The sequence below is a fragment of the Campylobacter sp. CFSAN093233 genome, assembly GCF_011068165.1.
GTDB classification, from domain to species: domain Bacteria; phylum Campylobacterota; class Campylobacteria; order Campylobacterales; family Campylobacteraceae; genus Campylobacter_D; species Campylobacter_D jejuni.
Genome location: NZ_JAAMWY010000002.1, coordinates 1 through 42,851, shown reverse-complemented (window position 1 = coordinate 42,851; position 42,851 = coordinate 1). Strand labels below are relative to the sequence as shown.

The following is a 42,851-nucleotide window of genomic DNA, read 5'->3' as shown; positions in this document are numbered from 1 at the left end:
ATCTGTTTCGTTTTGGGGTGAAAAGAAAATATTTATCACACCAAAGGTAAGGTAAAATAAAAATTCTTAGGATCGCTTTGAAAACTTAACTCTCCCTTATGGGCGTTTATGATTTCTTTAGAAAGAGACAAGCCAAGCCCATTGCCTTTAAGTTTTGTTGTTTTAAAAGCTTCAAAAACCAATTTCTCATCTTTTATTTCACAACCATTATCATACACTCTGATGCATATTTTTTCATTATCACAACTTGCTAAAATTTTAATCATAGGCTTTTCACATTCGCTTTCTTCTATCGCATCAATAGCATTATAAATCAAATTTTGCAAAACCAAACCAAGAAGAGCTTTATCAGCACAAATCTGCTTATCCAAAAAAGATATTTCAAAGTCTATTTGAGAAGTGAAATTATAAGAGTTAATGGCACTTTCACACTCTTCTTTTAACTCTAAAAGATTAAAATTTAAAGCATTGATGTGCACACCCTTAGTAAAAAGTAAAGTTGAATTTACGATACGCTCTACTCTAGCAATAGCCTTTTGGATTTCAAGAACTATATGCTTATTTTTAAGCTCACTACGAGCAAAAAGAGTTGAAGCAAGCAAAGATATAGATCCAATAGGATTTCTTATCTCATGTGCCAAATGAGCCGCTACACTACCCATGCTTGCAAGCCTTTCATTGCGTTTTTCATCGCTAATATCTGTAGCTGAAACTATAGTTTTTTCATTATGTGCTATGATTTTTACCGCATAAAACCTACCTTCAAATTCAAGCTCATCACGAATTTTATCAAGACTAATGATACTAAGTAATTTTGGATTTTTCAAGGCTTCTTGATTTTGTAAAATAATATTTTTTTCTTTATCTAAAATCCAAAGCGCACTAGGCAACACCTCTATAATCTCATCAACCATTGCGCGTAAGGAGTTATAGTTTTCATTTAAAGTTTTGTATTCATTTTCTATTACATAAGTTTGTTCTATAAGACTTTCTAAGCCTTTTTGTAGGGTTTCTTTTTCATTTGAGTCTAAACTTTTTAAAATACTTTCATTCATTTATCATTCCTCTAATAAAATCTTAAAATCATTCAAATCAAGTAAAAGCAAATTCTGTTCGCATATTTTATCAAATTCCTTGCTAAAACCATTTTTTGAGATTATAATGTAATAATTTGGAGCCAAATTTAAAGACTTTGCTTTTGATTTTAAAAGATTTAAAATATTTTTACAAATTTTTTTATTTTTAAATTTAACTTCTCCGACAAAACACAAATTTTCATCTCGATAATAAAGATCAAGTTCTAAATTCTTATCCCAGTAACTTTGCACTCCATTGATATTGAATTTTTTCTCAAGCAATTCTCTAGAAAGCTGTTCAAAACAAAAACTTTGATAAAGTTCAAATTTTTCTTTAATGCATTCTAAAACTTCTTTATAACGATTTTGCAAAATAAGCTTTTCATTGGGCTTTAAAAAATAAAAAAAGAAACGAGTAAATTGGTTGCTAAATATAATCTTATCTTGGACAACATAAGATCTTAGTTCTTTTTTGATTTTTTGTCTTTTATCTTTTATTTTTTTAGCTTCCTTACTATACTCAAGTTTTATTATACCTGTTTCTAAAAGATATTTAAGTGTAGATAAAGCTTTAAAATGCTGAATTTTTCTATTGATAGAAAAACGCTTGCGATTGTTTTTAGCTAGTAAAGTAAGAGCGTAAGAACTTGTTTCATCCAAGGCGAAATAACTTTTAATTTTTAGATAATCATCAAGCAAAATTCGCTCTATATTTGTAAACACATCGTCTTCAAAATTTAAAATGTTTAATTTTTCAAAACCTTCAAACACACTATAAAAATCAAAAAGCTTACTTAAAGACAAATTCTTATGCAAATCTACAAAGTTCTTAAATTTTATATTTTTCCTTTTATAAAGCATTTTTATAGTATAATTTTAGCAAATTTTTATAAGGATTGTATTTGCAAATTTCAGATTTAAAAAAAGAATTGATCTTAAAAAAAGGTATTTTGCATTTTGACTTCACAGCAAGTGCTTTAGCTCTAAAATGTGTAGAAAAAGAAATTTCAAAAATTCTCCCAACCTATGCAAACACACATTCTGATAGCTCTTTAAATTCTTTTAAAACTCAACAAATTTACGAACAAGCAAGAAAAGATATAAAAAAAAGTTTATCATTAGATGAAAATTTTGCCCTTATAGCCTGCGGAACAGGATCAAGCAGTGCTATTAAAAAATTTCAAGAATTGATCGGCATTTACATTCCCCCTCTTGTAAAAGAAAGATATTTTACGCAAATTGATAAAAATACCTTACCTTTAGTTATCGTAGGGCCTTATGAGCATCATTCTAATGAACTTTCATTTCGAGAAGGCTTGTGCGAATGTATTAGAATTCCCTTGGATAAAAATGGGGAAATTGATTTTGATTTTCTAGAAAAAACTTTACAAAAAAACAAAAAAAGAAAAATAATCGCTAGCTTTTCTTTAGCTTCAAATGTTACTGGGATATTAAGTGATTACAAACGCATTTCTGAAATGGTTCGTAAATTTAAAGGGATAGTTGCTTTTGATGCATCTAGTTTCATTCCCTATAAAAACATATCTTGTCAATACTATGATGCGTTGTTTATAAGTTCTCATAAATTAATCGGTGGTATTGGCGGTTCTGGACTTTTAGCTATCAAAAAAGATCTTTGTGGAAACAAGCCTAGCTTTGCAGCAGGTGGAACTGTGGGCTATGTTTCTCGCACTTCACAATACTACCTTTGTAATGAAGAATCTTTAGAGGAAGGAGGAACACCTGGAATTTTACAACTCATTCGCGCTAGCTTAGCTTTTAAAATCAAAGATTCTATAGGGGTTAAAAATATAGAAAAAAAAGAAGAAATTTTAAAAGATTATTTTTTTGAAAAACTAAAAACTATACCTAATTTAATTTTATACGCAAAGAATTTAAAAACCCGATTGCCTATTTTTGCTTTCAATATCAAAGGAATTTCTCCTTTTGATATCGCTTACGAACTTAGTAAAAAATACCACATAGAAACACGCGCTGGATGTGCTTGTGCTGGGCCTTATGGTCATGATTTGCTAGACTTAAAAGATAATCAAAAACTTAAAACAAAACCAGGCTGGTTAAGAATAAGCTTGCATTATACGCATGAAAAAGAAGATATTGATTATTTTTTTAATGCTTTAAATAAAACTATAGTAAAATTATCGCATTAAAATATTATAGTTTTATTATTATGTATAAAAATTCTATCTTCAAAAACCAAATCAAGTGCTTTTGAAAGAACATCTTTTTCTATATTTCTACCTGCTTGTTGCATATCTTGCCAAGTAAATTCATGGTTTACAGGCGAAACAGCTTGAGTGATAATAGGACCTTCATCAAGATTATTATTTACAAAATGTGCCGTAGCTCCAATTATTTTAACCCCTCTTTCAAAGGCTTGTTTATAAGGATTTGCTCCTATAAATGCAGGTAAAAAAGAATGGTGAATATTTATAATCTTGCCTTCAAAATGCCTAACAAAATCAGGAGATAAAATTCGCATATATTTTGCTAAAACCAAATAATCAAATTTATATTGTTCAAGACATTTTAAAATCTGATTTTCTTGCTCTTTACGATCTAAATTTTCAGCGCTGATAAAATGATAAGGAATTTCAAATTTCTCAACTAAATCCTTTAAAGAGTTGTGATTTGAAATCACAGCTTTGATATTTGCTTCAAGTTCGTTACTATAATGCTTTATTAGCAAATCTCCCAAACAATGACTTTCTTTAGTAGCAAAAACAACGATATCTTTTTTTCTCTTCTCGCAAAGCTCTATCAAGGCTTCTTGTCCAAGCATAGCCTCAAGCGTTCCTATAAAAGCTTCTTTATCAAACTCACCTTCTAAAAGAGCACGAAAAAAAAACATTCCTTCGCCTACAAATTCATCGTTTTTTACTATATTGATATGATATTTAAAAATAACATCAGAAATTCTATAGATTAAACCTTTTTGATCTTTGGTGCAAATTTTTAATACAGAAATCATTTAGCTAAACCTTTTATATATTCTTTTAATTCATTCTCTCTTGCTTCTTGAAGCTTTAAGCCAAGAATTTTACCACAAAATCCAGCATTTATGAAATCTTTTGCTAAAATTTTACTTTCAAACTTATTCTCATAAAGCCCTAATCTTTTAGCTTGCTCAATACGCTTTTTACTCCAAAGTCCAAGCCATTTCTTCAAAGGCATTTCAAAAGCAATTTTTGCTAGCTCAAAATCACTTATATCATCAAGATAAAAAGCTTGATTTGCGTATTTTAGGTATTCTTTTTGAAGTTTGGTTCTTTTAAAAAATATATCTTTTTCTAAATTAAAAAAATTCAAATACAAATACAAGAATAAAGCATCGCTTTTTACAAATTCTCTACTTTGTCTGAGCAAATTTTGAAATTCCAAACTCTTAAAAATACTCTCAAAGCCGAAAATCTGTTTTTCTAAGTCAAGTTCTTGCAAATATCTATAGCCAACATCAAGTCTAGGGCTTTTAAAGAATTTATAAAGCTCCGCATTGATCCTATCTTTGCTAAGATCAGTTATATCCATACTTTGCATCAATTTCAAGCTTTCGCTAGTTATCTTAAAGTTAAACCTTGAAGCAAATACTACCGCTCTTAATACTCTTAAACTATCCTCTTGAAAGCTTTGTTTATCAATATGCCTTAAAAAGCCTGCTCCTAGATCTTTTAATCCTCCATAAAAATCTAAAAACTCATCGTTAAAAAGATTAATCATCATAGAATTTATGGTAAAATCGCGTCTTTTGGCGCCAAGTTTTTCATCATTACAAATTTGAACTTCAAAACCTTTATGTCCATAGCTTATTTTATTTTCGGTTCTAGCAAGAGCTAAATCATAATTTTTAAACTTATACACAAAAAAACTTTTTCCAAAGCCTTGTGCGCCCAATTTTTGCATAATCTTTTCAAAATCTTTAGGTTTTATATCATAAAGCTCTATATCATAGTCACAAATTTTTAAGCCTAAAAACAAATCCCTAACGCTACCTCCAACCAAATACGCTCGTTTGGTATAAGGCTTTAAAAACTCAGCAATAAACTGTAAATCGGGATTATTTTTTAAGCTTATCTTCGATATTTGCAAGTAAAAACTCTAAAAAATTTATGGTCAAGTTTAACCTATTTTCAAGATCATCTTTTTTTATGCTATTTAAACCTTCAAAAAGAACTAAAATTCTCTCTCTAAGATGTTTTAAAAAAATATCCTCATTAAGCGTTTGAACCTCTGTCATAACACTAGGATTTAAAATTTCACTTTGTAAAAAAGGCTCTTCTTTTTTAAACTCTTTATTTTCCTGAGTAGAAATTTCAATATTATTTTGTATTTTTTGCTCTTCTTCAAATTTTGCCATAGAAATTTTATCTTCTAAGTCTTGCGGAGTATCAAGCTCTTCGCATACAAACTCCATAGGTGGTAATTCATCTTTTATTTCAGTTTTTCTATTTAATTCTTGTTCTTTTAAAATTTCATTTTGTCTTCTTTGCTCTTCCATGATAGAGCTAACTTCGCTAATGGTTTTTTTAGCTAAATCTTCCAAATTCATATTTTTATCAACCACCTTTTAAATTCATTAATTTCTTCATCGCTTTTCATATTAATAAAAAAATCCAACATTTGAGTGTTTAAGTCTTTATGCTTGGATCTAAAACCACTAAGACGACGAACCGCATCGATAGCGTTTTGATTATCCGGATCTTCTTTTAAGATATTTTTATAAATTTCTAAAGCTTCGTCTTTTAACCCTTGAGCCTCATAGATAGAAGCTTCAGTGACTGTATTTTTCATCACTGTTTCCTAAAATTTTTCTTTAATTCTAGCAAAAAGCTTTTTAATTTATCTTTAAGAAAATAAGATGTTTTTTAATGTCTATTTTGTTTTAAACAGTTTTTCTATATATTCTTTTTTTTCTTTCTCTAAACTAGAATTTAATTCTTTTTGTTCTTTTTTAACTTGCGCTTTTAAATCTTGATTTTTAAAATACACATAATCAATTCCAAAAATAACACCAATTATAATAAGCAATGGGATTAAAAATACCATCTTTACACTTTAAGAAAATTGATTAAATACACTACCATAGTAGCGAACATTCTCAGCATTTTCATTTTTTTCTATCGTTTCTATTGCACCACTATTGATTGCTTTTTGGATATCATCATTTAAATCTTGATAAGAAAAAACCATATTAATACTGATAATATTTGGCAATTTCTCAAGCATTTTATAAGAGTTTAACTCATCTTCTAAATTTTCACTTTCAATCACAACTATAATCTTTTCATTTTCACAAAGTTCTACAGAACAAAAAGGAATTTCAGATATAGCCTTTTTTAAATCATTTATATATTCTTCTTTTGCTAAAATCAAAACACTAGAAAGATTATTCATCAATACTCCTAAACATTATACTATCACCAAAGCCTGAAACGATAAAATCTTTATTGTTTAAAAAAATAATAAACTCACTCATCAAATTTTCATTATTAAAAGTTTTAACAGGCTTAAAATCACTTGTGCTAAAAACTTCACTAACTCCAGCTTCATTATCGCTATAAACAGCGAATTCTCCACTAGGACTTAAAGCACAAGTATATATCAAAAAATCTTTTTGCAAAAAATTTTGCTCTTCATTTTTTACAACTCCTATACGCCTATCCGTTCCACAACTTAAAATAACATTATTTTTAAAATCTACTTGATAGATATTATCTTTATGCATTTTATCATAGTTTTTTAACATCTTCCAATTTTTCAAATCAAAAAGTTCTACTTCGCCACTCTCAAAACCTGCAACTAGTCTACTCTTATCTTCATTTAAAACTGCATCATTAAGACTAGAATGGGAAAAATTAAATTTTTTTATATTTTTTAAACTTTTATCAATCAATTCTATTTCAGAACCAATAGAAATCAAAAGATAAGTGTTTTCATTGATAAAAAATGCTTTTATTATGCTATTTTCTTCGAGCTTTTTGATTTGTAAATTTTCCTTATAAAAACTTAAATTTTTAGCACCAAAATCACCCTCGCTAAGTATTAAAAGTGTATGTTTAAAAACATCAATGTTATAAATCTTAGCAAAATCATCACCATAATAATTTTTAATCTTTGGTAAAGATAAAAGTTCTTTTAAACTTTTATCTTTAATGTTATATTGTAAAATTTCACCTTTATCAGTGCCTATATATAAGTTTTGCTTATCAAGCTTTAAAGCTGTTATATTAGCATTTAATTTCAGCTCATAAGCATAAGACAAAACACAAAAAAGACTCAAAATAAAAAGAAATTTTTTCATTTATTTACTTTACACCCTCATTAATCACATCAATTAAATTTGAACGACTTTTTAATTGTTCATTTTTAAATTCAGGTTTAAAGCTATTTTCCACTAAAGGTTTTGCATCACTTTGTGGAACATGACACTGAGTGCAATTAAAACGACTATCGCTAATCATATCTCCTGTGGTTTTATTGTGTCTAAAATCATAATAATGACTAGCAGGAAGTGGAGTTGCACCAGCATCTGCTGCTATAGCCTTATCATGGCAGCTTAAGCACATATTGTTATCTTTAGTTATAGGTAACAAATCTTCAATAGCATGCGGAATTAACGGTGGTGCATTTTCATAAGAACGCTCAAAACGAGTAGATTCCCCAGGCTGTAAAGTTGTGAAATTTGCCTCCACTAAATTTACTTTATTTTCATTTTCTAAACTTGCTTTTCTAAGTCCAATTTGTTCTGAACTTACCCCACTATTCATTGCACAAGCGGCAAAAAATACCACTGCAGCACTTCCTAATAAAACCAATTTCTTCTTCATTATTTATTCCTTAAATCAAAAATATTAAAATTCAAAGCATCATCATTACAAACTTCTATACATCTTGCACACCTTATACACTCTCCCGATTTCACGCTAGTACTTTCTTTTCCAACCATCCACAAAACCTGTTTTTCAGGACAAATACGGATACATTCATAACATTTAGTGCATTTATCACTATCATGCTTTATTTTAAGCAAAGCAAAACGAGAAATAAAAGCATAAAAAGCTCCTAGTGGACAAAAATGTGAACAAATTGCCCTAGGACTTAAAAAAGTATCGATACAAAAAAGTATAAAGGCTACAAAAATCCAAGAACTTGTAGCAAAAATAATCCCTCTATGTATCATTCCTATATAAGAAAAACTTTCAAACACAGGCAATGAAAATACAAAAGAAAGGACTAAAACCAAGACCAATACAAAATAGCGTAAATTTTTAGGCAAAATTAAAAATTTATTATTAAGGGTTAATTTATTTCGCACAAAAGCAGCAAAATCTGTGATTAAATTAACAGGACAAACCCAAGAGCAAAAAACCCTTCCTAAAAGCAAACCATAGATAAAAAATATAATCAAAGCTCCTATTAAAGCCATTAAATCTATACTCCAGCTTGCTAGAATGATTTGCAAAACTGCAAAAGGATCGCTTAAAGGTATGGTATTAAAAAGTCTAGAAGAACTTAAATTTCCCTGCAAGATAAAATCTGTAGCTTTAAAACTAAAAAGCGCTAAAATTCCAAGCTGAACGATGCGTCTAGCAATTAAATACTTCATCACAGTTCTCCATCATTTAAATAATTGGTTGCTTTTTTAACATTAAAATGTTTTGAAGTATCTGCATTTTTTATACGACCTTCATCTTTTTCATCCCAGCCTTTTACATAATGAGATCCTGCTTTTCCCAATACATACTCCCTTGGCAAAACACGAATGGCCGGTTTTTCAGTAATACAAGCCAGTTCACAAAGCCCACAACCTACACACACTTCATGATCCACACTAGGTAGTAAAAAAGCATGTTTGGCGGTGCGTTCATTGCGTTTAAGCTCAAGTTTTAAAGCCCTATCTATCAAAGGACAGGCTCTATAACAAGCATCACATTGAATTCCCCAGTGTGCCACACAAGAAGCACTATCAACAATAGCAATACCCATTTTCAAAGATTCTATACCCTGCTCTAAATGCTTTTTATCTAAAGCATCAGTTGGACATTCTCTAATGCAAGGAATATCCTTACAAAGATAGCAAGGAATTTCTCTTGCCTTAAAAAAAGGCGTGCCATTTTTTGGACTATCTAACAAGCTAGCAAGCTTTAAAGTATCATAAGGACAGGCTTTTACACAAAGCCCACAACGAATACATTTGCTTAAAAATCTAGCTTCATCTTCAGCCCCAGGAGGACGCAAGGTATAATTATCATCGGCTTTTAAAGTCAAATTAGCCAAAAATCCACCTCCTGTACATAAACATGCAGCCTTAAAAGCACTAACAAAAAATTCTCTTCTACCTTTCATTTAATCAAAACCCTAAATTAAGCCTTATAAATTTTTACAGCGCATTTTTTAAAGTCAGTTTGTTTTGAAAGTGGACAAGTCGCATCCAAAGTAACTTTATTGATATATACATTCTCATCAAACCACGGCACATACACAAGTCCTACAGGCGGTTTGTTTCTTCCACGCATATCTACTCTTGCTTTTACTTTACCACGACGAGATTCCACCCAAACCAAATCACCTTGATTTAAGCCTAATTTCTCTCCATCTTTCTCACTCATATAGCAAAGTGCTTCAGGCACAGCACGGTAAAGCTCAGGCACACGCATAGTCATAGTTCCACTATGCCAATGCTCTAAAACCCTTCCTGTTGCAAGCCAGAACGGATACTCTTTACTTGGTCTTTCAGGTGCTTTCATAAATGGCCTAAAGAAAATTTTAGCCTTATTTTTAATACTGTGCTCTTTTTCATCTTTAGGAGCTATTAAATCCCCATTTGTAAGCATTTTGTTAAAATCACCATAAAAAGCAAAATCTGAATTTGGAGCCGCTTTTTTAGCATAATAATCAAATTTAGTATTAAATCTCCACTGTGTTTCCTTGCCATTAACCACAGGCCATCTTAAACCCCTTACTTTATGATAGGTATCAAAATCCGCTAAATCATGTCCGTGTCCTAAGCCAAATTTACGATATTCTTCCCAAAGATATTTTTGAACGAAAAAGCCATAGCCTGTAAATTCTTTTCCATCACTGCCTTGAATTTTTCTCTCATCACCTTTAACATCGGTATTATCAAAGCCTTTTGCGATGGCATCGTTTGGATTAAAGCTTTTTGCTTCTTTATTGGCAAATAGTACATCAAAAAGTGTATCATCTTCGCTATAACCCATAGCTTTTGCCTCTTCTAAAACACTTGGCAAGGTAAGCTTATTATCCACTTTTTGCTCTTTCCAAACTTCTTTAAGCTTAAAGCGTTTTGCAAATTCTAAAATTTGCCAAGTATCACTCATGGCAGCACCCACAGGTAAGACTTGTTGTTTCCAATGTTGAGTTCTTCTTTCAGCATTACCATAAGCACCCCATTTTTCATAAATCATAGCACTTGGTAAAATAAGATCAGCTACTTTTGCTGAAATTCCAGGATAACAATCACTTACAACAATAAAATTATCCATTTCTCTTGCTGCTGCAATCCAGTGATTTGCATTTGCAGTGTTTTGCCATGGATTATTCACTTGCACCCATGCAAATTTAATTTTTCCATCTTCTAAATCTCTCATGATATTAAGATAAGGAGAACCTGGTTTTGGGTTGATAGTCTTTGCAGGAACTTTCCAAATTTTTTCAGAAATTTCTCTGTGTTTTGGATTGGCTACAACCATATCTGCAGGCAAACGATGTGAGAAAGTTCCTACTTCCCTAGCTGTTCCACAGGCACTTGGCTGTCCTGTTAAAGAAAAGGCTCCACTACCTGGTTTAGCTTGCTTTCCTAGCAAAAAATGTACCATATAAGCTTGTTCATTTACCCAAGAACCTCTTGTGTGTTGATTAAAGCCCATAGTCCAAAAACTTACGACTTTGCGATTTTTCTCTATGTAAAGATTAGCTAATTCTTGAAGTTTTTTCTTAAAATCTTCCAAAGACTCATTATCATCACCTTTGGCTACTCTTGCAGTGTATTCTAAAGTATAAGGGGCTAAACCTTTTTTAAATTCGTCAAAAGAAATTTCCCAGTTTTTATCAGCCACACCTTGATGTTTCATTTCAAATTTATCACCCGCTTTAACGCCAAGATAAGATAAAGAAGTAGCCTCTTCATCGTCTAAAGTGATTACATTTTCTTTTTCAACCGTATCTTTTTCACTTTCTTTAAATTTTGGATGATTTGGATTATTTCTCATACCATAACCAATATCAGCATAACCAGTTGCAAATACGCAGTGATCTTTGATAAATTTCATATCCATAGCCTCTGGATGATTATAAACAATCTCTCTTGCTATGTAGTTCCAAATAGCCAAATCTGTATTTGGTTTAAAAATAATTTCAATATCAGCAATATTTGAAGTACGGTTAGAAAAAGTGCTTAGATTAACAACTTTAACCTTATCAAGATTGCTTAGTTTTCTATCACTTACTCTTGACCAAAGGATTGGGTGCATTTCAGCCATATTAGCTCCCCAAGTGATAATAGTATCTGTAAGCTCTATATCATCATAACAGCCTGATGGCTCATCTACACCAAAAGTTTGCATAAAACCAACCACTGCAGAGGCCATACAATGTCTTGCATTTGGATCGATATTATTTGTTCTAAAACCCGCTTTTGCAAGCTTTAAAGCAGCATAACCTTCTTGGATAGTGTATTGCCCACTACCAAAAATCCCTATACCTGTAACGCCGAGTTCATTGTAGGCTTTTTTAAATTGTTTTTCCATTTCATCAAAGGCTCTTTGCCAAGAAACTTGTTGAAATTTGCCTTTTTTATCAAATTCGCCTTTTTCATTCATGCGAAGCAAAGGCATAACAAGACGATCTTCACCATACATGATCTTAGCATTAAAATAACCTTTGATACAATTAAGTCCGCGATTTACGGGTGCTGCAGGATCACCTTTTGTTGCTACGATTTTGCCATCTTTTCTAGCTATCATAATTCCACAGCCAGTTCCACAAAATCTACAAACAGCTTTATCCCATTTCCAATCTTCTTCTTGCGCGCCAAGCATAGAGCTTGGAACACTAAGCCCTGCAACACTAGCAGCACTTGCAATAGCGGTATTTTTAATAAAATCCCTTCTATTCATCCTTATTCCTCCAAAATAAAAAAATCATCTTATTATAAAAAATGAAGTATAAAAATCTCTTGAAATTTTAATAAAAATAATAATTTTAAAGCTCTATTTTATAGGAGTTTTATTGTCCTTTTTATATTATTCTTACACAAAATAAATATTAAAAATAATCAACTTAACAATTAAAATATAATCAACTTAAAATAATAAAAAAATGAAGATATAAAAATTAAGCCCTAAGAATGGGCTTAATCAAAATTAATGGCAACCACAACCACCGCAGCAGCTAGAACCACCAAAAAATGCATCAAGTTTTGCAATATCTGGCATTTCTGTGATTTCATTTACAAGTTCTTTATATGCCACTTTACCCTCTTTAATCACAAATACGGCACGAGCTAAAAGCCCTTCTAAAGCACCTTCATTTATCAAAACACCATATTTTTCACCAAATTCTTTTGCCACAAAATCACTTGCAACACTTAAATTTTCAATACCTTCTGTACTGCAAAATCTTCCCATAGCAAAAGGTAAGTCCATACTTACTACAATCACTTCAGCACCATTGTAACTGGCTACTTTTTTATTAAATTCTCTAGCCTCTGTAGCACAAACTGGTGTATCTAAGCTTGGAACACTTAAAATGATTTGAGTTTTACCCGCTGCACCGATTTCAATCACGCTTAAATCTTTAGCTTTAAGATTTACCTTAGGAGCATCTGCTCCAACTTCTACTGAATTTCCTTTAAGTTTTACAGGATTTCCTTTAAAATTTACTGTACTCATTTAATTTCCTTTTTTGATATTTTAAACATTATTGCAATTAATGTTTTAGGAGTGATTATATCCTATAAATATTAATTATTTTTTAATTTCACTCAAAATTATTTTACTTCTTTCCAAGTATATTTTTTCCACACTTTTTGAGCTTCCTTACTCTTAATAAAATCTACAAATTCTAAAGCTTTTTTATTTTCTAAAGCTTTTTTTGTAGGAGCAATTTCAGCTGCACGATAAATCACTGCATTTTTATCTTTGATAAATAAAGCTTTATCATCGCCTAAAGCCTTTGCCCAATGAGACCAAATGATTAAAGCATCAATATTTGGATTGTTATTCCACTCATCTACAGCAGCTTTGGAATTTTTAGCATAAATTTTTATATTTTTACGTAATTTTACCAAATTTTCTCTTTTTGCACTTTTTAAAGCCATATCTTCATAAAGTCCAACTTGTCCTGCACCATCAACCACCATAACATTTATACCATCTTTTAAAATGTCTTCAAAATTTTTAATATTTTTTGGATTATTTGGACGCACGATAATACCTGATGGACGCACATTTAAAACGCTTAAATTTTCCAAACTTAAACTTGGAATTTTTTTAGCAAAATCATCCATCATTGAAGTATTGCCTGAAAAAATCAAATCTGCATTTTCTTTTGCTTTATCTATCCAAGCTGAAGTTGGGCCTGCGGTTACAATCACCTTTTCTTTTGTTTTTTCTTCAAATTTTAAAGCAAGCTCTTTTAGCACAGGAGCAGGACCACCTGGACCATAAACTAAAATTTCAGCATTTAAAAAACTTGCTGCTGCTAAACTTAAAATTAATATTTTTTTCATAAAATAAACCTTTCTTTATAATAATATAAAGGAAATTTTATCAATCTATAGTTAACTCTCCCTTGCAAAGCCCTGCTTCTATAAGAAAACGAGAAGGAGCAAAAGAAGTTTTTTTGTTTTTATCATATTTAGCATAGCTTAAATAAAGTATATTTTTTGCCCTAGTTACTGCAACATAAAAAAGCCTTCTTTCTTCTTCTAAGCTTCCACCCATTCCCATAAGCTTTTGATTAGGAAAGCGACCTTGCGCAAGATCAATCACAAAAACAAGATCAAATTCCAAGCCCTTACTTGCATGTACGCTAAGCAAATTAACTCCTTTGCCACTACTCATTTCACTTGCACCTAAAGTTAGAAAATTATAATATTTATAAATATCGCTATAATTTTTTGTAAGCTCTTTTAAGACATTAAATTTTGTTTCTATTTTTTCTAAATTTTCACTCTTTCTTAATAAATCCACCTGCCCTGCTTTATTTGTCGCTCTTTTGGTTGCAAGTTCTTCGCAAATTTCTCTATAAAAAGAATTTTCGCAAATTAAATTGACTAAAGTCAAAGAATGTTTTATTTCCATAGCTTTTTTTAAAAAAAGATAGATTTTTTCCAAATTTCTAGCGCACAAATCATTGATTTTTGAAAGTCTTAAAATAGGATGTGCATCAAATTCACTCTCAAATTTAAAACGAGTTTCTCTAGCTAATTCTTCTAAATCTGCAAAAAGCCCAAGTTGATAATTTCTTTTTTGATGATTTTGCAAATTTACATTTTTATCAGGATCTAAAAAACCTTTTATTAAATTTCCATGCCCTAATTTTAAAAGTGCGTCAAAAATTTCTTTTGCTAAAACTCCACCCACACCTTTGGTATATTGAACCAAATGAATAAAAGCCATGATATCTTTAGGATTTACCACAAGCGCAAGCATGGAGCTAAAAGCTTTAACTTCCAAACTTTCAAAAAAACTTCCACTTCCCTTTCTCACACTTGCAATGCCCTGCTCCCTTAAAGCTACTTCAACCCCATCAGCACTTGAGTTGTTGCGAAAAATCACGGCAATTTCTTCCAAACTTACTCCGCTTGTAAGTATCATTTTGGCTATATTTTGATACTGATCAAATAATTCTTCAAAAGTAAGCAAAGATGGGGCTTTAAACTCATCATTTCTTGTAACAATAAGTTCTTTTGGATATAATCTTTCGTTATTTAAAATCACTTTATTAGCCAAAGCTAAAATACTTCTTGATGAACGGTAGTTTTTATTTAAAGAAAAAATTTTTGCATCTTTAAAACGATCTTTAAACCCACCTATGATATTAATATCCGCTCCATTAAAAGCATAAATACTTTGATCATAATCCCCTACGCAAAACAAACTTTTACTATGAAAAGCCTCTATTAAAGAACTTTGCAAAGTATTTGTGTCTTGATATTCATCTACTAAAATTTCATCAAATTCATATTTTTCTTCTTTTAAAAGATCTTTTAGATTGATAAGCAAGTCATTAAAATCCACATAATTAAAACGCTTTTTTTCATTATCATATTCTTTTAAAATATCTTCATAAATTTCAGCATAAATACTTTGATCTTCATAGTTTTGACAAAACCAAGTATAAAAATCTTGATTGTGTGCTTTGTTTTGAAACAAAGAATAAAGATCGTATAAATAACTTGATTGATAAGGTTTTATATCACTTAAATGCCTAAAAGTTCTTTTTTCATAGACACTTTTAAGTAGAGTTTTTAACTCGCTTGCTTGCTTTAAGGCTATATTTTTATCCGCATTTCTAAGTAAGGTATAAGCCGTACTATGAAAAGTTCCTGCAAGTATTTTACTGGTAATATTTTTATCAAAAAATTTCCCTAAACGCCCTATCATTTCTTTGCTGGCTTTATTTGTGAAAGTCAAAAGCATGATTTTTTGAGGTGCCACTCCCTTGCTTAAAAGATAAGAAATTCTTGCAACAATAGTAGAAGTTTTTCCCGTGCCTGCACTTGCAATAACAAGATTGTGTCCAAAATCAGCAGTAGCGGCAAGATATTGTTCATTATTTAATTTTGAAAGTGGCATTATTTTCCTTATAAAAGTTAAAATTATAAAAAAAAATTACTTAAAAATATAAAAATTTAAAATTACTTTATATTAGATTATAGTACAATGCTAAAATTATTTAACTTTCTGTTTTTAAGGGATAGCAAATGAATTTGAAAATTTTTTCTATTATTGTTGGCATATTAATTGCTGTTATTGTGATATTAGGTGGAACATATTATTATCTTTTTGAATATTCAAAACCAAAGAATTACACCTTAAATACCAACACTTACACCGAACAAAAATCGTATACCAATAACTACGATAATTCCTATTCACCCTCGATCCAAACCAACAATAGTTCATCAGATATAAATATTAATAACAATACCATCCAAAAGCAAGAAACAAACCTATTAGATGAAAATCAAAGCTTAAATAACAATACATTTAATACATCAATAAGCGAAAACAATCAAAGCTTAAATAATAACACCAATACAAGTAATAATATTAATACAAATGAAAATAAGCAAATTTTAGATACGGATAAAGAAAAATTAAAACAAGAAAATAAACAAGCCAAAATAGAAGCTCTTAAAAAAGAAATCAGCAAACAACAAAAGATCTTAGAAAGAGAAAGAGCTGTAAAAAAAGAACTTCAATCAAACAAATCAAACAAAAATAAATATCTAAATACCGCTAGAGAGTATCTAAGCATAGGAAAAAACAGTCGTTTAGAACCTGAGCTTAGCACAGAAAATATGAAAGTTTACATTTTAGATGGAAAATTTTTAAGCCAATACAGAATCAATCTGTTAAAAGATATGCTAAGCGTTATACAAGATAATGCAAAAGATTATTATCTAAGTATTTTTGTTAAAATGCTACCAAAAGGGGAAATGAAATTAACTATCTATAACAAAGAAATTATCTTTTCAGATATGAAAAAAGCTTATAAATATATTAGTTTAGATAGATTAAGCCCATATTTAAACAATCCAAAAGAATTAAATGAACATGTAGCACGTGAAGAAATTTTAGAAAGACTTAAACTTCAAATTAAAAAAGACGGCAAAGGAAGTGATTTTTCTAAACATATCAAAAGTTTGAAAACTGGACTTAATACAGCACAATATTTCTTCCCGTTTTGTGAAATTATAGAAATTAGCTCTATTAAATAAGCTAAAACAATAAAGGCAAATAATGTATGATAAAAATTTAGAAAAAGAGTATTATCAAATTTGCGAAGAACGCGGATATTTTGAAATCGATGGCAATAAAACCATACAAGAAAAAGATAAAAATTTCTGCATTATGATGCCTCCTCCTAATGTCACTGGAGTTTTACACATAGGACATGCTTTAACTTTTACTCTGCAAGATATTATGACGCGTTACAAAAGAATGGATGGCTATAAGGTTCTTTATCAACCAGGGCTTGATCACGCAGGTATTGCCACTCAAAATGTTGTAGAAAAACAACTCCTTGCTCAAGGCATTAAAAAAGAAGAACTAGGTAGAGAGAAATTTATAGAAAAAGTCTGGGAGTGGAAAGAGCAAAGCGGTGGAAAAATTTTAGACCAAATGAGAACACTAGGCATCACTCCTGCATGGAGTCGCTTGCGTTTTACTATGGATGAAGGTTTGGTTAATGCCGTAAAAAAAGCCTTTGTAGAACTTTATAATAAAAGACTTATTGTACGTGGAAACTACATGATAAATTGGTGTACCCATGATGGCGCTTTAAGTGATATAGAAGTTGAATACAAAGAAAACAAAGGAAAACTTTATCATATTAAATACTTTTTAAAAGATAGCGATGAATTTTTAGTAGTAGCCACAACGCGTCCTGAAACTTTTTTTGGCGATACTGCAGTTATGGTGCATCCTGATGATGAACGCTATACTAAATTTGTGGACAAAGAAGTGATTTTGCCTATAAGCAAAAAAGCCATTAAAATCATAGCCGATAAACATGTAGAAAAAGATTTTGGAACAGGAGTTGTAAAAGTTACTCCCGCTCATGACATGAACGATTATGAAGTAGGACTTAGACATAATTTAGATTTTATAAGTGTTTTTGATGAAAAAGGAATTTTAAACGAGCATTGTTTAGAGTTTCAAGGTTTAGAACGCTTAGAAGCAAGAGAAAGAATCGTAGCCAAACTTAAAAGTCTTGGTTTTATAGAAAAAATAGAAGAGCATAACAATCAAATAGGATATTGTTATCGTTGCAACAATATAGTTGAACCTTATATCTCCAAACAATGGTTTGTAAAAAAAGAAATCGCCCAAGAAAGTATAGAAAAAGTTGCGCTTGGAGAAAGCAAATTTTACCCAAATCACTGGATAAATAGCTTTAATGCTTGGATGAAAGATTTAAGAGATTGGTGTATTTCAAGACAACTTTGGTGGGGGCATCAAATTCCTGTGTATTATTGCGAATGCTCTCATGAATGGGCAAGCCAACATACGCCTAAAACTTGTCCAAAATGTCAAAGTCAAAATTTCAAACAAGATGAAGATGTACTTGATACTTGGTTTTCTTCAGGACTTTGGGCTATGAGTACTCTAGGCTGGGGAAATGAAAATTGGGGTAAAGATAAAATTTGGTCTGAAAAGGATTTAAAAGATTTTTACCCTAATTCTTTACTCATTACAGGTTTTGATATTTTATTTTTCTGGGTGGCTAGAATGATGTTTCAAAGCACTAATGCCTTACATCAACTTCCTTTTAAAGATATTTATTTACATGCTCTTGTGAAAGATGAGCAAGGTAGAAAAATGAGTAAAAGCCTTGGAAATGTCATCGATCCAAATGAAAGCATTAAAGAATATAGTGCTGATATTTTACGCTTTACTTTAGCACTTCTTGCTATACAAGGACGCGATATTAAACTTAGCAATGATAAACTTTTACAAGTTAGAAATTTTACAAATAAAATTTATAATGCTACAAATTATCTGCTTTTAAATGAAAGTAAATTTGAAGATTTGGAAAATATCACACTTCATTCAGAATTAGCAAAATATATTTATGCCAAATTTCAAACTTGTGTTAAGGATGTAAGAGAAAATTTAGACAATTATCGCTTTAATGATGCAGCCAATACTCTATATAAATTCTTTTGGGATGATTTTTGCGATTGGGGTATAGAGCTTAGCAAAGCCGAAAAATCGAGCGTTAAAGAACTTGGTAGTATTTTCAAAGAAGCTTTAAAACTTTTAAATCCTTTCATGCCTTTTATCAGCGAGTATTTATACCACAAACTAAGCGATACAGAACTTAAAACAAGCCCTTCTATTATGATAAGCAAATATCCAAAATTTAAAGAACAAGATAAAAATATAGAAAAAATCTTTTCTTTGCTCATAGAAAGCATAGTTAGTATCCGCCGTGCTAAAAGTTTAATCGATCTTGGAAATTCTAAAATAGAAAAAGCTTATATCAAATTTAACGATAAAAAAATCAAAGATGAAATCAAAGCTTATATGAATTTTATCATAATGCTCGCAAAGTGCGAGCAAATAGAATTTAGTGAAGAAAAATTACCAAAGGCAATATGTGATGTTAGCGAGAATTTAGAAATTTTTATTACGCTTGAAAATGTTGATTTAAGTGGTATTTTAACAAGACTTGAAAATCAAAAAAATAAGCTTGAAAAAGAAAGTTTCAAGCTTAACTCCATGCTTTCAAATGAAAAATTCATCGCTAACGCACCTAAAGAGGTGGTGGAGCAAAATAAAGAAGCTCTAGAAAATTTAAAAATTCAACTTGAAAAAATATCAGTTGAACTTCAAAATCTAAGAGGTTAAAAATTTGATAAAAATAAAAAATTTAAAAAAATATTATGGCAAGGAACTCGTGATAAACGATGTTTCTTTGGAGATTAAAAAGGGTGAAATTTACGCCATAGTAGGTCATAGTGGAGCTGGAAAATCCACTCTTTTAAGATGTATTAATGGACTTGAGAATTATCAAGAAGGAAGTTTAAAAGTCTTTGATCAAGAAATTAAAGATTTAAGTCAAAAAAAATCAAAAGAGTTAAGAATGCTTAGAAAAGATATAGGGATGATTTTTCAAAATTTTGCCCTAATGGAGCGCAAAAATGTATTTGAAAATGTTGCTATGCCTTTAAGAACACACTATACTCAGTGTAAATTTCATGCCAAGCTTTTTAATAAAGAATACATGAGCGAAAAAGAAATTGCCCAAAAAGTCAATTCCTTACTTGAAATCGTAGGGCTTGATCATAAAAACAAATCCTACCCAAGAGAACTGAGCGGAGGGCAAAAACAACGCGTTGCTATTGCTAGAGCCTTAGCTTTAAACCCAAAAATTTTACTTAGTGACGAAGCTACTTCGGCTCTTGATCCAAACACTACAAAAAATATTTTAGAGCTTATATCTAAAATCAATGCTGAATTTGGGATTACTGTTGTTTTAGTAACTCACGAAATGGATGTGGTAAAAGACATAGCTCAAAAAGCTTTATTACTTGAACATGGACAAATCATAGGAAGTGGAGCAATTGATGAGCTTTTTTTAAGGCCTAATGTCAAAATGAAAGAATTTTTAGGAGAAAGCGACTTCTTGCCTGAGCACGGACTTAATATCAAACTTTACTTTCCAAAAGAAGTTGCCCAAAATAGCGTCATCACTCATATGGCAAGAACTCTAAATATAGACTTTAACATAGTTTGGGGTAAAATAGAAAAACTGAATGGAAAAGCCTTGGGAAATTTAGTTATAAATATAAATGAAAAGGATAAAGACAAGGTTCTTGATTACATAGAAAAAAGTGGAGTATTATGGGAGGTGGCATCATGAATGAAGAAAACATCTCTATTGTCAGTGCTTTTTTTAGTAGAATTTCTCAATTTTTTAATGAATTTTCTTGGCAGGATATTAAAGAAGTGAGTTTAAGTTCTATCACGAGTTTCAATGAAAATTATGAAAACATTTTAAAACCTGCACTTAATGAAACAATTTATATGAGTTTAATGGCTGTACTATTTGGATTTTTATTGGCTATCATTCCTGGAATTTTACTTGCTATTTGGGATAAAAATGGAATTAAAGAAAATAAAATCGCTTATAGTATTTTAGATTTTATTACCAATATATTACGCGCCTTTCCATTTTTAATTCTTATAGTTGTTCTTTTACCACTTTCTAAAATCATAGTAGGCACAAGCATAGGTACAAATGCTGCCATAGTTCCTTTAGCTATCGGAATAGCTCCTTATTTGGCAAAGATGCTTGAAAGCGCTTTTAAAGAAATAGACAAAGGAATCATAGAAGCAGCAAAAAGTTATGGTGCTAGCAATATTCAAATTATCTTCAAGGTTATCTTTAGTGAGGCCCTTCCTGCTATAATTAGCGGAATTACCCTAACTTTGATCTTTACCATTGGTTTTTCTGCTCTTGCTGGAACTGTCGGTGGTGGAGGTTTGGGAGATGTCGCTATTCGCTATGGTTATGAAAGATTTAACAAAGAAGTTATGATTCAAACTGTAGTTATTTTACTTATATTAGTTCAGTTAGTTCAAATTCTAGGTAATTTATTTTATACTTGGGCTAAAAATAGTAAAACTACATATATCATTGCCACTCTATTGATTTTACTTGGAGTTAGTATAGTTATCAATATAAACAATGATGAAAATTTCTTTTGGCAAGTAATTGTTTTTATCTTATTTTTAGGAAGTTTGCTTTATAAAGGTTTCAAAAAATAAGGAGATTATATCTCCTTTTAAGATAAATATAAGTTTTTTTAAGTAAAATTTAAACAAAAAACTATAAGGAATTAAAATGATGTATCAGATGCGTTAATCTGACTATCAACAAGTTTTTATATACTTCTTCCTGATAGTCAGAGTGAATTTATTAAGATTAAAGCAAGCACAAAATGACTAAAAAGGAAAAAAATGAAAATCAAATCTTTATTTATAGCAAGTATTTTAACATTAAGTCTTAATGCAAATGCATTAGAAACCATCACAGTTGCAGCAACTCCCGTCCCTCATGCTGAAATCCTAGAACAAGTAAAACCTGATTTAGAAAAACAAGGCTATAAACTTGAAATCAAAGAATTTACGGATTATGTTTTACCTAATCTAGCTGTTGATAACGGAGAAGCCGATGCAAATTTTTTCCAACATACTCCTTATTTGGAAGAATTTAATAAAAACAAAGGCACCAAACTTATCAAAGTAGCTGCCATACACATAGAACCTATGGCTGTTTACTCCAAAAAATACAAAAGTCTAGATGATATTAAAGAAGGGATTAAAATCGCCATTCCAAATGATCCAACCAATGAAAGTAGAGCTTTAGATATTATTGCAAAAAAAGGTTTGGTAAAATTTAAAGATAAGGCTTTAAAAACACCTCTTGATATTATAGACAATCCTAAAAAAATTAAATTTGTAGAATTAAAGCCCGCACAACTTCCAAGAGCTTTGGATGATGTTGATTTTGCTGTAATTAATTCCAACTACGCTCTCTCTGCAAATCTAAATCCTGCAAAAGATAGCGTATTTATCGAAGATAAAGAAAGCCCGTATGCAAACATTCTTGTTGTAAGAGTGGGACATGAAAACGATCCAAAAATCAAAGCCTTAATCCAAGCTCTACAAAGTGATAAAATCAAACAATTTATCATAGAAAAATACAACGGATCTGTTTTACCTGCTTTTTAATTTTGTCCCTTACCTAGGGACTTTTTTCTTAAATACAAAGGAGTTTTTATGAATTTATTTAAAATTATTATACTCGCTTATATTCTAAATTTATCTAGCCTATTTGCACAAAACATTACTATAGGAGCCACTCCAAATCCTTTTGGTAGCTTACTAGAACTAATGAAAGATGATTTTAAAAACAAAGGGTATGAGCTTAAAATAGTAGAATTTTCAGACTATATTTTGCCCAATCGTGCATTAGAGGAAAAAGAACTTGATGCAAATTTATATCAACACAAACCTTTTTTAGAAGAATACAACCTAAAAAAAGGTTCAAATTTAATTGCAACAACGCCTGTACTTATAGCTCCAGTAGGAGTTTATAGTAAAAAAATCAAAAATTTAGAAAATCTTAAAGAAGGTGCTAGAGTTGCTATACCTAATGATGCGACCAATGAAAGCAGAGCTTTAGAGCTTTTAGAGAAAGCAAAATTAATAGAGCTTAACAAAAATACTCTAAAAACCCCATTGGACATAAACAAAAATCCAAAAAAACTTAAATTTATAGAACTTAAAGCCGCACAACTTCCAAGAGCTTTAGATGATGTTGATATTGCTATAATTAATTCTAATTTCGCACTTGGAGCCGGTCTGAATCCAAGTAAAGATACTATTTTTAGGGAAGATAAAAATAGCCCTTATGTAAATTATGTTGTGGTACACTCAGAAGATAAAAATAGCGAAAAAACCAAAGTAATTGATGAAATTTTAAGAAGCGATAAATTTAAAGCCATCATTAATGAACATTATAAAGATATATTAATCCCAGCTTTTTAGGAGTATAATATGAATATTAAAAAAATATTTTTAAGTGTTTTATTTACAATTAGCCTTAGTTTTGGGGCGGATAAAACCATAATCATAGGTGCAACACCAACGCCTTATGCTGAAATTTTAAATTTCTCTAAACCCTTATTTCAAGAAAAAGGTTGGAAGTTAATAGTTAAGGAATTTAATGACTATAATATACCTAACATCGCTTTAAATGAAAAAGATTTAGATGCAAATTTATATCAGCATAAACCTTTTTTAGATGATTTTAATACCCACAAAGGAACAAAATTAAGTTCTTTAGGTGCTATTGTTTTAGTTCCTATGGCTATATATTCTAACTCCATAAAAGATATAAAAGACATTCCTAATGGTGCTAAAATCGCTATACCTAATGATGCTACCAATGAAAGCAGAGCTCTTGATTTACTAGCTAAAGCAAATTTAATAGAGTTTAAAAGTCAAAGCACCCTTAAAACCCCTATTGACATAAGTAAAAATCCAAAAAAACTTAAATTTATAGAGCTTAAAGCCGCACAACTTCCAAGAGCCCTAAATGATACTGATTTGGCTATTATTACCACAAACTATGCTCTTGGAGCAGGCTTAAACCCTTTAAAAGATGGTATTTTTATGGAAGATAAAGATAGTTTATATGCTATTGTTTTAGCTACAAGAAAAGGTGAAGAAACAAGTCAAAAAAGTCTTGTTATTAAAGAAATTTTAACAAGCGATAAAATTAAAAATTTTATCATAGAAAAATACAAAGGCTCTGTTATCCCTACTTTTTAACTCTATACAAAGCCTTCTAAAGGCTTTGTTAAACTTATAAAAGCTAAAATACTATTTATTGCATTATAATTCTTAGGATAAAAATGAAAATTATTTTTTTAACTTTTTTTATTGTGATAAATTATATCCAAGCAGCTAGTTTAGAAGAAATCAAAACAGCACTAGCTAAAGAATTTAGAAATAATTTTCCTAAAATTATAATTTCTCAAATTGATTTAAAAATAACATCATTGCCTAAAGATTTTGATCAATATGAATTTCTAAGAATCGCTAATGGGCGTTTTAATCAAGCACAAGGCTTTTTAAGGGCTGAATTTAAAACTCCGCAAAATATACAAAAAAATGTATTTTTTAGATATTTCATTCAAGCAAATTTAGAAGTTTTAAAAAGCGAACGCGCTATAAAAAGAGGAGATAAACTTGGAGCTTTTGACTATAAAAGCGTATTGATTGATTTTGATAAAGTTCCTTTAAATGCCTTAACCTTAGATGATGTAGATAATCTTGTAGCTAAAAGCAATATTAACAAAAACGCCATTTTAAGAGCAAATATGTTTAAAACCACAGCTTTAATACGCCGAAATGATCCTATAATCGGGATTTTAAGCGAAGCAAATGTTGATGTTTTAATCGAACTTGTGGCTTTGCAAAGTGCAAATATGGGCGAAAGGATTCGTGCAAAAAACAAAGAAGGTAAAGTTATGCAAGGCATCGTAGTGGGTAAAAATAGGATGATTATACAATGAAGGTTTTATTAGGAATTTCTGGTTCAAGCAGTGTCAATTTAGGCTTAAAATTATTAAAAAATCTAGAAAACCAATGCGAACTTTATTGCATTTTAACCCAAGGTGCAAAACTTAGCTTCAAAACTGAAAATCAAGCAAATTTAGAAGAAATTTGTCAAGAAAATTTTAAATACACTTATTTTTTAGATGATAAAAATTTAAGTCTAAGTGTAGCAAGTGGATCTTTTGGAATAGAAAAAACCATCATTGCTCCTTGTTCAATTTCAAGTTTAGCAAAAATTCACGCTGGTTTTGCAGACACTCTTTTAATGCGTGCTGCAGCAGTGGCCTTAAAAGAAAGAAAAAAACTTATCTTAGGCGTACGCGAAATGCCTTTTTCTACTTTAAATTTAGAACATATGTTAAAACTTAGCCAAATGGGAGTTATTATCGCCCCTCCTATTATCGCAAGCTATTCTAAAGCAAACAATCTAGAGCAAATGGAAAATTTTATCGCAGGTAAATGGTTAGATCTTTTAGAAATAAAACACAATTTATATGAAAAATGGCAAAATTTTTAGTTTAAATTTGTTATATTTTTAAAAAAAATTGGAGCAAAAATGACTTGTTTATATCCTGGGACTTTTGATCCTATTACCAACGGGCATTTAGATGTTATAAAACGGGCTTTAAAAATTTTTGATGAAGTCATCGTTGCCATAGCAAAAAGTGAACATAAAAAACCTTGCTATGATTTAGAAAAACGCAAAGAACTAGCCCTGCTCGCAACACAAAATTTAAAAAATGTTAAAATCATTGCTTTTGATAATTTACTTGTAGATTTAGCCAAAGAATTAAAAGTTAATACTATAATCCGTGGACTTAGAGCAGTGAGTGATTTTGAATACGAATTGCAAATTGGCTATGCAAATCACGCACTTTGGGAAGATATGGAAACCATTTATCTTATGCCAAGTCTAAAACATGCTTTTATTTCAAGTTCTATTGTGCGTTCTATAGTAGCACATGGGGGTGATGTAAGTTCTCTTGTTCCAAAAGAAATTCTACCTTTTTTAAAGGATCAATCTTGTATGTAGTTTTTGAAGGTATTGACTGCGTAGGAAAAAGTACGCAAATTTCACTTTTAAAAGAAATTTACAAAGATGCCATTTTCACACTCGAACCTGGCGGAACAGAACTTGGAAAACATTTAAGAGAAATTTTACTTAATAAAACTCATCCTATTAACAAAAGAGCTGAACTCTTGCTTTTTTTAGCTGATCGTGCTCAACATTTTGAAGAAATCTTAAAAACCAATCAAAACAAACTCATTATTAGCGATAGAAGTTTTATTTCAGGCATGGCTTATGCCAAAGATTTTGAAAACGATTTTCTTTTTGCTTTAAATAGTTTTGCTTTAGAAAATTTTTTTCCACAAAAAATTATCTTTTTAAAAGGAGATGCAAACCTTATCCAAGAACGCCTCAGTCAAAAAGAACTAGATAGTATAGAAAAACGTGGCATTGAGTATTTTTTAAGTGTACAGGACAAACTCGAAAAAGTGCTTCATTTTTTAAAAGAAAAAATTTCTGTAGAAATTTTAACACTTGACGCAAAAGAAAGTAAAGAAAAATTACACCAACAAATAAAGGAATTTTTACAATGATTAACGCTTTAAAAGGAATGAAAGATTTATTAGATAAAGATGCATATTATTATGAAAAAGTGATTAAAACCTGCGAAAAAGTAGCTAAAAACTATGGCTTTACTTTTATCAATACACCGCATTTAGAACTTTGCACCCTTTTTAAAAGAAGCGTAGGAGAAAGTTCTGATATAGTAGGTAAAGAAATGTATGAATTTATCGATAAAGGTGAAAATCATGTTTGCATGCGTCCTGAAGGAACTGCTGGGGTGGTGCGTGCCTATATAGAAAAAAAACTCGATAAAAACACTAGTGTGAAAAGATGGTTTTATCATGGTTCTATGTTTCGTTATGAAAGACCTCAAAAGGGTCGCTTAAGAGAATTTCATCAATTTGGAGTTGAAAGCCTTGGCATACCTAATGTTTATGAAGATGCAAGCATTATTTTAATGCTAGTAGAAATTTTCTCACGCCTTGGTATTGATTTTAAACTTCAACTTAATTCTTTAGGCTGCTCACAATGCTTGCCAAAATACCGCGATAGGCTCGTTGAATTCTTAGATTCCAAAGAAGGTTTTTGTGAAGATTGTTTGCGTAGAAAAAATTTAAATCCTATTCGTGTCTTAGATTGTAAAAATGAGCATTGTCAAAATTTGCTTGAAAATGCTCCGCTTTTGATCAATAATTTATGCACCTCTTGCCAAAAAGACTTTGAAACACTGCAACAAATTTTAAAGGATAATGGAGTTAAATTTGAGTTAGATTCAAAACTTGTGAGGGGTTTGGATTATTATTCTAAAACGGCTTTTGAATTTATAAGCGATGAAATAGGAGCAAAGGCTGCTATCGCAGGTGGAGGACGCTACGATAGACTTATAGAGTATTTAGGTGGAAAAAGTGGCTATGGTATAGGTTTTGCCATGGGTATAGAAAGAATTATAACTATTTTAGAACAAAAAGAAGAAAAGATTCAAAGAGAAGGAATTTATCTTTGTGCTATGGATGAAATTTATATCCAAAAACTTTTGCATATCGCTACAAATTTAAGAAAAGAATATAAAGTACTTTTAAGCTATGAAGCAAGAAAACTAGCCAAACATCTTGAAAACGCGGATAAAAATAATACTGAAATTTTTCTTTGCATGGGAGAAAATGAAGCACAAAATGAAAGTTTGTTTTATAAAAATTTAGCAAAAAAAGAAGAAAAAATGATTAAAATTTCAGACTTAAAGAAGGTTTTATGATGGATTATGGTATTGATATTTGGGGAAATGAAAATTTCATTATCAAAAATGGTAAAGTTTGTATCAATTACGAGAAAAAACCTGCTATTATTGATATAGTTAAAGAATTAAGAGATGATGGATACAAGGGGCCTTTACTTTTAAGATTTCCTCATCTTATCCAAAAACAAATTGAAAATATTTACGGAAATTTCAATAAAGCAAGAAAGGAATTTGGCTATAAAGGAGGATTTAACGCTGTTTATCCTTTAAAGGTCAATCAATACCCTGGTTTTGTAAAAAATCTTGTAAAACTTGGAAAAGACTATAACTATGGACTTGAAGCAGGTTCTAAGGCAGAGCTTTTACTCGCTATGGCTTATAATAACGAAGGCGCACCTATTACCGTAAATGGCTTTAAAGATAGAGAACTTATCAACATAGGCTTTATCGCAGCTGAAATGGGACATAATATCACTTTAACCATAGAAGGACTTAATGAACTTGAAGCTATCATAGACATAGCTAAAGAACGCTTTAAACCTAAACCAAATATAGGCTTACGCGTGCGTTTGCATTCTGCTGGAGTTGGAATTTGGGCAAAAAGTGGTGGGATTAATTCTAAATTTGGACTTACATCCACTGAACTCATAGAAGCGGTAAATTTACTCAAAGAAAACAAACTTTTAGAACAATTTACCATGATTCACTTTCATCTAGGCTCACAAATTACCGAAATTCACCCCTTGAAAAAAGCCTTAAATGAAGCAGGAAATATCTATACAGAACTTAGAAAAATGGGAGCTAAAAATCTAAAAGCTATCAATCTTGGTGGCGGTTTAGCTGTGGAATACTCACAATTTAAAAATGAAAAAAGTAGAAATTACACCCTAAGAGAATACGCTAACGATGTAGTTTTTATCCTAAAAAACATAGCCGAACAAAAAAAAGATTTAGAGCCTGATATTTTCATAGAAAGTGGACGTTTTGTAGCAGCTAATCACGCTGTTTTAATCGCTCCTGTATTAGAACTTTTTTCTCAAGAATACGCAGAAAACAAACTCATACTTAAAAAACAAAATCCAAAACTTATCGATGAGCTTTATGATCTTTATAAAAGTATAAAACCTTCCAATGCTTTAGAATACTTGCACGATAGCATAGATCATTTAGAGAGTATTTTAACTCTTTTTGATTTGGGCTATGTGGATTTACAAGATCGTTCCAATGCTGAAATTTTAACTCATTTGATTACAAAAAAAGCCATCTTGCTTTTAGGCGATAAGCAAAATCCTGCGGATTTACTTGCCATACAAGATGAAGTGCAAGAAAGGTATTTGGTAAATTTTTCGCTCTTTCAAAGCATGCCTGATTTTTGGGGTTTAGAACAGAATTTCCCCATCATGCCACTTGATCGCTTAGATGAAGAACCGACACGAAGTGCAAGTATTTGGGATATAACCTGTGATAGCGATGGAGAAATTTCATACTCTAAAGATAAACCTTTATTTTTGCACGATGTAGATGTAGAAAAAGAAAATTATTTTCTAGGGTTTTTTCTTGTAGGTGCCTATCAAGAAGTACTTGGAATGAAACACAATCTTTTTACTCATCCTACTGAAGCTATTATAAGCATCAATGAAAAAGGCTATGAAGTCGAGGGGATTATAGAAGCGCAATCCATACTTGATACCTTAGAAGATTTAGACTATGATATACACGCTATCATGGATATACTTAATGAACGCATAAGTAATTCTAAGCTTGTAAATGATAAGCAAAAAAAGCATATTTTAGGCGAACTTTATCTTTTCTTAAATGATAATGGTTATTTAAAAAGCATAGGAGTTTAGATGAATTTTTGGGGTATTATAAAAGAAGATTTTTCTCAGCCAAAGGCACAAGATCCAGCTTTTAATTCTTGTATAGAACTTTTTTTTAATTACCCTGGAGTATGGGCTGTAGTAAATTACCGCTTTGCACATTTTTTTTACATAAGAAATTTTAAACGCATTGCTAGAATGATTAGCGGAATTTCACAATTCTTAACTGGGGTAGATTTGCACCCTGGAGCAGAACTTGGAAGGCGTATTTTTATAGATCATGCCAATGGAGTGGTTATAGGTCAAACAGCAATTATAGAAGATGATGTTTTAATTTATCAAGGCGTTACTTTAGGTGGAACAAGCCTTGATAAAGGTACTAAACGCCATCCAACCATAAAAAAAGGAGTGATCATAGGCTCAGGCGCAAAAGTACTTGGCAATATCACCATAGGAGAAAATGCCAAAATAGGCTCAAATGCTGTAGTGGTTAAAGATGTAGGTGCAAATTTAACTGCCGTTGGAATTCCTGCTTATATTATCGAAGAGCGTAAAAATAAAAACATTAGAGCTATAGATGCAAATTGCGATGACAAACTAGAAAAGTTAGAAAAGAAAATTTTAGAACTTGAAAATCTTATATTAAAACAACCTGAATCACAAAAATAATAATTTTTTATAATACATAAAATTATATGTATTATTATGCGTATTAATTTTTCCTAAAAAATTAATACAAATTTTCACATTTATTGAAATTTATAACTCATTTTTAAATTAAATTTATTGTAAAAATGCAATTTTCTGCTAAAATTAAACAAAAATTATTAAGGATTGAAAAATGCTTACAAAAAGATCTCAAGTTTTAGAAGAATCTATCACTTTAGCTATCACTGCACTTGCCAATGAACTTAAAGCCAAAGGCGAGGATATCATTAGTTTTTCAGCGGGTGAACCTGATTTTGACACACCACAAACCATCAAAAATGCCGCTATAAGTGCTATTGAAAAAGGATGTGGAAAATACACTGCTGTTGCAGGAATTCCTGAAGTATTAAAAGCTATTCAAACCAAATTTAAAAAAGATAATAATCTTGATTATGAAACAAATGAAATCATCACCAATGTAGGTGCAAAACACTCTCTTTTTGAATGTATAGAATGCTTAGTAGAAAAAGATGATGAAGTGATTATCCCTAGTCCTTACTGGGTAAGCTATCCTGAAATGGTAAAATTTGCAGGTGGAAAACCTGTATTTATAGAAGGCTTAGAAGAAAATGGCTTTAAAATTACCGCTGAACAACTAAAAAAAGCTATCACAGCTAAAACCAAGGTTTTAATGTTAAATTCTCCTTCAAATCCTGTAGGATCGATTTATTCTAAAGAAGAATTAACTCAAATTGCTAAAGTTTTAGAAGGAACTCAAATTACCGTTTTAAGTGATGAAATGTATGAAAAACTTCGCTATGATGGTTTTGATTTTGTAGCTTTTGCAAGTGTAAGCGAAGACGCTTTAAAACGTACTGTGACTATTAACGGACTTAGCAAATGTGGAGCTATGCCAGGATGGCGTTTTGGCTATATGGCAAGCAAAAATAAAGCCCTAATTTCAGCCGTTAAAAGACTTCAAGGACAAAGCACTTCAAATATTTGCTCCATTACTCAACATGCAGCCATTCCTGCTTTAAATGGGAAATGTGATAAAGATATAGAAAAAATGCGTCAAGCCTTTGAAAAACGCCGTAACTTAGCTTTAGATATGCTTAAACAAATCCCAAATATCAGTGTTTATAAACCAGAAGGTGCTTTTTATCTTTTTGTAAATATACAAAAAATAGAAAAAGATTCTATGAAATTTTGCCAAAAATTACTTGAACAAGAAAAAGTTGCCGTTGTTCCAGGCATAGGTTTTGGCACGGATGGATACTTTAGACTTTCTTATGCCACAAGCGATGAACTCATCGAAAAAGGTTTAGAAAGAATAAGTCATTTTATTGCAAATTATAAGTAGTTTCCATGAAAAGACCTTTACCTTTTATACTTGCAGCTACAAATAATGGATCTATGATTATTAATCATCTTGATAGACATGATACGCCTCAAGGAAGTTATGGAGTTGGTTTTCAGTTTTTAAATTACGGCAGTTTTGATCCAGAGGAAATTGATCTTTGTATTAATCTTTTAAAATTACGCAGAGAATACTACAAAGATAATGTCTTTGCCATAGATTGCGGTGCAAATATTGGAGCTCACACTATTAAGTGGGCTATAGAAATGCATAACTGGGGGGGGGGGATATTAGCCTTTGAAGCACAAGAAAGACTTTTTTATGCTTTAGCAGGAAATATAGCAATTAATAATTGTTTTAATGCTAAGGCAATACATGCAGCCATTGGAAACCCTGAAAAAAATCAAAATGAACTTGAAATTTTAACTCCTGATTATACTCAAAAAGCTTCTTTTGGAAGCTTAGAATTAAAATCTCAAAACAATAATGAATTTATAGGACAAATACCTCAAAAAAAAGAAAAAGTTCCTTATTTAAAACTTGATAATTTAAATTTTAAAAGATTAGATCTTATTAAAATAGATGTAGAAGGCATGGAACAAGAAGTTATATTAGGATGTTTAAATCATATTAAAACTTTTAAACCTATTTTACAAATTGAAATTATTAAATCAAACACTCGAGATATTATCAATATATTAGAAAATTTAGAATATGAAATTTTTCAATCCGGAATTAATATCTTGGCTATTTATAAGGCAGATCCTGTAATTAACCATTTAAGTTCTTCAAACCCATAAACCTTAAAATAAAAGGCTTATGGCTAAGGCTTTTTAAGCACAGCATTTACCCTTTGAACACTATCTGATTTATTTAAACTCAATCTTATTATAGAATTTTCCAATCCACCTAAAGAATGCGCTACATTTGCCTCTAGGCTTATCATATCCAAAGCATTTAATTCAAATTTTTCCTTTTCCACTTCAAACCAAATTTTACCGCTTAAAACTTGAACATGTATAGCAAAAGGAGCTTTATGCTCTTTCATCACGCTATCTTTAGCTAATAAAATTTGAATTTCTTTACCTTTTTCATTATCAATTAAAACATTGATTTTCACTTCTTTTGGGCTAAATTCCGCTCCATTCCATTGAATGATTTTCACAAAATCTCCTTTTTTAGTTTTATAAAACTATAGCAAAAGCCAAAATATAAATTATAAACTTGTGTTAATTTATTCTTCTTTCCACCAAAAATCCTGTTTAAATTTAGCTCCTACTTCATAAGCCTCGCCCATTTTTGGTGTGATAAGGGGTAAATCTAAATTTTCATAAAGAAATTTTACCACCTCATTCCATGCATGAGTTCCTGCTAAAAATCTCCCCCAATGTATAGGCATGACAGCTTTTGCATTAAGATCTTTTGCTTCTTTTAAAATTTGCTCAGGAAAAGAGTGTGAATATGGCCAGGCGATATTAAATTGTCCGCTTTCAAGACAAGCTAAGTCAAAATCTCCAAAATACTCACCTATTTTTTTAAAATGTGTAAAATACCCTCCATCTGCGCTAAAAAACACTCTCTTATCTACACTTAAAAATTCCATCACAAAAGAAGCCCAAAGGGTTTTGTTTTTACCATCTCCCCTGCTTGAACTGTGTTGTGCAGGTGTTGCAATGATTTTTAAATCACCAAATTCTATGCCGCTCCACCAATCAAGCTCTATGATTTTTTTCTCACTCACCCCATAGCTTTTTAGATAATTTCCCACTTTTAAAGGTGTGATAAAAAATCGTGCTTTTTCTTTTAAAGCTTTGACACTCTTAGCATCTAAATGATCAAAATGTGAATGCGTGATAATCACAGCAAAAATTTCATTAAAATCATTTACATTATAAACAGGAGCATTTTTAAAAGCCTTGTTAATAAAAGAAATAGGCGAAGCATGAGTGTTAAAAACAGGATCGATCAAAATTTTATATTCTTTAAAACTTATAAAAAGCGAAGAATGTCCAAGCCAAGTAATATGCGGAGTGCTAAAACCACTCAAATCAGGCTTGAAAAAAGGTAACTTAAAAGAAGGGATGGCATTTTTTGGATAAAGATAATAATACCTCAAAATTTCTTTAAAAGACACTTTAGGAGTTATAAGACTGTGCTCATTTTCATTAAGAAAAATTTCATATTTTTTACCCTGCACTTTTTTAGCTTTTGATCGTTGTGTATTGGAAATATCAAAGGTTTTAAATGATAAATTCAAATTTTTCCTTTTATGTTTATTAAGATTATATCTAAAAAGTTTTTAGATTAATTTTATTTTATTGCTAATTTTTTAGTTTGCTTACACTAAAATGAATTGTCTAATTTAAATTAGAACTTCAAAAAGAATTGGTTAAAAAATCAATGAAAAATTAGGTAGCAAGCTAATAAAAAAATTATATTTTACAGATTTTGTCATTTTTTTAAAATTTTAAAAAATTTTCAAGCCTTTTAAAAAGGCTTGAATAGAGATTTTAAGATTACTCAACTTCAGCGTCGATTACATCGTCATCTTTTTTCTTTTTATCATTTGCTGTGTTTGGCTCATCTTTTTTATACATATTTTCAGCTAGTTTGTGAGAAACTTCACTTAAAGCTTTCATTTTGCTTTCAATCTCTTCTTTGCTTGCATTTTGATTTTTCAAAGTCTCACGCAAATCATCAAGAGCTTTTTGAATATTTTCTTTATCAGCAGCGGCAACTTTTTCACCCAACTCACTTAAAGATTTTTCTACTTGATGCGCCAAGCTATCAGCTGCATTTCTAGCATCTACAGCTTCTTTGCGTTTTTTGTCTTCTTCTTTGTGAAGTTCAGCATCTTTTACCATGTTATTAATCTCTTCCTCGCTAAGTCCGCTTGAACCTGTGATTTTGATCTCTTGAGCCTTACCTGTTGCTTTATCTTTTGCACTAACAGTTAAAATACCATTTGCATCGATATCAAAAGTAACTTCGATTTGTGGCATACCGCGTGGTGCTGGTGGAATTCCTTCAAGATTAAAATTTCCTAAAGATTTATTATCACGACTAAATTCTCTTTCCCCTTGTAAAACATTGATAGTTACAGCACTTTGATTATCTTCAGCGGTTGAGAAAACTTGCTCTTTTTTAGTTGGAATAGTTGTACCTTTTTCGATAATCTTAGTCATTACCCCGCCTAGAGTTTCTATACCCAAAGAGAGCGGTGTAACATCAAGTAAAAGCACATCTTTTACATCACCTTTTATAACCGCACCTTGAATCGCCGCACCGATAGCCACAACTTCATCAGGATTTACAGACTTATTAAGATCTTTATTAAAGGCTTTTTTCACTTCTTCTTGCACTAAAGGAACACGAGTAGAGCCCCCTACCATAACGATTTCTTTGATCTCATCTTTTTTAAGCCCTGCATCGCTTACTACTTCATTGATTTTAGTGATGGTTTCAGCCACTAAAGAATCAATCATACCTTCAAATTTAGCTCTAGTAAGTTTTTTAACCAAGTGTTTTGGGCCACTCGCATCAGCTGTGATAAATGGTAAATTAATTTCAGTTTCATTAGCTGAGCTTAATTCTTTTTTAGCATTTTCTGCTGCTTCTTTCAAGCGTTGCAAAGCCATAACATCATTTTTAAGATCTATGCCTGTTTCATCTTTAAATTCACTTGCTAGAAAATCGATAAGTTTATTATCAAAATCATCACCACCTAAGAAAGCGTTACCACCTGTTGCTAAAACTTCTACTACATTATCGCCAGTTTCAAGCACAGTAACGTCAAAAGTTCCCCCACCTAGATCATAAACCACAATTTTTTCACTATCTTTTTTATCAAGTCCGTAAGCTAGAGCTGCTGAAGTAGGCTCATTGATAATTCTTAATACATTAAGTCCTGCGATAGTTCCTGCTTCTTTTGTTGCTTTTCTTTGTGCATCGTTAAAATACGCAGGCACAGTAATAACCGCATCTACAACACTCTCGCCCAAAAAAGCTTCAGCATCTTCTTTTAGTTTCATTAAAACTTTCGCTGAAATTTCTTGCGGAGTATAAATTTTACCTGCGATTTCTATTGCGCACGCACCATTTCTTTCGGTGATGTGGTAAGGAAGTCTATTTTTAGCTTCTTTAGCCGCATCTTCATTGATCATTAAACCCATAATTCTTTTGATAGAATAAATGGTTTTTTCAGGGTTGGTTACCGCTTGGCGTTTTGCACTATCGCCTACTAAAACTTCGCCTTTATCTGTAAAAGCTACCACTGAAGGAGTTGTGTTTTTTCCTTCTTTGTTTGGGATTACTTTGCTCTCGCCGCGTTCATACACAGCAACACAAGAATTGGTTGTTCCTAAATCTATACCTATAACTTTACTCATTTTTTATCCTTTTATTAAAATTTATTTTGCTACACTAACTTTGGTTGGGCGGATCACGCGATCGGCTATTTTATAACCTTTTTGAAGCACTTGAACCACTTCACCACTTTGATGGTTTTCACTATCTACATGAAACATTGCTTCGTGTAAATTAGGATCAAACTCTTTTTCATCTTTGATAAGAGCCACCCCATGTTTTTCAAGTTTCTTAAGAAATAAATCTAAAGTATTTTGCACTCCTTCTTTGATTTTTAAGCTAATTTCATCTTGGCATTCGACATTAACAGCTGCTTCTAAAGCATCTAAAACATCAAGCAAATCCTTTGCAAAGCTTTCATTTGCATAAGCCATAGCACTTAGCTTTTCTTTTTCTATTCTTTTTTTAATATTTTCAAATTCAGCGTTTGCACGCATATATTTATCTTTTAATTCCTCTAATTCTTTTTGTAATTCATTTGTTTCGTTTTTTTCATTATCTTGCAAATCATCCTGCAAATTTTCAGAATTTTGTGCATTTTCATTTTCAATTTCTTGCTTTTGTTCGCTCATGCCGCCTCCTTTATGTATTGTAATATCTTTTTATAATCCGTATAAACACTACCTGCTAAGATAATATTTACATCTTCGCCCAAAAACTGCGCATCTACCTTAAGCCCCATAAAACCTTCTTTAAATAAAGGTTCAAATTCAAGACTTTCTTTAAAATGACGGTGAATTTGACAATCTAAGAGCTTAACAAATTCATCATTTTGATAAATTTGATAAGCTCTTTCTTCATTACTTCTATAGCAAATCAAATTTTGTCTTAAGCTAGCTATTTTTTCTACAAGATCTATAAAATGAACTCTCAAAGCTATTTTTTCTATACTAGAAAGATCAAGCCCTATAAGACTTTGTAAAAAATTCCACGCTTCTTTTTCGTATTTTAAAACCAGCTCTTCATCTTCAAAATCAAGCACTATAAATTTAGTATTAAGATCTAGTACTTCTTTAAGTACTAAACTTCTACCTCCATAAACAAGACAATAAATTTCAAATTCTTTACTTAACTCTTTCAAAAAGCTTTCGTTTTTGATATGGATATTTTTATCTTGTTCTTTTTCCCAAAAACTTTGCCAATAATTTTGCATCGTTAAAATAGTAGGAATTCTACCACTACTTATATGAAGCTGAGTGATCAAACCCTCATCGCTAAGTCTTTTAAGATAAACGCGTATAGTCGAAGCAGGTATACAAAGGTTTGAATTTAATTCATTAGAACCAATAGGTGCATTATCCAAAAGATAAGTTTGGATAATAGACTCTAAAATCAAATCCTTTTTATCTCGACTTTTCATCATGTTTTCCTTTATATCTAGCACTCTATTTTTTGATTGCTAGATATATTATACAACATTGAGTGTTATTTTGTCAAGTATAAATATAAAAAAATATACTTAATTTTATTTAGTCTATATAACTAAAGTTTTATTAGTTACTTTTTTATAAGGATAGGATATATTTCAAGATTGGTAAACAGGGTGATAATTAGATAAGAAATTTTAAATAGATTCGATAATTTAACTTTTTTAAAAGCACAAGATGCTATAAACAAAAAACCAAAGAAGCCTTTATAAGCTCTTTGGCTTTTCTATCAAAGCTTAAAAACTACCATTAATGGAAATATATATTCTTCTTCCTTCTTCTATACGATTGTAAGTATTGACCCAAGTAGGAGCACCGCTATTTTGATAAGATTCCCAACCATCTGTAAAACTTTTGTTAAAAAGATTATAAATAGCTGCATTGATACTCCATTGCTTATTGATATCATAACGCACACCCATAGAAGCTAAAAAGATATCCTTATAATATTCCCTATTTATATTAGTATCACCCATATAGCGATCTATTTGCCATTCGCCTTTTATCCAAGGGGTAATTTTATTATAGAAGCTGTATTCAGTTTTTAACATGATATTGTGTTTTAAACTATCCTGTTCAGGTTTACCTATCACACTTTTATCTTGTGCTTCTTTAACCTCACTATCAAGATAAGTATAAGCAAAATTTACATTTAAATTATCAAGAGGGCTTATCCCTGCTCCAAGCTCTATGCCTTTATATTTGACCTTGCCATGGTTGATTGCCTTAAAACATCTATCAACACCACAAATACCAATTCCTGGAATCATATTGTCTTTATTATATTTTTGGGTTGAAATTTTATCTTTAAAATTTGTTAAAAAACCTGTCGCAGAAACATAAAACAAATCATTATTGTAAATAGCTGCTATTTCATAATTTAAAGATGTCTCTTCTTTTAAATCAGGATTTCCATATATAGGAAATCTACCTTGACCACTATAATTATAAGCTCCATTTATCAAACGATTTGCATAAGGAGTCCTAAAACCCGTAGATACACCGCCTTTTAAAGTAAGTTCATCAGTAGGATTATAAACTAGATAAGCTCTTGGCGAAATATTATTTCCAAAAATTTCATGATGATTGTATCTTGCTCCAAAAGTCAATCTTAAGTTATCTTTTATGCTGTACTCATCCTCTGCAAATATTGCCAATAAATACTGATCAAAATTGGTCGGATTAGCTATTTTATCTTGCATTTTTTCAAGCCTATATTCACCACCTGCGCTTAAAATATGACTTTGTCCCAAAGGAATGACAGACTTAGTATCTAAGATAATATCTTCTGCGACTATATCTCTATTTTCTCCCAAAAACGGCTGTGTAGCTTGCCCTACGACTTCACGGCCATCATTGCTTACCCTATTGTATTGCAAACCAGAAGTGATAGAAAAGTTTTCATAAACACCCTCATGGCTTAAATAAGTCACAAATTTATCAACTTCCATAATATCTGCATAACCACCCGTTAAGCTACCTGGCGCACTACCTGGGCTTGTGATGGTTCCTAATTGACCCTGTTTGTTATCGTAATGATTTCTTGAAAAATCTATATCAAATATAAAGGTATTATAATTATTAGCCAAATAACTGACTCTTGTTCCTATATTAAAATTATTTGCTTTTGTGGGACTTTGAGCTTGATCTCCTTGAACTCTTTGTCCACTTCCATTTGTAAATTCAACATTAGATTGCTGTCTGTAAAATTCTCTAAATCGAAGTGTTAGACCCAATTTGTCATTCATCAAAGGACCACTAGAATAAATACTTGTTCCATAAGTATTGCCCCAATCTTTATTTTCATTTAAAAGAGCGTCCAAGCTTACAGAAGTTTCCCATTTATCACTTACTTTTTTGGTAATGATATTTACCACCCCGCCTAAAGCTTCGGAGCCATATAAAGTACTCATAGGACCTTTTATAACTTCTATTCTTTCTATGCTAGAAATTGGAGGCAATAAAGAATTTGAAATTTCATTAAAGCCATTAGGACCAACTTCCCCACCAATACCCTGACGGCGTCCATCAATCAAAACCAAAGTATATCCCGTAATACCTCTCATAGTAATATTATAAGAACCTGTTTTTCCCTTGCTAGCATATAAATCAACGCCTGGGATATCTGCGATAGCCTCTGCAACATCTCTATAAGGCTTACTTTGTAATTCTTTTTTACTGATAACATTGATAGTAGCAGGAGCTTCTTTAATATCTTGAGTAAAGCCAGAAGCACTAACGATTGAGCTATCTAGTTCTACATTTTGCGATATGGCATTGGAGCTTAAGAGACCAATGGCGCAAACTGATAGACATATTTTTTTCATTTTTCTCCTTTTGTTAAATATTGATTTAGAAATCAAAATATTATGATAATAATTATTAATTTAAGATAAATTTTGTATCAATTGTGATAATTAGTATTAATTAAAAATTTATTTTTTCTTGCTATAATTCTTAAAAATATAAGTTTTTTTAGAGAAGTAAATAGCAAAAATTAAATATCTTTTAGATACAAGCTTGATTATTTGATTGTTATTTTTCTCTGTGAAATTTGTTTCAAAATTTATCTTTTTAAACAATTTATCATAGAATGTGTTTAAGAAATAAAGATATTTAAATCAAAAAATAAAATCATAACGGAGTAAAAGATGAAAACATTTATAAGCAATCATAAAAACCAATCTTCTTTTATCACTTTATTTGTTTTTACACCTTTATTTTTTGTTTTTCTTTATTCTAAAGATTTTTTACACATACAACCCAATGAAACTATTAAAGAAAATAAATTTAATATGGCAATCAAACATTTTGTACAAAATTCCTCCGATATGAAACCGACACAACCTACACAAACTATACAAGAGCCTTCGAATGTGCAACCCAAAGAACCTGTGCAAGAAATAAAAAAAATAAAACCGAGAAAAGAAAAACCTATCGCTAAACCTAAAAAAATAATCCCTCCAGCAAATGCAAAGGCAATAAGTCAACCCAAAAAAGATACAAACATGCAGCAACAAACTCCACAAGCCAGCTCTTACCAAAGCGTATCTTTAACTAGTAATAGTGAGCTTTTAAAAGAAATAAAATCAGCAATCGATGAAGCCCTAATCTACCCTAGACAAGCTAGAAAAATGCGTATGAGTGGGGAGGTTCTTGTAGAATTTACCTGGACAAAAGAAAAGAAATTAGAAAATTTAAAAATACTTAAGCCTTCAAAATATGATTTTCTAAATAAAAGTGCTTTAGAAACTATACGCATAGCTTCTAAAAAATTTCCACAATATGAAAAAACTTTTCATATAAAAATACCATTGGTATATAAATTAAGCTAAATCTTTCACAATATACTCTATTTTTAATACAAATCACTCCAGCTTTGCTAACGCTTAGAAGTAGAAGCTTCCTAGCTAAAGCTAACTAGTATTAGCTAATTCGAAAGGCTTTGAGTTTATAGTCCTCAAGGCTAATTCCTAACCCAAACGACTTTAATCCACGCTTTAAGATATTATTTGCAGCATTAATATCTCTATGTAAAGTATTGCCACATTTTTCACAAAGATACACTCTATCTTTAAACATAAGATTTTTTTTGATATTTCCACATACACTACAAGTTTTGCTTGTATATTGTGGATTGACTTTTATAAAGAATTTGCCATTATGCTTTGCTTTATACTCTAGATATTGAGAGAATTGATAGAATGAAGTATTAAGAATAGATTTATTTAAACCACTTTTAGCTTTTATATTCTTTAATTTAGCTCTTTTACACATATTCTTAATTTGCAAATCTTCAACTGCTAGCAAGTCAAATTCTTGTATGAGTTTTGAAGTTATCTTGTGATAACTATCCTTTTTGATATTTGAACTTTTTTCATAGATTTTATTTAATTTTAATTGTGTTTTTTTGAAATTATGGCTTAACTTTGTTTTCTCCTTTTTTGTTTTTAATATTCTCCTGCTTTGTTTTCTTTGCAATCTTTTAATATTCAGCTCTACTAAGTAGCTTTAAGTTAGTAGCTATTAACTCTCCACTGCTTAAGGTAATCTCATTGATATTTAAATCAATGTCAACTGCTTTTTTAATATCAAAATCTTTGCTAGATATTAAAGAAACATTTGATTCATCATAAATGATACTAAAAGCTAAATAGTATTTATTGTGATTTTTGATAATAGTGATTTGATTAAACTTATAAGTATTTGGTAAATCTCTGTGATAACGCATTTTAAAAAATGTATTCATAAGTCTAAATATCTTAAACTTAGTAGTATCACTATCTTTGATTTTGTAAGCTTGATTATTCCAATTAAAGCTTTGCTTTGCAAATTTAGAGTTTTTAAATTTGGGAAAGCCTTTTTTTTATCTCTAATTGCTTGCTCTAAGGCACGAGAAGATTAATCCTTGCTTGTTGGGTTACAACACTTTTATAGCTTAATTCTCTTGCTTTTATAAGGCTAGTTTTATTGATTATCTATCTTACTTGCCTTTAAATAACTCCTATCTTTTTTATCTAAATTCTTATTTTTATCCCACTGCTCTTGCTGTAAATTTAAACAAATATTATAGGCTTGATATAGATGAAACATTGATGATTAATAAGCTTTTGTTGTTCTTTGTTTAGGTAGAATTCTATATTTAAAACCTTTGGTTATTTGCATTGCTTTGTTCCATTAGGGCTTTTTTTCTTTTTGGTTATATATTTTTTCTTAGGGTAATTATCTTCTATGCCTTGATTTTCTGCATATTTTTTAAGAGTTTCTAGCATTATTCCGCATAGGTATTCTATAAAAATACTGATTATGTCAAATACCTAACTAGAGCCGTACAACTAACACTGTAAGCAATTCATCTCCCACTTAAGAAGTGAGAGTTTTATTGAATAAAAAAAGATAAATTTAAAGCAAGTAATCTTTTTTTAGACAACACTAAACCCTTGCATGTATTTACAGTAATATTTATTTCATCATAAACAACCCCCAACCCATAAACCTCAATAAACACTATAAAATAAACTTGAGTGATTAAAAATCCAACCCAATTATTGAACAAACCCAACCTACATAATAAAATATAAACTAGACATATAAAGAACAATTGACACATAAAAATAGATTGAATAAATAAACCTATACAAGTAAACATAAAGATTAATTATTGATACAAAAGATTCAATAAATAAAAAGAATAATTGAGATATAAAAACATATAAACTAAACAACTCAAACAACCATTAAATTAACCCAAGCCAATCAACAACCATAGCTAAGCTGACAACACAACAAATCAATTTAAATATAAAACTACAAATTAAATCAACCCAAGCTAATTAAACCTATAAACATAAAAAAATAATTAAATATAAAAACAACGATTGACATATAAAAACTAAGATTTTAAATCTATAAGAATAAGATAAAGTAGAATTAACAAGTCCG

General features: G+C 30.5%; 43 protein-coding genes and 1 pseudogene. 18 read left to right on the top strand and 26 right to left on the bottom strand.

Annotation, left to right across the window (positions count from 1 at the left end):
* Positions 1 to 35 precede the first annotated feature (35 nt).
* On the bottom strand, positions 36 to 1,055 hold the full coding sequence (gene flgS, locus FBF15_RS01520; RefSeq protein WP_002859823.1) for a fla regulon two-component system sensor histidine kinase FlgS: 1,020 nt from the start codon (positions 1,053 to 1,055) through the stop codon (positions 36 to 38).
* Positions 1,056 to 1,058: 3 nt separating this feature from the next.
* Positions 1,059 to 1,937 carry a DUF234 domain-containing protein gene (locus tag FBF15_RS01515; protein WP_074485769.1) on the bottom strand — a complete coding sequence of 293 codons (879 nt, stop codon included), beginning with the start codon at positions 1,935 to 1,937 and terminating at the stop codon, positions 1,059 to 1,061.
* A gap of 35 nt (positions 1,938 to 1,972) precedes the next feature.
* Between FBF15_RS01515 and FBF15_RS01510 the strand changes: the two genes are divergently transcribed.
* Positions 1,973 to 3,247 (top strand): aminotransferase class V-fold PLP-dependent enzyme, encoded by a 1,275-nt coding sequence (locus FBF15_RS01510; RefSeq protein WP_072233202.1) that lies wholly within the window; start codon positions 1,973 to 1,975, stop codon positions 3,245 to 3,247.
* Here the strand turns inward: FBF15_RS01510 and purU are convergent.
* The 14 genes from purU to FBF15_RS01440 all read right to left on the bottom strand — a co-directional run bounded on the left by purU (position 3,244) and on the right by FBF15_RS01440 (position 15,916).
* Positions 3,244 to 4,068, bottom strand: a complete 825-nt coding sequence (gene purU / locus FBF15_RS01505; RefSeq protein WP_002885176.1) for a formyltetrahydrofolate deformylase — start codon at positions 4,066 to 4,068, stop codon at positions 3,244 to 3,246. The two genes, FBF15_RS01510 and purU, sit on opposite strands and share 4 nt — an antisense overlap.
* A complete protein-coding gene (locus tag FBF15_RS01500) occupies positions 4,065 to 5,183 on the bottom strand; it encodes a CCA tRNA nucleotidyltransferase (protein WP_002902791.1) in 1,119 nt (372 codons plus the stop codon). The genes purU and FBF15_RS01500 overlap by 4 nt, the downstream gene beginning before the upstream one ends.
* Positions 5,152 to 5,643, bottom strand: coding sequence for a hypothetical protein (locus tag FBF15_RS01495; RefSeq protein ID WP_002856776.1), 492 nt, complete (start codon positions 5,641 to 5,643; stop codon positions 5,152 to 5,154). Before FBF15_RS01495 ends, FBF15_RS01500 begins: the two co-directional genes overlap by 32 nt.
* Positions 5,640 to 5,888, bottom strand: a complete 249-nt coding sequence (locus FBF15_RS01490; protein WP_002859818.1) for a tetratricopeptide repeat protein — start codon at positions 5,886 to 5,888, stop codon at positions 5,640 to 5,642. The genes FBF15_RS01495 and FBF15_RS01490 overlap by 4 nt, the downstream gene beginning before the upstream one ends.
* Positions 5,889 to 5,966: 78 nt before the next feature.
* Complete coding sequence (gene tatA2 / locus FBF15_RS01485; RefSeq protein WP_002859817.1) at positions 5,967 to 6,140, bottom strand: Sec-independent protein translocase subunit TatA2; 174 nt, start codon at positions 6,138 to 6,140, stop codon at positions 5,967 to 5,969.
* Positions 6,141 to 6,149: 9 nt separating this feature from the next.
* Positions 6,150 to 6,488: a chaperone NapD gene (locus FBF15_RS01480; protein WP_002852435.1), complete on the bottom strand. Its 339-nt coding sequence runs from the start codon at positions 6,486 to 6,488 to the stop codon at positions 6,150 to 6,152.
* Positions 6,481 to 7,395, bottom strand: coding sequence for a WD40 repeat domain-containing protein (locus FBF15_RS01475; protein WP_002859815.1), 915 nt, complete (start codon positions 7,393 to 7,395; stop codon positions 6,481 to 6,483). Before FBF15_RS01475 ends, FBF15_RS01480 begins: the two co-directional genes overlap by 8 nt.
* A 4-nt stretch (positions 7,396 to 7,399) precedes the next feature.
* Positions 7,400 to 7,924, bottom strand: a complete 525-nt coding sequence (locus tag FBF15_RS01470) for a nitrate reductase cytochrome c-type subunit (RefSeq protein WP_072233203.1) — start codon at positions 7,922 to 7,924, stop codon at positions 7,400 to 7,402.
* The gene (napH, locus tag FBF15_RS01465) at positions 7,921 to 8,703 is read right to left on the bottom strand and encodes a quinol dehydrogenase ferredoxin subunit NapH (protein ID WP_010891886.1); all 783 of its coding nucleotides are present in this window, start codon (positions 8,701 to 8,703) and stop codon (positions 7,921 to 7,923) included. The genes FBF15_RS01470 and napH overlap by 4 nt, the downstream gene beginning before the upstream one ends.
* Positions 8,700 to 9,440, bottom strand: coding sequence for a ferredoxin-type protein NapG (gene napG / locus FBF15_RS01460; protein ID WP_038816816.1), 741 nt, complete (start codon positions 9,438 to 9,440; stop codon positions 8,700 to 8,702). Before napG ends, napH begins: the two co-directional genes overlap by 4 nt.
* 17 nt (positions 9,441 to 9,457) lie before the next feature.
* Positions 9,458 to 12,232: a periplasmic nitrate reductase subunit alpha gene (napA, locus tag FBF15_RS01455; RefSeq protein ID WP_002852404.1), complete on the bottom strand. Its 2,775-nt coding sequence runs from the start codon at positions 12,230 to 12,232 to the stop codon at positions 9,458 to 9,460.
* A 246-nt stretch (positions 12,233 to 12,478) separates the two neighbouring features.
* Positions 12,479 to 13,006, bottom strand: coding sequence for a thiol peroxidase (gene tpx / locus FBF15_RS01450; protein WP_002856712.1), 528 nt, complete (start codon positions 13,004 to 13,006; stop codon positions 12,479 to 12,481).
* 98 nt (positions 13,007 to 13,104) lie between these two features.
* Complete coding sequence (gene peb2, locus FBF15_RS01445) at positions 13,105 to 13,845, bottom strand: AcfC family adhesin PEB2 (RefSeq protein WP_052773736.1); 741 nt, start codon at positions 13,843 to 13,845, stop codon at positions 13,105 to 13,107.
* A gap of 40 nt (positions 13,846 to 13,885) precedes the next feature.
* On the bottom strand, positions 13,886 to 15,916 hold the full coding sequence (locus tag FBF15_RS01440) for an ATP-dependent helicase (RefSeq protein WP_038816818.1): 2,031 nt from the start codon (positions 15,914 to 15,916) through the stop codon (positions 13,886 to 13,888).
* 128 nt (positions 15,917 to 16,044) lie between these two features.
* On the opposite strand from FBF15_RS01440, the gene FBF15_RS01435 reads away from it, so the two are divergent.
* The 16 genes from FBF15_RS01435 to FBF15_RS01360 all read left to right on the top strand — a co-directional run bounded on the left by FBF15_RS01435 (position 16,045) and on the right by FBF15_RS01360 (position 32,417).
* Positions 16,045 to 17,064 carry a hypothetical protein gene (locus FBF15_RS01435; protein WP_002867971.1) on the top strand — a complete coding sequence of 340 codons (1,020 nt, stop codon included), beginning with the start codon at positions 16,045 to 16,047 and terminating at the stop codon, positions 17,062 to 17,064.
* A 22-nt stretch (positions 17,065 to 17,086) separates the two neighbouring features.
* On the top strand, positions 17,087 to 19,699 hold the full coding sequence (locus FBF15_RS01430; RefSeq protein WP_165434537.1) for a valine--tRNA ligase: 2,613 nt from the start codon (positions 17,087 to 17,089) through the stop codon (positions 19,697 to 19,699).
* A 4-nt stretch (positions 19,700 to 19,703) separates the two neighbouring features.
* The gene (locus FBF15_RS01425) at positions 19,704 to 20,714 is read left to right on the top strand and encodes a methionine ABC transporter ATP-binding protein (RefSeq protein ID WP_038816819.1); all 1,011 of its coding nucleotides are present in this window, start codon (positions 19,704 to 19,706) and stop codon (positions 20,712 to 20,714) included.
* Complete coding sequence (locus FBF15_RS01420; protein ID WP_002852518.1) at positions 20,711 to 21,622, top strand: methionine ABC transporter permease; 912 nt, start codon at positions 20,711 to 20,713, stop codon at positions 21,620 to 21,622. The genes FBF15_RS01425 and FBF15_RS01420 overlap by 4 nt, the downstream gene beginning before the upstream one ends.
* Before the next feature lie 192 nt (positions 21,623 to 21,814).
* Entirely contained in the window at positions 21,815 to 22,588 is a 774-nt protein-coding gene (locus FBF15_RS01415; RefSeq protein WP_002859806.1) for a MetQ/NlpA family ABC transporter substrate-binding protein, read from the top strand.
* Positions 22,589 to 22,636: 48 nt separating this feature from the next.
* Positions 22,637 to 23,407 (top strand): MetQ/NlpA family ABC transporter substrate-binding protein, encoded by a 771-nt coding sequence (locus FBF15_RS01410; RefSeq protein WP_002859805.1) that lies wholly within the window; start codon positions 22,637 to 22,639, stop codon positions 23,405 to 23,407.
* Between the two features lie 9 nt (positions 23,408 to 23,416).
* Entirely contained in the window at positions 23,417 to 24,193 is a 777-nt protein-coding gene (locus tag FBF15_RS01405) for a MetQ/NlpA family ABC transporter substrate-binding protein (protein ID WP_002852406.1), read from the top strand.
* Positions 24,194 to 24,276: 83 nt separating this feature from the next.
* Positions 24,277 to 24,939 carry a flagellar basal body P-ring formation chaperone FlgA gene (gene flgA / locus FBF15_RS01400; RefSeq protein WP_002876101.1) on the top strand — a complete coding sequence of 221 codons (663 nt, stop codon included), beginning with the start codon at positions 24,277 to 24,279 and terminating at the stop codon, positions 24,937 to 24,939.
* Entirely contained in the window at positions 24,936 to 25,499 is a 564-nt protein-coding gene (locus FBF15_RS01395; RefSeq protein ID WP_002860748.1) for a UbiX family flavin prenyltransferase, read from the top strand. The genes flgA and FBF15_RS01395 overlap by 4 nt, the downstream gene beginning before the upstream one ends.
* A 39-nt stretch (positions 25,500 to 25,538) precedes the next feature.
* Positions 25,539 to 26,015 (top strand): pantetheine-phosphate adenylyltransferase, encoded by a 477-nt coding sequence (gene coaD, locus FBF15_RS01390; protein WP_002852633.1) that lies wholly within the window; start codon positions 25,539 to 25,541, stop codon positions 26,013 to 26,015.
* Positions 26,006 to 26,584, top strand: coding sequence for a dTMP kinase (gene tmk, locus FBF15_RS01385; RefSeq protein WP_038816820.1), 579 nt, complete (start codon positions 26,006 to 26,008; stop codon positions 26,582 to 26,584). The genes coaD and tmk overlap by 10 nt, the downstream gene beginning before the upstream one ends.
* Entirely contained in the window at positions 26,581 to 27,807 is a 1,227-nt protein-coding gene (gene hisS / locus FBF15_RS01380) for a histidine--tRNA ligase (protein ID WP_038816821.1), read from the top strand. Before tmk ends, hisS begins: the two co-directional genes overlap by 4 nt.
* On the top strand, positions 27,804 to 29,639 hold the full coding sequence (gene speA, locus FBF15_RS01375) for a biosynthetic arginine decarboxylase (RefSeq protein WP_010891885.1): 1,836 nt from the start codon (positions 27,804 to 27,806) through the stop codon (positions 29,637 to 29,639). The genes hisS and speA overlap by 4 nt, the downstream gene beginning before the upstream one ends.
* Positions 29,640 to 30,278, top strand: a complete 639-nt coding sequence (cysE, locus tag FBF15_RS01370) for a serine O-acetyltransferase (RefSeq protein WP_165434536.1) — start codon at positions 29,640 to 29,642, stop codon at positions 30,276 to 30,278. It begins immediately after the preceding gene.
* Between the two features lie 172 nt (positions 30,279 to 30,450).
* Complete coding sequence (locus FBF15_RS01365) at positions 30,451 to 31,620, top strand: pyridoxal phosphate-dependent aminotransferase (RefSeq protein WP_002874183.1); 1,170 nt, start codon at positions 30,451 to 30,453, stop codon at positions 31,618 to 31,620.
* A gap of 5 nt (positions 31,621 to 31,625) precedes the next feature.
* Positions 31,626 to 32,417, top strand: coding sequence for an FkbM family methyltransferase (locus FBF15_RS01360; RefSeq protein ID WP_165434535.1), 792 nt, complete (start codon positions 31,626 to 31,628; stop codon positions 32,415 to 32,417).
* Positions 32,418 to 32,440: 23 nt separating this feature from the next.
* Here the strand turns inward: FBF15_RS01360 and FBF15_RS01355 are convergent, their stop codons facing one another.
* From FBF15_RS01355 to cfrA, 6 genes are all read right to left on the bottom strand, one after another.
* Positions 32,441 to 32,782 (bottom strand): cupin domain-containing protein, encoded by a 342-nt coding sequence (locus FBF15_RS01355; protein ID WP_002852534.1) that lies wholly within the window; start codon positions 32,780 to 32,782, stop codon positions 32,441 to 32,443.
* Positions 32,783 to 32,851: 69 nt separating this feature from the next.
* Positions 32,852 to 33,874, bottom strand: a complete 1,023-nt coding sequence (locus FBF15_RS01350; protein ID WP_002868517.1) for an MBL fold metallo-hydrolase — start codon at positions 33,872 to 33,874, stop codon at positions 32,852 to 32,854.
* Between the two features lie 259 nt (positions 33,875 to 34,133).
* Positions 34,134 to 36,005 carry a molecular chaperone DnaK gene (dnaK, locus tag FBF15_RS01345; RefSeq protein ID WP_002869842.1) on the bottom strand — a complete coding sequence of 624 codons (1,872 nt, stop codon included), beginning with the start codon at positions 36,003 to 36,005 and terminating at the stop codon, positions 34,134 to 34,136.
* A 21-nt stretch (positions 36,006 to 36,026) separates the two neighbouring features.
* Entirely contained in the window at positions 36,027 to 36,554 is a 528-nt protein-coding gene (gene grpE / locus FBF15_RS01340) for a nucleotide exchange factor GrpE (protein WP_002859792.1), read from the bottom strand.
* A complete protein-coding gene (locus tag FBF15_RS01335) occupies positions 36,551 to 37,345 on the bottom strand; it encodes an HrcA family transcriptional regulator (RefSeq protein ID WP_011049776.1) in 795 nt (264 codons plus the stop codon). The genes grpE and FBF15_RS01335 overlap by 4 nt, the downstream gene beginning before the upstream one ends.
* A 300-nt stretch (positions 37,346 to 37,645) precedes the next feature.
* Positions 37,646 to 39,736, bottom strand: a complete 2,091-nt coding sequence (cfrA, locus tag FBF15_RS01330) for a TonB-dependent ferric enterobactin receptor CfrA (protein ID WP_165434534.1) — start codon at positions 39,734 to 39,736, stop codon at positions 37,646 to 37,648.
* A 324-nt stretch (positions 39,737 to 40,060) separates the two neighbouring features.
* Here cfrA and FBF15_RS01325 point away from each other — a divergent pair, with 324 nt between their 5' ends.
* Positions 40,061 to 40,744: an energy transducer TonB gene (locus FBF15_RS01325; protein ID WP_002859789.1), complete on the top strand. Its 684-nt coding sequence runs from the start codon at positions 40,061 to 40,063 to the stop codon at positions 40,742 to 40,744.
* 91 nt (positions 40,745 to 40,835) lie between these two features.
* Here FBF15_RS01325 and FBF15_RS01320 read toward each other — a convergent pair whose 3' ends face one another.
* The 4 genes and pseudogenes from FBF15_RS01320 to FBF15_RS01310 form a co-directional block, all read right to left on the bottom strand.
* Positions 40,836 to 41,390 (bottom strand): RNA-guided endonuclease TnpB family protein, encoded by a 555-nt coding sequence (locus tag FBF15_RS01320; protein WP_002780048.1) that lies wholly within the window; start codon positions 41,388 to 41,390, stop codon positions 40,836 to 40,838.
* A 4-nt stretch (positions 41,391 to 41,394) separates the two neighbouring features.
* On the bottom strand, positions 41,395 to 41,658 hold the full coding sequence (locus tag FBF15_RS09585; RefSeq protein ID WP_032591225.1) for a hypothetical protein: 264 nt from the start codon (positions 41,656 to 41,658) through the stop codon (positions 41,395 to 41,397).
* Between the two features lie 218 nt (positions 41,659 to 41,876).
* The gene (locus FBF15_RS09860) at positions 41,877 to 42,002 is read right to left on the bottom strand and encodes a hypothetical protein (protein WP_002852480.1); all 126 of its coding nucleotides are present in this window, start codon (positions 42,000 to 42,002) and stop codon (positions 41,877 to 41,879) included.
* A gap of 84 nt (positions 42,003 to 42,086) precedes the next feature.
* Positions 42,087 to 42,181, bottom strand: a pseudogene (locus FBF15_RS01310) (hypothetical protein).
* Between the last annotated feature and the right edge of the window lie 670 nt (positions 42,182 to 42,851).

Bases quoted from the DNA above. Each gene is read 5' to 3' on its own strand.
- flgS (WP_002859823.1), bottom strand. From the start codon at position 1,055: ATGAATGAAAGTATTTTAAAAAGTTTAGACTCAAATGAAAAAGAAACC.
- FBF15_RS01515 (WP_074485769.1), bottom strand. From the start codon at position 1,937: ATGCTTTATAAAAGGAAAAATATAAAATTTAAGAACTTTGTAGATTTG.
- purU (WP_002885176.1), bottom strand. From the start codon at position 4,068: ATGATTTCTGTATTAAAAATTTGCACCAAAGATCAAAAAGGTTTAATC.
- FBF15_RS01495 (WP_002856776.1), bottom strand. From the start codon at position 5,643: ATGAATTTGGAAGATTTAGCTAAAAAAACCATTAGCGAAGTTAGCTCT.
- tatA2 (WP_002859817.1), bottom strand. From the start codon at position 6,140: ATGGTATTTTTAATCCCATTGCTTATTATAATTGGTGTTATTTTTGGA.
- FBF15_RS01480 (WP_002852435.1), bottom strand. From the start codon at position 6,488: ATGAATAATCTTTCTAGTGTTTTGATTTTAGCAAAAGAAGAATATATA.
- FBF15_RS01475 (WP_002859815.1), bottom strand. From the start codon at position 7,395: ATGAAAAAATTTCTTTTTATTTTGAGTCTTTTTTGTGTTTTGTCTTAT.
- napG (WP_038816816.1), bottom strand. From the start codon at position 9,440: ATGAAAGGTAGAAGAGAATTTTTTGTTAGTGCTTTTAAGGCTGCATGT.
- napA (WP_002852404.1), bottom strand. From the start codon at position 12,232: ATGAATAGAAGGGATTTTATTAAAAATACCGCTATTGCAAGTGCTGCT.
- tpx (WP_002856712.1), bottom strand. From the start codon at position 13,006: ATGAGTACAGTAAATTTTAAAGGAAATCCTGTAAAACTTAAAGGAAAT.
- peb2 (WP_052773736.1), bottom strand. From the start codon at position 13,845: ATGAAAAAAATATTAATTTTAAGTTTAGCAGCAGCAAGTTTTTTAAAT.
- FBF15_RS01440 (WP_038816818.1), bottom strand. From the start codon at position 15,916: ATGCCACTTTCAAAATTAAATAATGAACAATATCTTGCCGCTACTGCT.
- FBF15_RS01435 (WP_002867971.1), top strand. From the start codon at position 16,045: ATGAATTTGAAAATTTTTTCTATTATTGTTGGCATATTAATTGCTGTT.
- FBF15_RS01430 (WP_165434537.1), top strand. From the start codon at position 17,087: ATGTATGATAAAAATTTAGAAAAAGAGTATTATCAAATTTGCGAAGAA.
- FBF15_RS01420 (WP_002852518.1), top strand. From the start codon at position 20,711: ATGAATGAAGAAAACATCTCTATTGTCAGTGCTTTTTTTAGTAGAATT.
- FBF15_RS01415 (WP_002859806.1), top strand. From the start codon at position 21,815: ATGAAAATCAAATCTTTATTTATAGCAAGTATTTTAACATTAAGTCTT.
- FBF15_RS01410 (WP_002859805.1), top strand. From the start codon at position 22,637: ATGAATTTATTTAAAATTATTATACTCGCTTATATTCTAAATTTATCT.
- FBF15_RS01405 (WP_002852406.1), top strand. From the start codon at position 23,417: ATGAATATTAAAAAAATATTTTTAAGTGTTTTATTTACAATTAGCCTT.
- flgA (WP_002876101.1), top strand. From the start codon at position 24,277: ATGAAAATTATTTTTTTAACTTTTTTTATTGTGATAAATTATATCCAA.
- FBF15_RS01395 (WP_002860748.1), top strand. From the start codon at position 24,936: ATGAAGGTTTTATTAGGAATTTCTGGTTCAAGCAGTGTCAATTTAGGC.
- coaD (WP_002852633.1), top strand. From the start codon at position 25,539: ATGACTTGTTTATATCCTGGGACTTTTGATCCTATTACCAACGGGCAT.
- hisS (WP_038816821.1), top strand. From the start codon at position 26,581: ATGATTAACGCTTTAAAAGGAATGAAAGATTTATTAGATAAAGATGCA.
- speA (WP_010891885.1), top strand. From the start codon at position 27,804: ATGATGGATTATGGTATTGATATTTGGGGAAATGAAAATTTCATTATC.
- cysE (WP_165434536.1), top strand. From the start codon at position 29,640: ATGAATTTTTGGGGTATTATAAAAGAAGATTTTTCTCAGCCAAAGGCA.
- FBF15_RS01365 (WP_002874183.1), top strand. From the start codon at position 30,451: ATGCTTACAAAAAGATCTCAAGTTTTAGAAGAATCTATCACTTTAGCT.
- FBF15_RS01360 (WP_165434535.1), top strand. From the start codon at position 31,626: ATGAAAAGACCTTTACCTTTTATACTTGCAGCTACAAATAATGGATCT.
- dnaK (WP_002869842.1), bottom strand. From the start codon at position 36,005: ATGAGTAAAGTTATAGGTATAGATTTAGGAACAACCAATTCTTGTGTT.
- grpE (WP_002859792.1), bottom strand. From the start codon at position 36,554: ATGAGCGAACAAAAGCAAGAAATTGAAAATGAAAATGCACAAAATTCT.
- FBF15_RS01335 (WP_011049776.1), bottom strand. From the start codon at position 37,345: ATGATGAAAAGTCGAGATAAAAAGGATTTGATTTTAGAGTCTATTATC.
- cfrA (WP_165434534.1), bottom strand. From the start codon at position 39,736: ATGAAAAAAATATGTCTATCAGTTTGCGCCATTGGTCTCTTAAGCTCC.
- FBF15_RS01325 (WP_002859789.1), top strand. From the start codon at position 40,061: ATGAAAACATTTATAAGCAATCATAAAAACCAATCTTCTTTTATCACT.
- FBF15_RS09585 (WP_032591225.1), bottom strand. From the start codon at position 41,658: ATGAATACATTTTTTAAAATGCGTTATCACAGAGATTTACCAAATACT.
- FBF15_RS09860 (WP_002852480.1), bottom strand. From the start codon at position 42,002: ATGTTTCATCTATATCAAGCCTATAATATTTGTTTAAATTTACAGCAA.